At 39.1% G+C, this 45,704-nt stretch carries 40 protein-coding genes and 1 riboswitch (1 of these 41 only partly in view); of the genes, 26 read left to right on the top strand and 14 right to left on the bottom strand.

Annotated features, from left to right (window positions below; translation table 11 throughout):
* Window positions 1-171 precede the first annotated feature (171 nt).
* Both era and der read left to right on the top strand, forming a co-directional pair.
* Complete coding sequence (era, locus tag AC1DDK_RS22095; RefSeq protein ID WP_048903657.1) at window positions 172-1,050, top strand: GTPase Era; 879 nt, start codon at window positions 172-174, stop codon at window positions 1,048-1,050.
* A gap of 47 nt (window positions 1,051-1,097) precedes the next feature.
* Complete coding sequence (gene der / locus AC1DDK_RS22090; RefSeq protein ID WP_068887998.1) at window positions 1,098-2,399, top strand: ribosome biogenesis GTPase Der; 1,302 nt, start codon at window positions 1,098-1,100, stop codon at window positions 2,397-2,399.
* A gap of 2 nt (window positions 2,400-2,401) precedes the next feature.
* Here the strand turns inward: der and AC1DDK_RS22085 are convergent, their stop codons facing one another.
* Window positions 2,402-3,979, bottom strand: coding sequence for a S41 family peptidase (locus tag AC1DDK_RS22085; protein ID WP_172661911.1), 1,578 nt, complete (start codon window positions 3,977-3,979; stop codon window positions 2,402-2,404).
* A gap of 184 nt (window positions 3,980-4,163) precedes the next feature.
* Here AC1DDK_RS22085 and murQ point away from each other — a divergent pair, with 184 nt between their 5' ends.
* The 6 genes from murQ (at window position 4,164) to AC1DDK_RS22055 (ending at window position 12,014) form a co-directional block, all read left to right on the top strand.
* A complete protein-coding gene (gene murQ, locus AC1DDK_RS22080) occupies window positions 4,164-4,970 on the top strand; it encodes an N-acetylmuramic acid 6-phosphate etherase (protein WP_172661912.1) in 807 nt (268 codons plus the stop codon).
* A gap of 6 nt (window positions 4,971-4,976) precedes the next feature.
* Window positions 4,977-5,546 (top strand): hypothetical protein, encoded by a 570-nt coding sequence (locus AC1DDK_RS22075; protein WP_172661913.1) that lies wholly within the window; start codon window positions 4,977-4,979, stop codon window positions 5,544-5,546.
* A 48-nt stretch (window positions 5,547-5,594) separates the two neighbouring features.
* On the top strand, window positions 5,595-6,347 hold the full coding sequence (locus AC1DDK_RS22070) for a Bax inhibitor-1/YccA family protein (RefSeq protein WP_172661914.1): 753 nt from the start codon (window positions 5,595-5,597) through the stop codon (window positions 6,345-6,347).
* A 265-nt stretch (window positions 6,348-6,612) separates the two neighbouring features.
* A riboswitch (SAM riboswitch) is annotated at window positions 6,613-6,722 on the top strand.
* 117 nt (window positions 6,723-6,839) lie between these two features.
* Window positions 6,840-10,499: a methionine synthase gene (gene metH / locus AC1DDK_RS22065; RefSeq protein ID WP_477634059.1), complete on the top strand. Its 3,660-nt coding sequence runs from the start codon at window positions 6,840-6,842 to the stop codon at window positions 10,497-10,499.
* Between the two features lie 23 nt (window positions 10,500-10,522).
* Entirely contained in the window at window positions 10,523-11,476 is a 954-nt protein-coding gene (gene metF / locus AC1DDK_RS22060) for a methylenetetrahydrofolate reductase [NAD(P)H] (protein WP_172661916.1), read from the top strand.
* A 103-nt stretch (window positions 11,477-11,579) separates the two neighbouring features.
* Window positions 11,580-12,014 (top strand): META domain-containing protein, encoded by a 435-nt coding sequence (locus tag AC1DDK_RS22055; RefSeq protein ID WP_172661917.1) that lies wholly within the window; start codon window positions 11,580-11,582, stop codon window positions 12,012-12,014.
* On the opposite strand, the gene thrC is transcribed toward AC1DDK_RS22055, so the two are convergent.
* From thrC to thrA, 3 genes are read right to left on the bottom strand one after another with little or no spacing between them, the layout of a single operon-like run.
* Window positions 12,001-13,311 (bottom strand): threonine synthase, encoded by a 1,311-nt coding sequence (gene thrC, locus AC1DDK_RS22050; protein ID WP_172661918.1) that lies wholly within the window; start codon window positions 13,309-13,311, stop codon window positions 12,001-12,003. The genes AC1DDK_RS22055 and thrC overlap by 14 nt on opposite strands.
* Window positions 13,312-13,323: 12 nt before the next feature.
* Window positions 13,324-14,259, bottom strand: a complete 936-nt coding sequence (locus AC1DDK_RS22045; protein ID WP_172661919.1) for a homoserine kinase — start codon at window positions 14,257-14,259, stop codon at window positions 13,324-13,326.
* Window positions 14,256-16,703, bottom strand: a complete 2,448-nt coding sequence (gene thrA, locus AC1DDK_RS22040) for a bifunctional aspartate kinase/homoserine dehydrogenase I (protein WP_337717863.1) — start codon at window positions 16,701-16,703, stop codon at window positions 14,256-14,258. The genes AC1DDK_RS22045 and thrA overlap by 4 nt, the downstream gene beginning before the upstream one ends.
* A gap of 259 nt (window positions 16,704-16,962) precedes the next feature.
* Here thrA and rsgA point away from each other — a divergent pair, with 259 nt between their 5' ends.
* The 4 genes from rsgA (at window position 16,963) to AC1DDK_RS22020 (ending at window position 20,263) form a co-directional block, all read left to right on the top strand.
* Entirely contained in the window at window positions 16,963-17,883 is a 921-nt protein-coding gene (rsgA, locus tag AC1DDK_RS22035) for a ribosome small subunit-dependent GTPase A (protein ID WP_477634058.1), read from the top strand.
* A 5-nt stretch (window positions 17,884-17,888) separates the two neighbouring features.
* Window positions 17,889-18,341 (top strand): D-aminoacyl-tRNA deacylase, encoded by a 453-nt coding sequence (gene dtd, locus AC1DDK_RS22030; RefSeq protein ID WP_288882701.1) that lies wholly within the window; start codon window positions 17,889-17,891, stop codon window positions 18,339-18,341.
* Window positions 18,342-18,405: 64 nt separating this feature from the next.
* A complete protein-coding gene (locus tag AC1DDK_RS22025) occupies window positions 18,406-19,935 on the top strand; it encodes a glycosyltransferase family 39 protein (RefSeq protein WP_288882702.1) in 1,530 nt (509 codons plus the stop codon).
* A 1-nt stretch (window position 19,936) separates the two neighbouring features.
* Complete coding sequence (locus AC1DDK_RS22020) at window positions 19,937-20,263, top strand: nucleotide pyrophosphohydrolase (RefSeq protein ID WP_048903643.1); 327 nt, start codon at window positions 19,937-19,939, stop codon at window positions 20,261-20,263.
* A 52-nt stretch (window positions 20,264-20,315) separates the two neighbouring features.
* Here the strand turns inward: AC1DDK_RS22020 and AC1DDK_RS22015 are convergent, their stop codons facing one another.
* Both AC1DDK_RS22015 and greA read right to left on the bottom strand, forming a co-directional pair.
* Window positions 20,316-20,717, bottom strand: a complete 402-nt coding sequence (locus tag AC1DDK_RS22015; RefSeq protein WP_172661923.1) for an HIT family protein — start codon at window positions 20,715-20,717, stop codon at window positions 20,316-20,318.
* An 11-nt stretch (window positions 20,718-20,728) separates the two neighbouring features.
* Entirely contained in the window at window positions 20,729-21,202 is a 474-nt protein-coding gene (greA, locus tag AC1DDK_RS22010; RefSeq protein WP_048903641.1) for a transcription elongation factor GreA, read from the bottom strand.
* A 191-nt stretch (window positions 21,203-21,393) separates the two neighbouring features.
* Between greA and AC1DDK_RS22005 the strand changes: the two genes are divergently transcribed.
* Window positions 21,394-23,271 carry a M1 family metallopeptidase gene (locus AC1DDK_RS22005; RefSeq protein ID WP_337717861.1) on the top strand — a complete coding sequence of 626 codons (1,878 nt, stop codon included), beginning with the start codon at window positions 21,394-21,396 and terminating at the stop codon, window positions 23,269-23,271.
* Here the strand turns inward: AC1DDK_RS22005 and AC1DDK_RS22000 are convergent.
* Window positions 23,266-24,192, bottom strand: a complete 927-nt coding sequence (locus tag AC1DDK_RS22000) for a 2-hydroxyacid dehydrogenase (RefSeq protein WP_288882708.1) — start codon at window positions 24,190-24,192, stop codon at window positions 23,266-23,268. The genes AC1DDK_RS22005 and AC1DDK_RS22000 overlap by 6 nt on opposite strands.
* Before the next feature lie 47 nt (window positions 24,193-24,239).
* Window positions 24,240-25,022, bottom strand: a complete 783-nt coding sequence (gene rsmA / locus AC1DDK_RS21995; protein ID WP_172661926.1) for a 16S rRNA (adenine(1518)-N(6)/adenine(1519)-N(6))-dimethyltransferase RsmA — start codon at window positions 25,020-25,022, stop codon at window positions 24,240-24,242.
* A gap of 101 nt (window positions 25,023-25,123) precedes the next feature.
* Here rsmA and pdxA point away from each other — a divergent pair, with 101 nt between their 5' ends.
* The 13 genes from pdxA (at window position 25,124) to AC1DDK_RS21930 (ending at window position 38,629) form a co-directional block, all read left to right on the top strand.
* Complete coding sequence (gene pdxA / locus AC1DDK_RS21990; protein WP_477634057.1) at window positions 25,124-26,203, top strand: 4-hydroxythreonine-4-phosphate dehydrogenase PdxA; 1,080 nt, start codon at window positions 25,124-25,126, stop codon at window positions 26,201-26,203.
* A 76-nt stretch (window positions 26,204-26,279) separates the two neighbouring features.
* Complete coding sequence (locus tag AC1DDK_RS21985) at window positions 26,280-26,816, top strand: YceD family protein (protein ID WP_172661928.1); 537 nt, start codon at window positions 26,280-26,282, stop codon at window positions 26,814-26,816.
* Between the two features lie 18 nt (window positions 26,817-26,834).
* Window positions 26,835-27,026, top strand: coding sequence for a 50S ribosomal protein L32 (gene rpmF / locus AC1DDK_RS21980; RefSeq protein WP_477634056.1), 192 nt, complete (start codon window positions 26,835-26,837; stop codon window positions 27,024-27,026).
* A gap of 98 nt (window positions 27,027-27,124) precedes the next feature.
* Window positions 27,125-28,066 carry a phosphate acyltransferase PlsX gene (gene plsX / locus AC1DDK_RS21975; RefSeq protein ID WP_048903634.1) on the top strand — a complete coding sequence of 314 codons (942 nt, stop codon included), beginning with the start codon at window positions 27,125-27,127 and terminating at the stop codon, window positions 28,064-28,066.
* A gap of 9 nt (window positions 28,067-28,075) precedes the next feature.
* Window positions 28,076-29,065: a beta-ketoacyl-ACP synthase III gene (locus AC1DDK_RS21970; protein ID WP_477634055.1), complete on the top strand. Its 990-nt coding sequence runs from the start codon at window positions 28,076-28,078 to the stop codon at window positions 29,063-29,065.
* Window positions 29,066-29,217: 152 nt separating this feature from the next.
* Window positions 29,218-29,694, top strand: coding sequence for an acetyl-CoA carboxylase biotin carboxyl carrier protein (gene accB / locus AC1DDK_RS21965; protein WP_288882712.1), 477 nt, complete (start codon window positions 29,218-29,220; stop codon window positions 29,692-29,694).
* Window positions 29,695-29,823: 129 nt separating this feature from the next.
* Window positions 29,824-31,164 carry an acetyl-CoA carboxylase biotin carboxylase subunit gene (gene accC, locus AC1DDK_RS21960; RefSeq protein ID WP_172661931.1) on the top strand — a complete coding sequence of 447 codons (1,341 nt, stop codon included), beginning with the start codon at window positions 29,824-29,826 and terminating at the stop codon, window positions 31,162-31,164.
* A gap of 81 nt (window positions 31,165-31,245) precedes the next feature.
* Window positions 31,246-32,130: a twin-arginine translocase subunit TatC gene (gene tatC / locus AC1DDK_RS21955; RefSeq protein ID WP_172661932.1), complete on the top strand. Its 885-nt coding sequence runs from the start codon at window positions 31,246-31,248 to the stop codon at window positions 32,128-32,130.
* Window positions 32,131-32,186: 56 nt separating this feature from the next.
* Entirely contained in the window at window positions 32,187-32,609 is a 423-nt protein-coding gene (rpiB, locus tag AC1DDK_RS21950) for a ribose 5-phosphate isomerase B (RefSeq protein ID WP_477634054.1), read from the top strand.
* A 46-nt stretch (window positions 32,610-32,655) separates the two neighbouring features.
* Window positions 32,656-34,254 (top strand): M28 family peptidase, encoded by a 1,599-nt coding sequence (locus AC1DDK_RS21945; protein WP_288882713.1) that lies wholly within the window; start codon window positions 32,656-32,658, stop codon window positions 34,252-34,254.
* A 144-nt stretch (window positions 34,255-34,398) separates the two neighbouring features.
* Window positions 34,399-35,787: a LutB/LldF family L-lactate oxidation iron-sulfur protein gene (locus tag AC1DDK_RS21940; RefSeq protein WP_172661935.1), complete on the top strand. Its 1,389-nt coding sequence runs from the start codon at window positions 34,399-34,401 to the stop codon at window positions 35,785-35,787.
* Window positions 35,788-35,789: 2 nt separating this feature from the next.
* Window positions 35,790-37,766, top strand: coding sequence for an alpha-ketoacid dehydrogenase subunit alpha/beta (locus tag AC1DDK_RS21935; protein ID WP_288882714.1), 1,977 nt, complete (start codon window positions 35,790-35,792; stop codon window positions 37,764-37,766).
* 53 nt (window positions 37,767-37,819) lie between these two features.
* Entirely contained in the window at window positions 37,820-38,629 is an 810-nt protein-coding gene (locus tag AC1DDK_RS21930) for a hypothetical protein (RefSeq protein WP_288882715.1), read from the top strand.
* Here AC1DDK_RS21930 and AC1DDK_RS21925 read toward each other — a convergent pair.
* From AC1DDK_RS21925 to sov, 6 genes are all read right to left on the bottom strand, one after another.
* Window positions 38,578-39,162, bottom strand: coding sequence for a SprT-like domain-containing protein (locus AC1DDK_RS21925; protein ID WP_172662414.1), 585 nt, complete (start codon window positions 39,160-39,162; stop codon window positions 38,578-38,580). The genes AC1DDK_RS21930 and AC1DDK_RS21925 overlap by 52 nt on opposite strands.
* Before the next feature lie 49 nt (window positions 39,163-39,211).
* Window positions 39,212-41,326 (bottom strand): ferrous iron transport protein B, encoded by a 2,115-nt coding sequence (gene feoB, locus AC1DDK_RS21920; RefSeq protein ID WP_288882718.1) that lies wholly within the window; start codon window positions 41,324-41,326, stop codon window positions 39,212-39,214.
* A gap of 5 nt (window positions 41,327-41,331) precedes the next feature.
* Window positions 41,332-41,547, bottom strand: a complete 216-nt coding sequence (locus tag AC1DDK_RS21915) for a FeoA family protein (protein ID WP_048903622.1) — start codon at window positions 41,545-41,547, stop codon at window positions 41,332-41,334.
* 235 nt (window positions 41,548-41,782) lie between these two features.
* Complete coding sequence (locus tag AC1DDK_RS21910; protein WP_172661939.1) at window positions 41,783-42,187, bottom strand: VanZ family protein; 405 nt, start codon at window positions 42,185-42,187, stop codon at window positions 41,783-41,785.
* 3 nt (window positions 42,188-42,190) lie between these two features.
* Window positions 42,191-42,571: a glycine cleavage system protein GcvH gene (gene gcvH, locus AC1DDK_RS21905; RefSeq protein ID WP_288882720.1), complete on the bottom strand. Its 381-nt coding sequence runs from the start codon at window positions 42,569-42,571 to the stop codon at window positions 42,191-42,193.
* 98 nt (window positions 42,572-42,669) lie between these two features.
* Window positions 42,670-45,704 carry the final stretch of a T9SS outer membrane translocon Sov/SprA gene (gene sov, locus AC1DDK_RS21900; RefSeq protein WP_448105516.1) on the bottom strand. The gene runs 4,138 nt beyond the window's last position, so the window shows 3,035 of its 7,173 coding nt (coding positions 4,139-7,173); the start codon falls outside the window, past its right edge — the gene reads right to left on this strand; its stop codon occupies window positions 42,670-42,672.

Here is a 45,704-nt window from a genome sequence, read left to right as displayed (position 1 = left end):
GACTCGAACTGATGACCTTCGGGTTATGAGCCCGACGAGCTACCAACTGCTCCACCCCGCACTATATACAATTTGGTAGTTTTTGCTAAATCCTTAACTCTTCTTCCRAATTGGAATGCAAAGATATAATTCGTTTCTTTGCGGTGCAAATTTATTTCAAAAAATATTTTTATGTCGCATAAAGCAGGTTTTGTAAGTATCATAGGTAAGCCCAATGTGGGTAAATCTACCTTAATGAATGCCCTGGTGGGCGAAAAACTTTCGATCATCACTCCGAAAGCCCAAACAACCCGCCACCGTATTTTAGGAATTGTTAATGAAGAAGATTATCAAATAGTTTTTTCTGACACGCCGGGCATCATAAAACCTCGATATGGTCTGCAGGATTCTATGATGAGTTCCGTAAAAGGAGCACTAACTGATGCAGATCTAATCCTGTTTGTTACCGACATTAACGAGCAGCACGACGAGAATGATGTATTAGAGAAAATCATCAATACTACTATTCCAATGATTGTGTTAATCAACAAGATCGACAATGCAACCCAGGAACAGGTAGAAGAAAAGTCAGCATACTGGCAGGAAAAATTAAATCCAAAGCACATATATGCCATCTCAGCACTTCATCAATACAACCTGGAAGGCATCCTTACCATGATATTAGATCATTTACCGGAACATGCGCCGTTTTATGATAAAGAAGACCTTACAGATCGTAACCAAAGATTCTTTGTATCTGAGATCATCAGAGAAAAGATCTTTAACAACTATCAAAAAGAAATACCCTACAGTACGGAAGTAGTTATTACTGCCTTTAAAGAAGAAGAAAATATCACCAAAATCAGTGCTGAAATTATAGTAGAACGCGATTCTCAAAAAAACATACTGATAGGCAAAGGAGGTGCAAGTCTTAAAAAGGTAGGAACTGAAGCACGTAAGGATATTGAGAAATTTTTGGATCAGAAAGTATTTCTTGAAACCTTTGTAAAAGTAATTCCAGACTGGCGCAGTAAAAAGAACTACTTAAAAAGTTTCGGGTACGAAAATTAAGCTTACCTTTGCAACCCCTTAATAATTAATACAATTCACAACACAATATGAGCAATATTATCGCAATCGTCGGAAGACCAAACGTAGGCAAATCTACCCTCTTTAACCGCTTAACAGAAAGTCGTAAAGCCATTGTCGATGATTTTAGCGGCGTAACCCGCGACCGTCACTACGGTTCAGCTGAATGGACTGACAAACAATTCACTGTAATTGATACTGGTGGTTACGTAGCAAACTCTGAAGATGTTTTTGAAGCAGCTATCCGCGAGCAAGTGGTTATCGCTATTGAAGAAGCAAGTGTATTATTGTTTATGGTTGACGTAACCACAGGCATTACAGATCTTGACGACGAAATAGCGCAATTACTTAGAAGAAGTAAAAAACCTGTATTTACAGTAGTAAACAAGGTTGATAATACACAACTACAAAACGAAGCTGCGGTGTTTTACGGATTTGGCCTTGGCGAAATCTACCCTATCTCGTCTATGACAGGATCAGGAACAGGTGATCTTCTTGATGATGTGATCAAAAACTTTGAAGATCTTCCTGAAGAAGAAAACACGCTTCCTAAAATCACAATCGTAGGTAGACCAAACGTTGGTAAATCTTCTTTAATCAATGCACTGATTGGTAAAGACAGAAACATTGTTACTCCAATTGCAGGTACAACCAGAGACTCTATACACATTCATTATAATCAGTTTGGACATGAATTCATGTTTATCGATACTGCCGGTTTACGTAAAAAAACCAAGGTAAAAGAGAACATTGAGTTTTATTCTGTAATGCGTACAATTAAAGCCTTAGAAGAAGCCGATGTGGTGATCTTAATGGTTGATGCAACCGAAGGTTTAGAATCGCAGGACGTGAATATTTTCCACCTTGCAGAGAAAAACAAGAAAGGTATCGTAATTCTTGTAAACAAATGGGACTTAATAGAGAAAGACAATAAAACTGTAAAAGCATTCGAAGAGCAGATTCGTCAGAAATTGCAGCCTTTTACTGATGTGCCAATTGTATTTACTTCAGTAGTAACTAAACAACGTATTTTCCAGGCTATTGAAACCGCTTTAGAAGTACATAAAAACAGAGGCAAGAAAATCCCAACATCTAAATTAAACGATGTAATGTTGCCGATCATAGAAAACTATCCGCCACCTGCATTAAAAGGAAAGTACATCAAAATAAAATACATCACACAGATCAATGGAACATCACCAATGTTTGCTTTCTTCTGTAACTTACCTCAATACATTAAAGAACCTTATAAAAGGTTTATCGAGAATAAGCTTCGTGAACATTTTGATTTTAGCGGAGTACCAATCCAGATTTATTTCAGACAGAAATAAGCTTACTGCAAGCTATTTAACGCCTGTTTTACCATAGCATCACTTAGGTTAAGCGCTTTATAATAACCCGCATCACCTAAGTGATACTTACATAAAAGCACCTTCATATCATTTAGGATCAGTGGTTTTGCCGAAGCCAGCTGTTTCTGATCAACAACAACATTACGATTCTGAATATACTTTAGCAGGTCACGATAGTCTGCTTCACTGACATTAAAAGTAGCCAGATTCTGCTCAATAAATGGTGCAGAGTATCTGCTGGCTAAAACATCATAAACAAAATCAAACAATATCTTTTTAGACGCCAGCATAGTATAACATTTGTTATAACCCATAGTATCCATTTTTACATAAATATCTGGCTGGATACCACCTCCTACTAGTCTGCCCTTTATACTATCCTTTTTAACAATTTTTTTCGAAGCAGTAAGCTCTCCATCATTAAAACGATTCTCTATCTCATCCTGATAAGCTTTATAGCCATCTTTATACGATTTCTGAATACTTCTGCCAGATGGAGTATAATAACGTGCAATTGTTAAATTCAATGCAGATCCATCTACAAAAGGAAATTGCTCCTGAACAAGTCCTTTACCAAAAGAACGGCGACCGATAATAAGCCCCCTGTTTAGATCTTGTACCGCGCCCGCCAGAATTTCGCTGGCCGATGCCGTGTTTTCATTAATAAGCACCACTAGTTTACCATCTTCAAACTCACCTCCACCTGTGGCCACATAATCTGTGCGCGGCTCATGTTTTCCTTCGGTATAAACAATTAATTTATTCTCCTCAAGAATTTGATTAGCCAGCCCCGTTGCCGCCGTTAAATAGCCTCCCCCGTTGTCCCGAAGATCAAGTACCAGCTTTTTCATCCCTTCAGATTTAAGCGACTTTATAGATTCCACAAAATCACGATCAGTATCTGACCCAAATTTACTGATCCTCACATAACCAACTTCGCTGTTAAGCATATACGACGCATCGATACTACTCACCAGTACCCTATCGCGTTTTACCGTAAAAACAGTTGCCAGGCTACTGCCAGGATGCACAATAGTTAATTTTACTGCAGTACCCTTTTTTCCCTTGATCTTACCAATCATCTGTTCTCTTGGCAAAGCCTTGCCACTAACAAAAATGGTATCTATTTTAATAATTCTGTCGCCCTGTTTTATTCCGGCCAAAAATGCCGGGCCATCCTTAATTACATTTGTAACCAGCAGGGTGTCATTTAAAATGTAATATTCAATGCCTATGCCCTCAAAGTTTCCATTTAATGATTCAGCAAATTCATTCGCTTTTTCTGGTGGAAGATATATGCTATGAGGATCAAGTTTATGCAATAAACTATCAATAGGCAGGTTATTTAAGCTATCGGCATTAACCTCGTCTACATAGTTTTTATTAATGATATGAAGAATTTCATCAACCTTTTGCGCATTATTATCCGCTATATATGTTGTCTTTTGGAAGGTATATCCCTGGTCTTTCAGAAACTTATACCCAAAAAACATCCCACCTATTAAAGTAACTGAATAAGTGAGGGCAATTAAGAGATTATAACGGGTATTCTTTTTCATGGCTAAAGGCACCGTAAAGGTACAAAATTAGACTGTTATATAATCAATTAACCGCTTTGATTTTTATTTGTTTAGTATTTTTTCTATTACTTTATAATTGAGAAGAAATCCTTATTTTGAATTGATTTCCCCTATTATTTCTGGTTTAACAAGAAAATCACGAATTTTAACAAAAATTAATCTAATGATAAGAGTAACCGAGCAAGAATCAACGTATAACGATATTGATAAAATGTCAGTACTTGAAATTCTAAAGGGCATAAATGATGAAGACAAAACAGTTCCCTATGCTGTGGAAAAAGTAATTCCTCAGATAGAGAAACTGGCTTCTGCTGTTGCCGAGCGAATGATAAACGGGGGAAGGTTATTTTACATCGGTGCAGGCACAAGTGGCCGACTGGGTGTTGTTGATGCCTCAGAGTGCCCTCCTACCTTTGGTGTTCCGTTTGATTGGGTTGTTGGAATTATTGCCGGCGGAGACACTGCCATACGAAGAGCAGTTGAAAATGCTGAAGATGATGACCAGCAAGCATGGATAGATCTGCAGGAATTTAAAATTGATGCCAACGACTGTTTAATTGGTCTTGCCGCATCTGGAACCACGCCATACGTTATCGGCGGACTAAACACTGCCCGTAAAAATGGCATTTTAACGGGTTGTATTGTATGCAACGAAGGGGGGCCGATAGCTGCTGAAAGTGATTTCCCTGTAGAGGTAGTAGTTGGTCCTGAATTTTTAACAGGTTCTACCAGAATGAAGTCTGGAACTGCACAAAAACTGGTTCTAAACATGCTTAGTACTACGGTAATGATAAAACTAGGCAGGGTAAAAGGCAACAAGATGGTAGACATGCAGCTAACCAATCATAAACTGGTAGACAGAGGTACACAAATGGTAATGGACGAACTGAATATAGATTATGAACATGCTGCTGATCTGCTTATCCGTTATGGAAGTGTCCGCAAAGCGGTTGAATCTACTCATAAATAACCCGACATGCACGAAATAGAGCCTTACTATCTATGGCGTGATGACTATATCGCGGCAGAAGATGAGCGTTCTCCGTTCTACAACACTGAGTACTCGGAATTTTATTTCGACAAGCAGCTGTACAATTTTCTGTTACATCCCCAATGGGATGATTTCGGATCAAGTACAATGTATCTTAAAGTACTGTATGTTGACTACGATAGAAATTATGCAGTCATAGAGCTTATTGGAGAGTGGAACGATGCCATCGGCAACGACATTATGCTTCTGAAACGTGAAATCATTGAACTGATGATTGACGAAGGCATAAATAAATTCATACTGATAGGCGAAAACGTACTGAACTTCCATTCTTCTGAAGATAGTTATTATGAAGAATGGTTTCAGGAAGTTGAAGATGGGTGGATTACAGGCATCAATTTCCAGGAACATGTAATCAATGAATTCCGTAACAGCAATATAGATTATTACATCAATTTTGGTGGCGAACTTGACGATATGGCATGGAGAACCTTAAAACCCCTTCAGTTTTTCAAGAAAGTTGAAGAAATCCTGACAAAAAGGCTAGGGGCATAGCTTTTGTTAGAATGAAACAATTCGTATCTTTAAATAAATTTAAAACACATGAATAATAACAATAATAATGATTGGGCACAACAGTCCGTTTTTGTAGAAGACTTAACTGGTAAAGTTGCCAAGAAATTCTTCGCGAATGTTTTTTTATGGATGTTTATAGCTCTTGGTTTATCAACATTAGCTGCTTTGCTTATTTCAACTTCTCCTGCAGCTTTAAGTCAATTAATTAATTTTGAAACAGGACAAAGAACAATACTAGGTTATATCGCAATGTTTGCGCCTCTTGGTCTGGTAATTTTAATGGGAACAGGATTTAACCGCCTGTCTTATGGTGCTTTATTAGGCGTATTTGTTCTATTTTCGGTTCTATTAGGTGTTAGTTTAAGTTTTATATTACTTATCTATACCGCTGGTTCAATTGTAGCATGTTTTGCTGCCGCAGCGGGTATATTTGGAATAATGGCAGTTTTAGGTTACACCACAGATGTAGATTTAAGCAAATTTGGCCCAATATTAATGGTAGGTGTAGTAGGCTTATTCATTGCCGGTATCATTAACATGTTTATTGGAAGTGATCGTTTTAGCTACATAATGAGCTTCTTTGGAGTAGCAATCTTTACAGCTCTAACAGCATACGATGTTCAGAAACTGAAACGTATTGGTGCGGGTATTGAAGAAAATGGGGATCAAATGGCGGCAACTGACGCTAAGAAACTGGCAATTATGGGCGCTTTATCTCTTTACCTTGACTTTATAAACATCTTCTTATATCTACTAAGAATCTTCGGAAGCAGAAAATAACAACCTGTTTCTTAAAAATATTAAAGGCGGGTGGAGCATGAACTATGATCCCACCCGCCTTTTCGTTGTCAACATATTTATCTCTCATAGGCAGATTGCCATCTCTATAATTTAAACACATTTTAAGCTTTCAAATTCAGCTGTACACTGTGATGTTTTCAAAACAATGTTTCGAAGTTCTGAGTTAATTGTCTCCTCTATACAATTTTATATGCTTTAACGGCCGAAATTTTGGAAATGATTTTTCTTTGTTGCACCTTTGTAATGCTTATAGAGAAAGACGGAGGGATTAGACCCTGCGAAGTCTTAGCAACCTGTGCTTACAAGGTGCTACATTCTACTGGAGCCAAACAATTGGTTCCCGAAAGATAAGTTAAAGTCGACACCTAAACCGGACTTTTCGAATAAGCTTTGTATGTAATGAGTTCGGCACTTGTTTAGGCACAGCCTCTATCAACTTTAGCTTATTACCTACTCATATTACTATTAAAAATGGACATTAGAGCAGAGTTAGAAAAACGTATCCTGATCATTGATGGTGCGATGGGCACTATGATACAACGTTACGTCCTTTCTGAAGAAGATTTCAGGGGCGAGCGGTTCAAAGATCACCCGTGTGATGTAAAAGGTAATAACGACTTACTAAACATTACCCGTCCAGATATCATTAAGGCAATTCATACCGAATATTTAAAGGCCGGTACAGATATMATTGAGACCAATACCTTTAGTACCCAACGTATTTCACTGGCCGATTACCAGATGGAAGAGCTTGATTATGAGATGAGCTTTGAAGGGGCTAAAATAGCCAAAGAGGCAGTTAATGAATTTATGGCGGCTAATCCCGACAGAAAATGTTTTGTTGCCGGTGCCGTAGGCCCGACTAACAGAACACTATCTATTTCTCCGGATGTAAACGATCCAGGGTTCAGGGCACTCACTTTCGATGAATTAGTTGATGCTTATTACGAACAAATACGCGGACTGGTTGATGGCGGTTCAGACCTGCTTTTAATTGAAACCATTTTTGACACCTTAAATGCCAAGGCCGCCATATTTGCCATCAAAAAATATGAGAATGTAATTGGCCGTAAAATAGAGATTATGATCTCCGGAACCATTACTGATGCTTCCGGCAGAACTTTATCAGGCCAAACTGCCGAGGCTTTCTTAAATTCCGTAATACACGCCAATCCATTAAGTATAGGCTTCAACTGCGCCTTGGGGGCAAAAGACATGAGGCCGCACATAGAAGAACTTTCGGCTAAGGCAGGCTGCTATGTTTCTGCCTATCCTAATGCGGGTTTGCCAAATGAATTTGGTGCTTACGATGAAATGCCTCATGAAACTGCTCATCTGGTAGAAGATTTTATTCAGCACGGTTTTGTAAATATTGTAGGTGGTTGTTGCGGAACTACACCTGAGCATATCGGCTGCATAGCCGAAAAAGCAAAAAATGTAGCACCGCGTAAAATACCTCAGATAGAACCTTATCTGCGTTTAAGCGGATTGGAACCGGTTACCATAACTCCAGAGAGTATTTTTGTAAACATTGGTGAGCGTACAAACATTACCGGTTCTCCAAAATTCTCTAAGCTCATTTTAGGTGGAGATTTTGAAGCGGCACTTGCCGTTGCCCGTCAGCAGGTTGAGGGTGGTGCACAGGTTATCGATGTGAATATGGATGAGGGGATGATTGATTCGGAAGCCTCTATGACCAAATTCCTTAACCTGATTGCGTCTGAACCTGATATTTCCAAGTTGCCTATCATGGTCGATTCGTCTAAATGGACGGTTATAGAAGCCGGGTTAAAATGCTTGCAGGGAAAAGGAATTGTAAACTCCATCTCTCTTAAAGAAGGCGAAGACAAATTCCGTGAAAGTGCGCGCAAAATCATGACCTACGGTGCTGCCATAGTAGTAATGGCATTTGATGAGCAGGGACAGGCCGATAATTTTGAAAGAAGAAAAGAGATCTGTAAAAGATCATATGATATTTTAGTTGATGAAATTGGCTTTCCGCCTCAGGACATCATCTTTGACCCGAACATCCTTACCGTTGCAACCGGATTAGAAGAACATAACAACTATGCGGTAGATTTTATAAATGCTACCCGCTGGATCAAAGAAAACCTGCCCCATGCAAAAGTAAGTGGTGGTGTTTCGAACATCTCCTTCTCGTTTAGAGGTAATAATACCGTTAGGGAAGCGATGCACTCTGCATTTTTATACCACGCCATCAAAGCTGGTTTAGATATGGGGATTGTAAATGCCGGAATGCTAGAGGTTTATCAGGAAATTCCGCCAGAGCTTTTAGTACTTGTAGAGGATGTATTGTTAAACCGAAGAGACGATGCTACAGAGCGGTTGGTTGAATTTGCAGACACCATCAAATCTAAAGGAAAAGAGATTGTCAGGGATGAGGAATGGCGTAAAACCAGTGTAGAAGAAAGACTTTCTCATTCGTTAGTTAAGGGAATTATAGAATACCTTGATGCTGATGTTGAAGAAGCACGTCAGAAATACGCGAGACCCATTCAGGTAATTGAAGGTCCATTAATGGACGGGATGAACATTGTGGGTGACCTTTTTGGGGCCGGTAAAATGTTCCTGCCGCAGGTTGTAAAATCTGCTCGTGTAATGAAAAAGGCCGTGGCTTATCTGTTGCCATTTATTGAGCAGGAAAAGCTGGATAACCCGGATCAGGATCAGAATTCATCGGCCGGAAGGGTATTAATGGCTACTGTAAAAGGTGATGTTCATGATATCGGAAAGAACATTGTAGGTGTAGTTTTAGCTTGTAATAACTTCGAAATTGTGGATATGGGCGTAATKGTTCCTGCACAGGAAATCATTAAAAAAGCCAAAGAAATAAATGCTGATATTATTGGCTTAAGTGGTTTAATTACCCCTTCGCTTGATGAAATGGTACACTTCGCCAAAGAAATGGAGCGCGAAGGCTTTACCATTCCTTTAATTATTGGTGGTGCTACTACCTCCAGGATTCATGCTGCGGTTAAGGTTGCGCCTAACTACTCGGGGCCAGCCATCCATGTGCTTGATGCTTCGAGAAGTGTAACGGTTTGTAGTACTTTAATGAACAAAGATACCCGCGATGAGTACATCCAGGGTATTCGCGAGGAATATGATAAAGCACGTGAGGCGCACTTAAATAAGCGCTCTGATAAACGTTTTAAAACAATTGAAGAAGCCAGAAAGGATAACTTTAAGATAGATACCGCATTGGTTGCTCCTGCTCCTTCTTTTACAGGAACCAGGGTATTTGAAAATTACCCTCTTGAAGAGCTTGTGCCTTATATAGACTGGACTCCTTTTTTCCAAACCTGGGAACTGCGTGGTAGTTACCCGCGTATCCTTGAGGATAAAGTTGTTGGTGATGAGGCTAAAAAACTTTTTAATGACGCCAAAGCATTGTTAAAAAAGATTGTTGACGAGAAATTACTTACTGCAAAAGCGGTAATAGGTTTCTGGCCTGCATATGCAAAAGGCGATGATATTGTGCTTGATGTGGAAGGTAAAGAGGTGGTGATCCATACTTTACGTCAACAAGCTGAAAAAGTTGCCGGACAACCATATTATGCGCTCTCGGATTTTATTGCACAACAGGAAACTGGTGTGCCTGATTATTTTGGCGGTTTCGCACTTACTACAGGTATTGGTTGTGATGAAATGGTAGCTGAATTTGAGGCTAACTATGACGACTACAACAGTATTATGGCTAAGGCATTGGCCGATAGGCTTGCTGAGGCTTTTGCTGAGAAAATGCATGAGCTTGTCCGTAAGGATTACTGGGGTTATGCAAAGGATGAAAATCTGGACAATGAGGCACTGATTAAAGAGGAATACGCAGGTATTCGTCCGGCACCGGGTTACCCTGCTTGTCCGGAGCATACCGAAAAAGGCACTTTGTTCGAATTGCTCGATGCCGAGAACAGAATTGGCTTGCATTTAACTGAAAGCTATGCGATGCACCCTACCGCAGCGGTAAGCGGTTTCTACTTTGCCCATCCGCAATCAAGATATTTTGGACTTGGTAAAATAACCAAAGACCAGATTGATGATTATGCAATCAGAAAAGACATGCCTGTAGAAGAAGTAGAAAGATGGCTAAGTCCTAATCTTGCCTATTAAATTAACCAAACAAACTGACCAAAATKAAAATTGTAGATCATATTAATAATGCCAAGGGTAAAACCTTGTTCTCTTTTGAATTATTACCGCCAGTTAAAGGCAAAAGCATAGACGAAATTTATAAAGCGATAGATCCGTTAATGGAGTTTAACCCTCCTTTTATAGATGTGACCTATCACCGTGAAGATTATATTTATAAACAACACAGTAACGGCCTGTTAGAAAAAGTTTCTTATCGCAAAAGACCCGGTACAGTAGCCATTTGTGCTGCTATTATGAACAGGTACAAAGTAGATGCAGTACCTCACCTGATTTGCGGCGGTTTTACGAAAGAAGAAACCGAGAATGCTTTAATAGACCTTCAGTTTCTGGGTATCGACAATGTGTTGGTACTAAGAGGAGATGCGCGCCATGCGGATTCTTCTTTTATTCCTACCCCGGGTGGACATGCCTTTGCAACCGATTTGCTGCAACAGGTAACTGACATGAACAGCGGAAGGTACCTGCACGAAGATCATTCTGCATTTAAAACAGATTTTTGCATCGGTGTTGCCGGTTATCCAGAAAAACATTTCGAAGCGCCTAATTTGAAGACTGACTTTAAGTATCTGAAACAAAAAGTGGATATGGGTGCAGAGTTCATTGTAACGCAAATGTTTTTTGACAACACCAAATACGTGAATTTTGTGCAGCAATGCAGAGAGAATGGGATCAATGTGCCCATCATTCCGGGCTTAAAGCCGATTACTTCATCTAAGCAGTTAATCAGTTTACCAAAGGTATTTCACATTGATCTTCCGGAGGAACTAACTGAAGCAGTTCAGGCGTGTAAGGATGAGAAGCAAGTGAAAGAGGTGGGCATAGAATGGATGATACAACAATGTAAAGAGCTAGTCCAGGTTGGCGCACCTGTATTGCATTTCTATACAATGAGTAATCCTGAGCCAACCAAAAAGATTGCTCAGGCAATATTTTAAGAAAAAATACAATCAAAACGATCGGTATCCTGAATTTTTCAGGATACCGATCGTTTTTAAAATAGTCTTTGTACCTTTAGGCTAACAAACTAATTTTACCGCTATGAAAAAACTGATGCTACTTATACTTGTCATTGCAAGTGCCTTTACAGCCTGTACTACTATAAAGTCTGGAACAATAGGAAATGGTGGGCTATCTCAATTGAGCGGAACTTGGGAACTTAACTATATTTCGGGTCCAAGAATAGCATTTAATGGCTTATACCCGGGTAAAAAACCTACGATCACATTCGAAGTGGCAGATAAAAAATTCAGTGGCAATACCAGCTGCAATTCTTACTCAGGAGCACTTGTTGCCGATGATACTTCCATCAACTTTACAGCGCCTTTTGCAATGACAAGAATGGCTTGTCCGGGCGAAGGAGAATCTACATTTGTACAAATGTTAAAGAAAGTAGGTAGTTATTCAGTAACCAGCGATACCACCCTTAACTTTATGATGGGCGATATCGCTATTATGCGTTTTAGTAAAAAGTAGTTAAATACTTTTTAAACGACTCGTAATCTGTATTCATCTTTTGTGCTTTTTTTGGCTTGGCCAAAAGATCTTTTACCTGATCCGGGAACTCAATATTTGCTTTGATTGTTTCCGGGAAAACATCAGGGAATTTACAGGCATGCGCTGTAGAAAGGAAAATGCCGGTATAATTATCGTCAGGATGTTCTGCTCTATATTTTTGTAATGCAAGCCATGCTATTGCAGTATGCGGACAGGTGATATAATTGAACTGTTCATATATTGCATTTATTCCGCTTAATGTTTCCTCATCGGTAAAGCGATAGCTTTGCAAAATCTGTTGTAATGCTTCCTTGTCGTTTTTAAACAGGTCCATTATCCTTACCCAATTACTTGGTGCACCTACATCCATTGCATTAGAATAGGTTTGTACAGATGGCTTGGTTTCGTAGACACCTGTTTCTAAGAATCTCGGAACAGTATCATTTACATTGGTTGCTGCTATAAATTGCTTTATCGGCAATCCCATTTTATAAGCCAAAAGGCCTGCTGCAATGTTACCAAAGTTTCCACTTGGAACAGAAAATACTACTTCCTCCTTACCTTGTCTCTTTAACTGGGCATAAGCATTGAAATAGTAAAATGTTTGCGGGATTAGTCTGGAAATATTGATAGAATTTGCCGAGGTCAACCTTAACCTTGCATTTAACTCTTCATCTGCAAAAGCTTGTTTAACCAGGGCCTGGCAATCGTCAAAAGTTCCATCAATCTCTACTGCATGGATATTCTGCCCGTTTGTACAAAGCTGCAGCTCCTGAATTTCGCTTACTTTTCCTTTAGGATAAAGGATAGTTACCCTGGTATGGGGAACACCTAAAAAGCCTAAGGCCACAGCCCCGCCGGTATCGCCAGATGTAGCAACAAGCACATCCAGGGTTTTCTCATTATCCTTTAAGAAATAAGCCATAATGCGGCTCATAAATCTGGCGCCAAAATCTTTGAAAGCCAGTGATGGGCCGTGGAATAATTCCAGTACTGCAGTGTTTTCGTCAAGTGACACTACCGGAGCTTCAAAATTGATAGCATCATCAATAATGGCTTGAAGATCTTCTAAAGGTATAGCATCTTTAAGTAATACCGCAGCTACTTTAAAGGCAATTTGGGATAAAGTGAACTGATCTATATGATCAATAAATTCTTTATCCAATTCCGGAATGTGAACCGGCATATATAAGCCTTTATCCAAAGGCATACTGTTAAAAACAGCAGTGGCAAAATCTACTTTTAAACTTTGGTTGTTGGTACTGTATAGTTTCATTTTGTTTGGTTATTAATCCAATATAATAGGGCCTCTTTTATTTACTTCCGAAACAAAAGACAAGCTATTTATCGAAATGTTCTTTAAATGCTGCTTTAACTTTTCAGTGATTTTGTTTGCTGTATCTGCATCCTTTGTAAGTGCAAATACCGATGGCCCTGATCCCGAAATACCAAAACCTACAGCACCTGCCTTCATTGCAATAGTACGCAGTTTGTAAAAATCAGGAATTAGTATGGAACGTGTTGGTTCAACCAGTATATCTGTCATACTTCTTCCGATCAAATCATAATCCTTCATAAACAATCCACTGACCAAGCCGGCCACATTTCCCCATTGGGTTACTGCATCCTTTAACAAAACTTTAGAACGGATCATCTGGCGGGCATCTTTAGTTGGCACATCAACTTCCGGGTACACTATTGCAGCGTGCATCTCTTCAGGAAAAGGCAGACTAATGATGTCCAATGGCTGATAACTTCTGATCAACACAAAACCCCCCATTAAGGCAGGCGCAACATTATCAGCATGACCATATCCGCAAGCCAGCTCCTCGCCTTTCATGGCAAAAGGAACAAGTTCTTTGTTGGTTAGTAAATTACCCATCAATGTGTTTATAGCAAACAAACCGGCTACAGTACTTGCAGAGCTTGAACCAAGTCCGCTGCCTATCGGCATCTTTTTGTGCAGTTCAATTTCTACACCCAGATCAGGTTTACCAATATGGTTTAAGTAATGTTGAACACTGGCACTTACTGTATTTTTTGTTGGGTTTAATGGCAACTTCCCATCATCACCTGTAATTTTTGAAATAGTAATACCCTTACCATCGGTAAGACTCATAATTACCTCATCACCTGGTTGGTTTACGGCAAAACCTAAAACATCATATCCACACACCACATTGGCAACAGTAGCTGGAGCGAAAACTTTTATAGACTTTTTCATCGTTTACCTACGTTTATGATGTCAGCAAATACGCCCGCAGCAGTTACTTCTGCTCCAGCACCAGGTCCTTTTACAACCAAAGGCCTGTCTTTATAACGATTAGTAGTAAACGAAATAATGTTATCACTACCAGAAAGGGTATAGAATGGGTGATTCTCATCTACCATTTGCAGGTTAATGGAAACCTTACCACCTTCTAGCTTACCAATATATCTTAATACTTTATTGTCTTGAGTCGCCTGTTTTTTCAGGTTCTCGAAGTAAGCTGAATTATTTTTTAACTCTTTATAAAAGTCGGCCACACTTTCTGCAGCCATACATGATGGAGGTAACATATTTTCTAGTTCTATATCTTTTTCTTCTAATGCATATCCGGCATCACGGGCCAGAATAAGCATTTTACGCATAAAGTCTTTCCCATTAAGGTCATCTCTCGGGTCAGGTTCGGTATACCCTTTTTCCTGTGCTTCTTTTACTACTTCATGAAAAAGAACTCCGTCTTTGTAGTTGTTAAAGATGTAAGAGATAGTACCCGAAAGGATGGCTTCGATACAAGCTACCTTGTCGCCACTTAGCATCAGGTCTTTAAGTGTACGGATAATTGGCAAACCTGCCCCTACATTGGTTTCGTAGAAAAAGTCGACTCCATAAGTCCTTGCTGCTTGTTTAAAGGCTGCATACTGCTCGTAATCTGCAGAGTTTCCTATTTTATTGCAGGTAACTACAGAGATGCTCGATTGTAATATATCCAGATAAAACTCAACCGGATTATGGCTTGCAGTATTGTCAACAAACACACAGTTCGGAAGGTTCATCGCTTTCATTCGTCTGATGAAATCAGGTAAGCTTGCTTTTGTGTCCTGATTGTTTAAGTCTTCTTCCCAGGTATTAAGGTCTATTCCTCTTGGGTCAAGATACATTTTACGGGTATTACTAACCCCCATAACTTTTACTTGCAAATCGTTATTATCGGCAAGGAAAGGCATTTGATCCTGAAGTTGTTTAAACAGGGTTTTACCTATGTTGCCGGTACCCAGACAGAACACATGTAAAGTCTTTTTAAGATCTGCATAAAATGCATCATGAATGGCATTTACTGCCTTAGACAAGTCGGTTTTCGAGATAATTACCGAGATGTTATATTCTGAAGAGCCTTGTGCAATGGCCCTTACATTTACACCATTACGGCCAAGGGCGCTAAACAATTTACCAGACATACCTGGTGTGCGCTTCATGTTCTCACCAACTATGGCTACAACTGATAGTCCGTTTTCTACTTCAGGATATTCAAGCTTTCTGGCTTGAAGTTCCAGTTCAAACTCTTTATTGATTAACGACAAGGCCTTTAAAGAATCGGCTGGTTTTACCGCAAAGGTGATGCTATGCTCGGATGACGACTGAGTGATCAGCACAACGTTAACCTGTTCACGTGAAAGCATAGAGAACAACCTGCCACTAAAGCCTGCTTTGCCTACCATGCCGCTTCCTGAAAGGTTTAAAACGCTGATCTCATCAATTGAGGAGATTCCCTTTATCGGAAGGTTTGAAGGGCTTATGCCGTGCTTAATGTATGTTCCGGCAAAGTCAGTATTAAAGGTGTTYTTGATTACAATTGGAATCTTCTTTAAAAAAGCAGGGATCATGGTTGGGGGATAGATCACCTTGGCACCAAAATAAGAGAGCTCCATTGCTTCAGTATAACTCAGTTCAGGTAATGAAAAAGCTTTTTTAACGATGCGCGGATCCGCTGTTAACATCCCGTCAACATCAGTCCAGATCTGTATTTCTGATGCGTTTAAGGCTGCACCCCATATTGCGGCGGTATAATCGCTGCCGCCACGACCAAGAGTGGTTACACGCCCATCATCATTGCTTGATATGAAACCGGTAACAAACAAAAGCTTGTCTTGGTTGGCTTCGTAAAAATCGTTGATAAGCATCTCGGTCATGTAAGTATTTACCTTAGCCTGGCCAAAATTACTGTCTGTTTTGATCAGCTCTGCTCCATCAACATAAACAGCATTAGAAAATTGTTGTTTGGCAATGTGGCTGATCATTACTGTAGAACAGCGTTCGCCATAACTAAGAATCAAATCTTTGGTTTGAGCACTAAGTTCACGAAGATTATATACGGATTGTAAAATATCTTCCAGTTCGTTAAAATAAATTTTAAGTTTAGTAAGCACTGGATTTTGTGCCCCGGCAGGTAACAAAGCTCTGATTACCTTGAAGTGTTTCTCCTCAACAAGTTTTAATGCGTCGCCGTAGTCTCTTAGGTTCCGGGCATTTTCTGCCATGTCAAGTAATGCGTTGGTAACACCGCCCATGGCTGATAAAACTACTATAGGGTTCTCATCTCCCTGCAGTGGTTTAAGTATCTCTATCAAAGCGCTTATGCTTTCGACAGAACCGACCGATGTGCCTCCAAATTTTAAAATATTCATAGTTGTTGGTTAAAAAAAAAGCGCCTTCCTGGTTTAGAGGAAGGCGCTTTTCGTGGTTTTTTATTTTTTCAGTTACACCATTAGCTTACCTTCCTCCGAGTAATCCCGGTGGTGGTTGTAGTGGTTGTAATTGTTGAGTTCATATACATTGTATTTTTTACACTTAGTGTGCTGCGGTGTAAAGTAAAGTTATATTTTTCTAATTAGCAAATGATTATAAAAATATTTTATATCAGGTTTCTTACCTTTACACCTTTATATGCGAGGATTAGTAATTAAATCAACAGGAAGCTGGTATCAGGTACATGCAGAAAATGGCATCAATTATGACTGCCGGATTAAGGGCAAGTTTAGAATTCAGGGTATTCAGACCACAAATCCTATTGCCGTTGGTGATCAGGTAGAGTTTGAACTTGAGCCAAATTCCGACAATGGGGTGATTCATAAACTGCACGACCGGAAAAACTACATTATCCGTAAATCCATCAATTTATCAAAACAGGCTCAAATTATTGCGGCCAACATGGATCAGGCTTTTCTGGTAGTTACCCTTGCCTCTCCCCGCACGTCTTTAGGTTTTATAGATCGCTTTTTGGCAACGGCCGAAGCCTATTCCATTCCTGCGGTTCTGATTTTCAATAAACTTGACCTCTTTAATGAAGATGGCCTGGCTATTTTAGCTGAATATGCAGCTATTTACGAAAACATAGGTTATCCATGCTATACCGTATCTGCTATAGAAGGCACCAATATCCCTCAGATAGAAAGTTTAYTTAAAGACAAAACGACTTTGTTTTCTGGCCACTCAGGTGTAGGAAAATCAAGTCTAATTAATGCATTACTACCCGGAAGAAGCATTAAGACTGGTGAAATATCGGAAGCCAGCGACAAAGGCCAGCACACTACAACTTTTGCAGAGATGCATACTTTACCTTTCGGAGGCTATCTTATAGATACTCCGGGCATCAGAGAACTGGGCATATTTGACATCAGGCCTGAAGAACTTGGTCATTATTTCAGAGAGATGAGGGACTTGATGAATGAATGTAAATTCAATAATTGCCGACATGTGAATGAACCAGGATGTGCTGTGATAAGAGCGGTAGAAAATGGTGAAATAGAGCTAAGCAGGTACGAAAGCTATCTTAGTATTTATAACGGCAACGAAACACGGGCCTAAGCGGTATGAGAGCGGTTATCCAAAGAGTTACTGAAGCCAGCTGTAAGGTAGACGGCAAAATAACAGGTGCCATTACCGATGGTTTTCTGGTATTGCTAGGTATTGAAGATGCCGACACACATGAAGACCTGGATTGGCTGGCTCAAAAAATAGTGAACATGCGGGTTTTTGGAGATGAAAACGGGCTAATGAACAAAGGTCTCGCAGATATTGATGGAAACATTTTACTGATTAGTCAGTTTACATTGTTTGCGTCTACTAAAAAAGGCAATAGGCCCGGATTTACCAGGGCAGCAAGACCTGACAAGGCCATTCCCCTATATGAATCCATGATTAAGCAATTGTCTTCATTGCTCAATAAAGAAGTCCAAACCGGAATATTCGGGGCAGACATGAAGATCAGCCTTGTAAACGATGGTCCGGTTACCATCAGTATCGACACAAAAAACAAAGAATAACAGCTTTGCTGAATTTTGGGTAAATTTATTTTCATCATAAATTAATCTTACCTAAATTACTGGTATGCCACTCCAAAAAACCAACACTGAAACCATTGTTTTAGTATCCTTTGTTGTATTGAAGCTTTTTTTACACTGTTTCCTGATTAATCCGGTATACGAATTACATCGTGATGAGTTTTTACACCTCGATCAGGCAAACCATCTGGCATGGGGCTTTCAATCTGTTCCTCCTGTTACCTCCATTTTTGCATGGATCATAAAAATGCTTGGCGGCGGTACTTTTATAATACGTCTGATTACCGCGTGTTTTGGCGCAGGTACATTAATGTATTCCTGGTTTATTGTAAAAGCGCTAAAAGGTGATCTGTTTGCCAAGATATTATGTATGGTGGCATTGTTTGCATGTGCCATTGCGCGTTTGGATATGTTATTTCAGCCCAATGCTTTTGATATTTTATGCTGGACAGCCACTTACTATTACTTTATAAAATACATCTCTACAAATGCGCCAAGGTTTATTTACTATGCAATACTTGCCATTGCAATTGGTTTTTTAAACAAATACAGTATTGCTTTTTTGGTTGTTGGTTTAGGGCTTGGGTTTTCCATATCCGCGCAGCGGCATATATTTGCTGTAAAACACTTATACTTCGCCATTGCCATTGGCCTACTGCTGGTTTTACCAAATCTGTTATGGCAATATCAAAATCATTTCCCTGTGGTTAAACATATGAAGGAGCTTGCAGCAACCCAGTTGGATAAAATTAACCGAATAGACTTCCTAAAAGAGCAGTTGCTTTATTACATCGGCGATCTGTGGATTTTATTTGCTGCAGCAATTGCCTTTTTTGTTTATAAACCATTTAAAAATTTAAGATGGATTGGCTTAAGCTACCTGATTACCATTGGCTTGTTTACCTGGTTTAGGGCAAAAGGGTATTATGCTGCCGGGCTTTATCCTGTTTTACTAGCCTGCGGATCTGTTTATCTCGCCGCTTTACTTAAAACTGGATGGCAAAGATATCTTAAGGCTATTCCTTTAATTACTGCTGTAGCAATGTTTTTTCTTATCCTGCCTTATGCCTATCCAATACTAACCCCGAGGGAAATTACCCTTAAAAAGGAGAAATTTGAAAAACTAGGTGTTATGAGATGGGAAGACGGGAAAAACCATCATCTCCCTCAGGATTTTGCTGACATGCTTGGCTGGAAAGAATTGGCAACAATTGTAGATGAGGTCTATAAAAGGATCCCGCAAAAGGAAAACCTGATTATTCTTTGTGATAATTATGGAGAAGCCGGAGCTATAAATCATTATTCTACTTTTAAAAACATCAATGCTGTTTCTTTCAGTGCAGACTACATTACCTGGGTTAATCTGGACAAACAAATTAAAAATGTTATCCTTGTTACGAGTATAGACGATGATGATCCCGATCGGAAAGTGGAAAAACCTATATTTGAACGGGTATCGAAAATCAATTCCGTTAAAAATAAAATGGCCCGTGAATACGGGACATCCGTTTATTTACTGGAGAACGCTAAAATTGACATCAATGCCCGGTTAAGAGCGGAAATGAAAGAAGACTAAAATGACAATAGAAGAAGCACAGAAAACTGTAGACCAATGGATTAATACCACAGGCATCAGGTATTTTAATGAATTAACGAATACCGCCATTTTAATGGAAGAGGTGGGTGAGGTAGCCAGAATCATGTCTAGAAAGTATGGCGAGCAATCTTTTAAGAAAAGCGACGAAGCAGTTGATCTGGGTGATGAAATGGCTGATGTGCTTTTTGTATTGATATGTTTGGCCAATCAGACCGGCATTGATTTGACCACTGCCCTGGAGAAGAACCTGGTTAAAAAGAATATTCGCGATGCGGAAAGGCATAAAAACAACGAGAAGTTAAAATAAAAAAAGGCAGCGTTTTTAGACGCTGCCTTTCAGGTATTTCAAAATAATGTCTTTAATCGAGGGTTAGTGCTGCTTTAATTTTAGCTGCCGCTTCTGCCAATTCCTCGTCTGTAGGTTTTAGCTTTTCTTTACTAAAATTCATGTCGTTTACGGCATTCATTGGAATCAGGTGAATATGCACATGTGGTACTTCAAGTCCGATTACTGCCACGCCTACTTTTTTACAGGGAAAAGCTTCCTTTAACCCCTGGGCTACAATTTTTGCGAACAAGGTCAGTCCAAAATAACTTTCGTCATCCATATCAAAGATGTAATCAATTTCCTTTTTTGGAATAACCAGTACATGCCCCATTACTAACGGACTCACGTCTAAAAAGGCAAGGAATTCACTGGTTTCTGCAACTATATGTGCCGGAATATCGCCATTAACAATTTTTGAAAATATGCTTGACATGATTTTGGGTTTTATCTCGTGATTTCCAATATTTCGAATTCAATTTTACCGGCCGGTACTTGAATTTCAGTTTTATCGCCAACTGACTTACCCAATAAACCCTGGGCAATAGGAGATTTTACAGAAATCTTTCCTGTTTTTAAATCTGCCTCCGACTCCGCTACCAATTGATAGCTCATTGTAGCGCCATTTTTAACATTTTTGATCTTTACGATTGATAATGCAAGTACTTTAGAAGTATCCAGTTTCGATTCATCAATTAGCCTTGCTGTTGAAAGTGTTGTTTCAAGCTTAGCTATCTTGGCTTCATGTAAACCTTGGGCTTCTTTTGCTGCATCATATTCCGCGTTCTCAGAAAGGTCACCTTTATCTCTTGCTTCTGCTATTGCTTTAGATATTAACTGCCTTCCGGTAGTTTTTAAATAGTGCACCTCTTCTTTTAGTCTCTCTAAACCATCTTGGGTATAATATGTTACCTCTGTCATAGCTCGTTTATTTTGTTAGTTACTCTAAAAAACAAACAAGACTACATGGGATTCTAAACCTACATAGTCTTGCTTCAATTAAAACGAAGATAATGGGGTAATACCACAAAAACAAATTATTGATCTAAAATGATGCAGTTATGAACAAAATAAGGCTATTTTTATATTTCCATTAAGTTAACAGTTATAGAATGAATACTTTAAAAACCCTATTTCTATTCTTAATCACTTCATTTACAGTTAGTGCACAAGAATTATACACACCCAGAAATATAAAAAATGCATATGATAATGGAACACGTTCATACGATGGGAAACCAGGTAAAAATTACTGGCAAAATCGGGGAAAGTATGACATTCAGGTATCGGTTGACGAAAAAAACAAGATTGTAACTGGAAAAGAAACTATTGTTTACGCAAATAATAGCCCTGATACATTAAAATCAGCCGCAATAAGATTCGTAAACAATATCCACAAACCAGAATCTCCAAGATCTGGTTATGTTGGTGCTGATTTCTTAAGCTCCGGCTTAAAAATCTCCTCATTTACAGTAAATGGCCAGGCCTACCAAGTGAACAGTACCAATTGGGGGACGGTTGCAAGTGTTGCACTTAAGAGCCCACTCCCTTCTGGCCAATCGGCAACCTTTGTGATCGAATGGAACTATCCCTTGTCAAAGCAGAGTGGTCGCGAGGGACAAATCGACAACACTTCTCTTTTTGTGGCCTACGCTTACCCCAGAATATCTGTATATGATGATTACAATGGATGGGATATGATTCCGCATAGCGACAGAACAGAGTTTTATAACGATTTTAACGACTATAAACTTGCTGTTAAAGCGCCAAAAAATTATGTTGTCTGGGCAACAGGTGATCTGTTAAACCCTGATGAAGTTTTGGAAGCTGAATATGCGTCGAGACTTAAAAAGTCTTACACTTCTGACGAGGTGATCCATATTGCTACAGCCGCTGAAATGAAAAAAGGCGGGGTAACAAAACCAAAAGACGACAACATCTGGAAGTTTGAAGCCAACAATATAAGCGATGTTACTTTTTCATTAAGCAGTAGCTATTTATGGGATGCAGGAAGTATTGTAGTTGATAAGAAAACCAATAGAAGGGTTAGTGTTCAGGCGGCTTATAATGAAGCTGCAAATGATTTTTCTCATGCAGTTGAATGGGGCAAGCTTGCACTGGATTGGTTCTCTAACAACTGGCCTGGGGTGCCCTACCCTTTCTCCAAAATGACCGCTTTTCAGGGATTTGCTGACATGGAATATCCAATGATGGTGAATGACTCCAGCACGCCAGATCTGGAGTTTTCTCAATTCGTACTTAATCATGAAATTGCTCATACATATTTCCCTTTTTACATGGGCACCAATGAAACACGCTATGCATTTATGGATGAAGGTTGGGCCACCACATTAGAATATTTGATAGGGCAACAGCAATTAGGCAAAGAAAAAGCCGCAGAAAATTATAAGAAGTTCAGGGTACAACGTTGGATATCTGACCCTTCAACGGAGCAAGATCAGCCAATTATCTCTATGTCAACCCAGGTATCAGATGCCGGATACGGCAATAATGCATACGGTAAACCTTCATTGGCATATCTGGCTTTAAAAGATTTACTTGGCGACGAAGTATTTGGAAAGGCACTGCATACCTACATGGATCGTTGGAATGGTAAGCACCCCATTCCATGGGATTTCTTTTATTCCTTTAATGACGCCACAAAACAAAATTTAAACTGGTTTTGGAACAATTGGTTTTTTAGTAGCAGCTACATAGACCTTGCTATTGAAAAGGTAATTGTAAAGGGGAACAATTATACGATTTCAGTAAAAAATGCCGGAGGATTTGCAATTCCTTTTGACCTGAAGGTTATTTATAACGACGGCAAGGAACAGCTGATTCACCGAACTCCGGAAACATGGAAAAACAACCGTAAAGAGACATTTTTTGAAATCAGGGCAGATGCCCCCGTACGATCGATCACCTTAGATGGCGGTATTTTTATGGATGCCAAACCAGCTGATAATATTTGGCTAAAGAAATTATAAGTTGCGTAACTTCTCTGCCAGAACTTCTGAAATCTTGCGATAAGAGTCGAAGGTCCAGCCCCCAACATGTGGTGTTAATATCACCTTGTCGGATTTAGCCAGCTCCTGGTACCAGTTCTGAGTTCCCAAAGCAGGAAATTTCTCTACCTCTAGTACGTCGAGCCCTGCGCCGAGTATTTTATTTGCAGCTATTGCATTTAAGACTGCCTTTGTATTTACTACCTCGCCCCTTGCGGTATTGATAAAAAATATTGGCTTGCGGAAGTGAAACAGATACTCCTCATCTACCATTTGCCTGGTTTCAGATGTAAGCGGAATATGTAGGCTCAGCACATCGCTTTGCTTTACAATCTCTTCCATGCTTACTTCTTTAGCGTAAGCATCGGTAAAGCCTGTTTTATATTTATCATATGCAATAACGTTAACTTCAAAACCTGCTAATTTTTTCGCAAAGCTTTTACCCATAAAGCCATAGCCTATTATCCCTACGGTTTTACCTTTAAGCTCAAATCCACGACTACCCTCTCTGTCCCAAACACCATTTCGTACTTCAATGTCTGCCCTGCGGAAGTTATTCATAAGTGCAAGCAGCAAACCTGTAGCATGCTCTCCAACAGCATCCATGTTTCCTTCGGGAGCATTTAGCAGCTCAATATTTTTTTCCTTGGCAAACGCTTCATCTATGTTATCTAATCCCGCTCCTGCCCTTGCAACAAATTTTAACTTAACGCCCGCGCTTAAAAGTTCTTTATCAATCAAAAATTTTGTTCGAACAGCTATTCCTTCATACTCAGCAATTACAGCAAGCGTTTCGGCTCTTGTAATTAACGGTTGATCGTTTACTTCGTATCCCAGTGCAATGGCACTTTCTTTAAATGCCGGATGCAGATCGTCTACTATTAATATTTTCCCTTTGGTCATTATTAGAATTCTATTTATGCAAAAATACAGGGTTTAGTGATTTGATTTTACTGAGATAGCTGTGCTAAATGCTGTGTTAGCGCTATAAAATCTGCAACGCTTAATTGCTCCGCACGTTTATCAAAAAAGGCATGGTCATCCATTTTATCTTTAGGTACCACCCCGGATAGCGCATTACGCAATGTTTTTCTTCTTTGATTGAAACCCGCTTTTACGGTACGCCAGAAAAGCTTTTCATCACACGGCAGTGTTTCTACATTATTCCGGCTGAGCCTGATCACACCTGAATTTACTTTTGGTGGGGGATTAAATGTACCGGGCTTAACAGAAAACAGGTATTCAATATCGTAATAAGCCTGGATCAACACACTTAAAATGCCGTAGTCTTTAGTTCCTGCCTTAGATGCACAGCGTTCTGCAACTTCTTTCTGAAACATACCAACCATTTCCACAACATGTGTTCTGTTTTCGAGAATCTTGAACAGGATTTGAGAAGAAATATTATAAGGAAAGTTTCCGATGATCGCATACTTGTCAGGAAAAATTTCAGAAAGATTTAATGCCAGGAAATCACCATTTATTAGTCTATCGCCAAGCTGAGGATATTTTTCCTGCAGAAAACGATACGATTCCACATCTATATCAATTAAAAAAGTTTCAAGGTCTGTCCGTTCCAGTAAAATATCTGATAAGATTCCCATGCCCGGGCCTACCTCAAGTACTTGTTTGTATTTATCGGTATGAATAAGGCCGTTTACTATTTTTGCCGCAATGTTTTTATCCGTTAAAAAATGTTGCCCTAAATGCTTTTTTGCCTTTACCAAACTCATATCCTGATCTATTAAAAGGTGCAAAATAAGTAAACTTTTACTAGTATCGGACTAACATTCAGGTGAAATTCTGTAATTTGCGCTAAATTTTCTATTTAGATATGAGCAATAAAATTAAAATCGGTATAAGTATAGGTGACGTAAACGGCATAGGATTAGAGGTTATCCTTAAAACCTTATCTGAAAACCGCATCCTGGACTATTGTACGCCAATTGTTTATGGCCATACTAAAGTTGCTTCTTATCACCGTAAGGCATTAGGCATGAATGATCTTGTTTTTAATGTGATCAATAACGCTGATGCAGCTAATCCTAAAAAAGCAAACCTGATCAATTGCTGGGAAGAAGATGTTAAAATAGACTTAGGAGTTTCTAACGAAATTGGCGGTAAATATGCCCTTTTATCGTTAGAGAAAGCCACAGACGACCTCATTAATGGCAATATTGATGCATTGGTAACTGCTCCTATTAATAAACACAATATCCAATCTGATACTTTTAATTTCCCTGGACATACAGAGTACTTGCAACAACGCAGCGGTAGTGATGATGTGCTGATGTTTTTAATAAGCGAGGACATTCGTGTAGGTGTGGTAACCGGACATATTCCTATTACAGAGGTATCTGCAAGTATTACTAAAGACAAAATTGTAAAGAAACTGGTAATGATGAATGAAAGTCTTAAGAAAGACTTTTGGATAGAAAAACCAAAAATTGCAGTTCTGGGTCTTAATCCTCACGCTGGCGACAATGGTTTATTAGGAAAAGAAGAGGCCGATATTATTACACCTGCTATTCAGGAAGCTTTCGACAAAGGAGTAATTTGCTTTGGCCCTTACCCTGCCGATGGCTTTTTTGGTAATGGTGGGTATAAGCAATTCGACGCTGTACTGGCCATGTACCATGACCAGGGCCTTATCCCTTTTAAAACAATTGCTTTTAGCACAGGTGTTAATTATAGTGCTGGATTGAAGATTGTACGCACTTCACCAGACCACGGTACAGGATACGATATAGCAGGAAAGAATGTTGCAGATCCGACTTCGTTTATAGAAGCCGTTTTTGCCGCTACTCACATTGTGAAAAACCGCAGAGAACAAGAAGAATTATTAAAAAATCAACTGCGCAGTGGTGGAAAAATTATTGAAACTGCGGCAGACATGAAKGATGACGCAAATTAAGAGTATTTTATTTTTCAATAACATTTTAGAAATGTCAAATTAATTCTTACATTTGCGGGCTAAAATTTTGTTACAATTGAAACCATTAAAACAATTTTCAATCCCATTTACCGGCTTAAAAATTGGCAAACATCAGTTTGATTTTGAGATTGATAACAGCTTTTTTGATGCTTTTGAATACTCTTTAGTAAAAAAAGGTGATTTAAAAGCTAGCGTTGAATTAGACAAACAAGAAACAATGCTGATTTTGCAGTTCCATATTGAAGGAACTATAATTTTAGATTGCGACAAATGTTTAGCCGAGTTTGGAGCACCAATAAGCGTACAGGAAAGGCAGATTGTAAAATTTGCTGAAGATGAGTTAGAGAGTGATGATCTGGAGATCATTGTTCTTAGTAAAAAAGAAAGTGAGATCGATGTATCAGAACTTATTTATGAATTCATCACAGTATCTGTACCATATATAAAAATATGCGAGCAAAATGGCGAAGGCCAGCAATGCGACCAGGAAATGATAGCAAGACTGGAAAGTCTTTCTATCGGATCACAAAAAGAAGAAGAAGAACAACAAGATGATGACCCACGTTGGGCAGCATTAAAAAAATTAAAATAATAATTAAATAAATCAGCAATGGCACATCCAAAACGCAAGATTTCTAAAAGTAGAAGAGATAAAAGAAGAACCCACTATAAAGCAGAAGCTCCTTCTTTAGCTACTTGTCAAACAACAGGTGCAATCCACACACCTMACCGCGCTTACAACGTTGATGGTAACTTGTACTACAACGGTAAATTGGTTATTGAAAACACCTCAATAGGTTAATTTTCTGAAAAATAGTTTGTGTTTTAAGTCTTTGAAAGTTTAACTTAGAGACTGGAAACAAGGGTGATTTTACCTTATACACAAACTGATTTTTTACTATGAAAATAGGTCTCGATATAATGGGCGGAGACTATGCTCCTAAAGCAAATGTTTTAGGAGCAATAGCAGCCCATCCATTGTTATCTCCAGATGAGCAGATAGTGCTTATTGGAGATACGAAGCAGATTAAACCTTTACTCTCCGAAAACGGATTTGATCCGGATCTCTTTGAATATGTTCATACCGAGGAGGTAATAGGTATGGGTGAACATCCCACTAAGGCTATCGTTCAGAAGCCTAATTCCAGTATTTCTATAGGTTTCAATTTACTTAAAGAAGGTAAACTTGATTCATTTGCAAGCGCCGGTAATTCGGGAGCCATGCTTGTTGGTGCCGTTTTTAGTGTAAAAACTATTCCCGGAATCATAAGACCATGTCTTTCTACTTTTTTACCAAAGCTTAGCGGTGGCGTAGGTTTAATGGTGGATGTAGGCGCCAATGCAGATTGTAAGCCTGATACTTTATTACAATTTGGTGTTCTTGGAAGCTTGTACGCAGAAAATGTAATGGGTATAAGCAATCCTAAAGTAGCCTTGATGAATATTGGTGAGGAAGATGAAAAAGGAAATATGCTGAGTTTGGCAACATTCCCTTTAATGAAAGATACCAACCTGTTTAACTTTATAGGTAATGTAGAAGGCCGGGATTTATTTAACGATAAGGCCGATGTAATTGTTTGTGATGGCTTTACTGGAAATGTAATGCTTAAACTTGCAGAATCATTCTATGTACTAACATTAAAAAGAGGTTTAAAGGATGAATTCTTTGACCGCTTTAATTACGAGAACTACGGCGGAAGCCCGGTTCTTGGTGTAAATGCTCCGGTTGTTATAGGACATGGAATTTCTAGTCCTACGGCAGTAAAAAATATGATATTACAGTCCAGAGACATGATTACTACAGGCTTGGTAGGCAAGATACAAGCCGCTTTTAATAATTAATATCAAGAAATGAGTAAAATTCATGCTGCGATTACGGCTGTTAATGGCTACGTTCCCGAATACGTGCTTACAAACAAAGAGCTAGAATCGATTGTAGACACTACGGATGAATGGATCACGTCCAGAACAGGCATAAAAGAGCGCAGAATACTAAAAGGTGAAGGTTTAGGCACTTCAGATATGGCAGTTCATGCTGTTAATGGCTTACTTAAAAAACGTGGAATCACTGCTGAAGAGATCGAACTGATCATCTTCTGTACGACTACACCTGATTTACCTTTCCCTGCGTCTGCTAATATACTGGCAGACAAAATTGGAGCAAAAAATGCATGGGGTTACGACCTTCAGGCAGCTTGCTCTGGTTTCATTTATGGTGTTTCAACCGGAGCTCAGTTTATTGAATCGGGTAAACACAAAAAGGTTTTAGTAGTTGGAGGCGATAAGATGTCGTCCATCATTAACTACCAGGACCGTACTACCTGCATTATTTTTGGCGATGGTTGTGGCGCCGTACTTTTAGAACCAAACGAAGAAGGATTCGGAGTAATGGACTCTATCCTTAGGAGCGATGGTTCAGGCAGACAATTTTTGCACCAGAAAGCTGGTGGTTCTGCAAGACCGGCATCCCATGAAACAGTTGATAACCATGAACATGCCGTTTATCAGGAGGGGCAGGCTGTTTTCAAATTTGCCGTAACCAATATGGCGGATGTTGCAGCTGAAATTATGGATCGCAATAATCTTACTTCTGAAGATGTAACCTGGTTAGTACCTCATCAGGCCAATAAACGAATTATTGATGCCACAGCTTCAAGAATGGGAGTTGGTTCTGAAAAGGTGATGATCAACATTCAGCGCTATGGTAATACTACTAACGGCACCATCCCCCTATGTTTATGGGAATGGGAAAGTCAATTGAAGAAAGGCGACAACATTATACTTGCAGCCTTTAGCGGTGGTTTTACATGGGGTTCGGTTTACTTAAAATGGGCGTATTAAATTTTTAATCAGAATACAACTTAAAGACTTTTAAGTCGTTATGAGATGCATTTATAGATTTTTTGAATGCAAACTCATGATGATTTTATCATAATTAATCATAACTTAGTTAATTCTAAAAACACATTGTTTTCTTAAAATAACACCAAAAAATGGATATCAAACAAATTCAGGAACTTATTAAATTTGTTTCTCGTTCGGGCGTAAATGAAGTCGCTATTGAGCAAAAAGACTTCAAGATAACTATTAAAACAAATCAGACCCCAACAGTTGTTCATGCTACTGTTCCAGCTCCTGTTGTTACGTCTGCAATCCCTGCAGCCGCAGCGCCACAACCGGTGTCAGCTACAGAAACTAAAGCAGCTCCTGCAACTGAGGACACTTCAAAATACATTACCATTAAATCTCCAATGATCGGAACATTTTATCGCTCAGCCGGTCCTGATAAGCCACTATTTGTAAACGTTGGTGACGAGGTTTCTACTGGTAAAGTAATCTGCATTATTGAAGCAATGAAATTGTTCAATGAAATAGAAAGTGAAGTTTCTGGAAGAATCGTAAAAGTACTTGTTGATAATGCATCACCAGTAGAATATGATCAGCCATTGTTTTTAGTAGAACCAATTTAATCCGTCAGGCTGAATTTCGGTATCTCCATATTCAAAATAGATCCTGAAATAAACTGCGTAGCATTCTTGAAGACAAAAAATCAATAAATACTACTCCTGAAATTTCAGGATGACGAAAAGGAAAAATATATGTTTAAGAAAATATTAATTGCCAACAGGGGCGAAATCGCATTGCGAATTATTCGCACCTGTAAAGAAATGGGCATTAAAACGGTAGCTGTTTACTCTACTGCTGACAGGGAAAGCTTACATGTACGCTTTGCTGATGAAGCTGTTTGTATAGGGCCGCCACCAAGTAAAGATTCTTACCTGAGTATTCCTAACATTATATCTGCTGCTGAATTAACAAATGCAGATGCAATTCACCCAGGTTACGGATTTCTATCTGAGAATGCTAAATTCTCTTCCGTTTGCCGTGATTACGGTATTAAATTTATTGGAGCAACACCTGAACAAATCAACTCTATGGGCGACAAAGCGTCGGCTAAAGAGACCATGAAAAAAGCAGGCGTTCCTACTATTCCCGGATCTGAAGGTTTACTTGAAAGTGTTAAAGAAGGTATAAAAATTGCCAACGGCATGGGTTATCCGGTTATCCTGAAAGCAACTGCCGGTGGTGGTGGTCGTGGAATGCGCGTGGTATGGAAAGATGAAGAGTTCGAAAATGCATGGGATAGCGCCAGACAAGAATCGGGTGCTGCTTTTGGAAACGATGGATTATATTTAGAAAAATACATCGAAGACCCACGTCATATCGAGATCCAGATCATTGGTGATCAGTATGGCAAAGCTTGCCATTTATCTGAACGCGATTGTTCAATACAACGTCGTCACCAGAAACTTGTTGAAGAAGCCCCATCTCCTTTCATGACTCCTGAGTTAAGAGAGAAAATGGGCGAAGCTGCTATCAAAGGGGCAATCGCTGTTCAATACGAAGGTGCCGGTACAATTGAATTCCTGGTTGACAAACACCGCAACTTCTATTTTATGGAGATGAATACCCGTATTCAGGTTGAGCATCCGGTAACTGAAGAAGTAATCAACTACGATTTGATCAAAGAACAAATTAAAGTGGCTTCAGGTGTTCCTATTTCTGGCAAAAACTATATGCCTGATATGCACGCAATTGAATGCAGGATTAATGCGGAAGATCCTTTTAACAACTTCAGACCTTGTCCAGGTAAAATAACCAACTTCCACTCTCCCGGAGGTCATGGTGTAAGGGTTGATACGCATGTTTATGCTGGTTATCAAATTCCTTCTAACTACGACTCTATGATTGCTAAATTAATTTGTGTTGCACAAACACGTGAGGAAGCAATTAGTACGATGGAGCGTGCATTAAGTGAGTTTGTAATTGAAGGTGTAAAAACTACGATACCTTTTCACTTAAAATTGATGAAAGATCCTAACTTTAGAGCTGGTAATTTTACCACGAAGTTTATGGAAACCTTCGAATTTTCAGAATAGAAAAAACTATTTATAAGATTTAAAACGTAAATACCATTCTGAATAAAATAGAATGGTATTTTTGTTTTACAAATAACGTACATGAGTGATACTAAAAAAAGGGACCTTATTGGTGCTATAAAAGAAAAAGGGAAAACATTAGAAGCGGAAATGTCTTTCTTTGACCACATTGACGTACTTAGAAAGCATTTATTGCGCGCATTAGCCATTGTTCTGGTACTTACCATTGGGGCATTTTACTATACTGATTTTATTTTCAACACGATCATTATGGGCCCAAAAAACCCCAGCTTTTGGACCTATCGTATGATGTGTAAGCTGGTAGAGCGCTTTCCTTCTATAGGTCCGGAGTTCTGTATTACAAAAATTGATGCAAAAATCATCAATACAGAGATGGCCGGACAGTTCACACTCCAGCTGAATTCATGTGTAATGGTAGGTATCATATTGGGTATCCCCTATCTCCTGTTTGAACTTTGGTTATTTGTAAAACCAGCACTGCACGAGAACGAAAGAAAATCTGCAAGTGGCTTTGTAGCTTTTGCTTCATTCCTGTTTTTCTTAGGTATACTATTTGGGTATTACATCATCTGCCCTTTATCCATCAACTTCCTAACTAATTTTACAGTAAGTCCTGAGATTCAAAATACCTTTACAATTGACTCTTATCTTTCGTCAGTAATGACCTTAACGCTTGGTTCCGGAGTAATTTTCCAGTTACCGGTCATCATCTATATCTTATCAAAATTAGGTATAATGACTCCGGCATTTATGCGGGCAAGYAGAAGATACTCAACTGTTCTTATTTTAATAATAGCAGCTGTAGTTACACCAACTGCCGATCCATACACAATGCTAATTGTAGCACTGCCATTATTCTTGCTTTATGAATTGAGTATCTTTATATCTGCAAATATAGAGAAGAAAAGAAATAAAGATATTTATGGTGTGGCCAAGGTAAAATAGGCTTAGTACAATATTTAATTAAATAACAAAGTTTTAAAATGTCAATAGATAAAAAAATGAAAATTGCAATAGGCGCAGATCACGCAGGTTTTGAATATAAAGAGCTATTAAAATCCTACCTAACTGATTATGAAGTTAAAGACTTTGGAACTTATTCAAGCCAATCTGTTGATTACCCTGATTTTGCACACCMTGTAGCATCAGCAGTCGAAAGTGGCGAGTATACCTTTGGCATTTTAGTATGCGGAAGCGCAAATGGTGTGGCAATTACTGCAAACAAGCATCAGCAAATAAGAGCAGCGATTTGCTGGCTCAATGAACTTGCCGCTCTTGCAAGACAACACAACAATGCAAATGTTTTGTGCATTCCTGCCAGATTTGTTTCAGAAGATCTTGCAAAAGAAATGGCAACAACCTTCATCAATACACCTTTTGAAGGCGGCAGGCATGGTGTAAGGGTTGGAAAAATGTCCTGCTAAAAACCAATCGAAATAAAGAGAACCTAAGAAATTTAATCCGGCCGAGATGAAAAAGCAGCTTTTATATTCAAGTTTTTTATTACTTATTGGCTGTACTGCAGTGGCACAAAATAAAGATGCCATAAAATTCAGTCAGACCATCAATAAAGATAATGCTTCCAAACATCTGTCAATATTGGCATCCGATGAATACGAAGGTAGAGAAACTGGGAAAAAAGGTGGTTGGATGGCGGCCGAATACATTAAAAACCACTTTAAAACCATTGGTTTAAAAGGTCCTGTATCCGGAGATTACTTTCAGCCAGTTGACATAGTTTCGTTTGGTCTTTCACAAATAGTAACAGTAGATGGTCAACCGGCCGAACCTTTAACTGATTTTTTCATTATGCCCAAAACCGTTTCGACCAAAGGTTTTGCTTTTAATGCCAACAGCATATTATTTGCCGGCTATGGGCTAACAAAAGATGATTACAACGATTATGCTGGCCAAACAGTAGCCGGAAAGGTAGTAATGATCTTTAAATCAGGAGAACCCGGATCTCCCGCCCCTACTGCATCTATAAGAAATTCCAGCGCTTTAAATGCCAAACTTAAATATCTGACAGCGCAAAAGGCACAGGCAGTTCTGCTTATTGACCCTATTGTTGATAATATGCCTGACAATTTAAAAGGCTATCTCCAATCGGAAGAAATGGCATTAAAGAATAAGGAAACGATGGACCGTCAGGATGTTCCTCAAACTATGCCTGTTATCACAATAGGGACTTCACTTGCAAATAAAATTCTTGCCGGAGCCAGCACAAACATCGACGCACTTAAAAAGAAAATAACTGACAGTGGAAAACCTTCTCCACAAGAGATTAAAATAAGCGTGTGCGCAAGCGCAAGCAAGGTCGAGAAAAAAGTTAAATCTGAGAATGTTTTAGGTTTTTTGCCGGGTTCAGATCCCAAACTAAAGCGCGAAGTATTGATAATCACAGCCCACTACGATCACATTGGTATTACACCTGATGCCAAAGGCGATGATAAAATCAACAATGGTGCAGATGATGATGGATCTGGTACAACGGGTGTGTTGTTAATTGCCGAAGCATTTGCTAAAGCAAAGAAAGCAGGCAAAGGCCCTAAAAGAAGTATTTTATTTATGACTGTTACAGGTGAAGAAAAGGGATTACTTGGATCTGAATGGTACTCAGAAAATCCTGTCTTTCCTTTAGAAAACACCATTACAAACTTAAACATCGATATGATTGGCCGTGGCGACAAGGCACACGAAAGTGATAACAACTTCGTTTACATTATTGGTTCAGACATGCTAAGCTCAGATTTGGACAGAATTGGTAAAAAAGCCAACAAAACTTATGTGAATATCAATCTCGATGAAAAATATAATAACCGCACAGACCCTAATCAGTTCTATTATCGTTCTGATCATTATAATTTTGCCAAACATGGCATTCCGGTAATTTTCTATTTTAATGGTGTACATGATGATTACCACATGCCCGGAGATGAGGTAAGCAAGATAGATTTTCCTATGCTTGCCAAAAGAGCCAAATTGGTTTACTTTACAGCCTGGGAACTAGCCAATGGATTAAAGCGCCCGGTGGTTAATAAAAATGACGACGGCACGCCAAAGATGTAATAGTCAAATTACTTTTTTTCATGAATACTTGCATAGTTTTATCTAAGTTTGAAACTAACAAGATTCAAAACCAGGGGAAATGGTTTAAAGCCTTAAAAAGCTATATCTGAGAATTGAATAGGTAAATAAAAACAGGTGAAAACGATGGATATATCAGAGGAATTTTTGGAGAAGGCAGATGAGAAGGCCTTCGATTTAGGACATCGCAACACTATCAATCATAACATAGGCAAATATAATCTTGCTGTTGAACGCGGATTATCCAAGTTTGAAAATTTAGAGAACTCCAAAAGAAAAGCACACGTTATTAAGTGGCGCGTTATGGAGAACCTGGATAAGTTTTTACCAGAGTTCGAATCCAATTTCCAACGTAGAGGCGGTAAAGTAATTTGGGCAAACGACACCAATGAAGCCCAAAAAGAAATTCTGAATATCATTAAAAAGAATGGTGGAAAGACAGTAATTAAGTCGAAATCCATGACTACAGAAGAGATTCATTTAAATGATTTTCTTGAAAAAAATGATATTGAATCCCTAGAAAGTGATCTGGGCGAATATATAGTACAACTACTGGGGCAACCCCCATATCATATTGTGACGCCTGCAATGCATTTAAGCAAAGAGGATATTGCTAAATTATTTCATGAAAAATTTGGTACCCCTCTCGATTATACCCCTCAACAGCTTACCCAAAAGGCTCGTGAGCTTTTAAGAGATAAATACCTGAAAGCGGATATTGGGATTAGCGGGGGAAATTTTCTAATAGCCGACACAGGAAGCATTGCTTTAACTGAAAATGAGGGTAATGCAAGGCTATGTACAACTTTCCCTAAAATACACATTGCTATTGTGGGTATCGAGAAGATCATTCCTTCTATGGCAGATCTTGATCTTTTCTGGCCGCTTTTGGCTAGTCATGGTACGGGACAAAACCTAACCGTTTACAATACGATTCTAAGCGGTCCCAGAAGAGGTGAAGAAACTGATGGTCCGGAAGAAATGTACGTAATCTTACTTGATAACGGACGGACCAATTTACTTGCTCAAAAAGAACAGCGTCAGGGCTTATACTGCATTCGTTGCGGTGCTTGTCTCAACGCTTGCCCTGTTTATAAAAATATTGGCGGACATACTTATAATACTACTTACAGTGGCCCTATTGGCTCTATTATTACCCCGCATCTTAAAGGCATGAAAGATTTCAAGCATTTAAGCTACGCATCAAGCCTGTGCGGAAAATGCTCAGAAGTTTGTCCGGTTAAAATAGACATTCATAAAATGTTGTTGCTGAACAGACGAGACGCTGCTGCTAACCACGACAATAGTAAGGCCGAGGAAGTAGGCTGGAAAATCTGGAACGTAGGCATGTTAAAAAGATCAAGAATGGATTTCCTGAGTGGAAAAATCAAGAACTTCTTCCTTAAAAATCTATTTAGAAAAATATGGGGTAAATACCGTTCCATGCCGGTAATATCACCAAAGTCTTTTGCCAAGCAATGGGAAGAAAAAAATAAGGAATCTAAAAACCTATAAGCATGACCTTCGACCGAAAAGACAAAAGTGACAGCGCATTATTGAATTTCTATAAGCGCCTACTTTATCCAAGAATGGTCGAAGAGAAAATGCTAATCCTACTGCGCCAGGGTCGCATAGGCAAATGGTTTTCAGGAATTGGTCAGGAAGCTATTGCCGTAGGCAGTACTATGGCAATGGAAGCTCAGGAATATATCCTGCCGATGCACCGCAACCTTGGTGTATTTACAACCCGTGATATTCCTTTAAGAAAGCTAATGGCCCAATGGCAAGGCAAAATTACAGGCTTTACTAAAGGGAGAGATCGTTCCTTTCATTTTGGGACTCAGGATTATAAAATTATTGGGATGATATCCCACCTTGGCCCTCAAATGGCACTGGCTGATGGGATTGCACTTGCGGATTTAATTGAACATAAAGAGAAGGCGACTTTAGTGTTTACCGGCGAAGGGGCAACAAGCGAAGGTGATTTTCATGAAGCACTAAACGTTGCAGCGGTGTGGAACTTACCTGTGATCTTTCTTATAGAAAACAATGGCTATGGGCTCTCCACGCCTATAAATGAGCAATTCAAATGCAAAAACCTTGCAGATAAAGCTATTGGATATGGAATTGAGGGAATTCAGGTAGATGGCAACAATATCCTGGAGGTATATGATACGCTGAACTCGATAGCTACTTCTATCCGGAAATACCCAAGACCAGTCCTAATTGAATGCCTTACATTCAGAATGAGAGGACATGAAGAAGCTTCGGGAACTAAGTATATTCCGCAGGAGCTATTCGATAAATGGGCTGCAAAAGATCCCCTCAAAAACTTTGAACAGTACTTACTTGAACAAAATATTCTTACAGAGCGCTTAGTTCAGGAAATAAGCGCCTCATTCAAAACAGATATTGACCAGGAGATAGAAATTGCTTTTCGCGACCAGGAGCCCACTGTCGACATACAAACAGAACTTGACGACATGTTTTCGCCGTATTTGTTTGAAGCTACTGAACCAACCGGATCACCAAGAGAGATACGCTATTTAGATGCCATCACAGATGGACTGAGAACAGGCATGACAAAACATGAGAACCTTGTTTTGATGGGGCAGGATATTGCTGAATATGGTGGGGCTTTTAAGATTACTGATGGTTTTGTAAAGGAATTTGGAAAAGCAAGGGTTAGAAATACGCCCATCTGCGAGTCTGCTATTGTTGGCGCTGGTTTAGGGCTTTCAATAAATGGATATAAAGCTGTAGTAGAAATGCAATTTGCAGATTTTGTTACCTGCGGTTTCAATCAAATTGTCAATAACCTTGCAAAAACCCATTACCGATGGGGAGAAAAAGCTGATGTTGTGGTGCGCATGCCTACAGGAGCAGGAACTGGAGCCGGCCCTTTTCACTCTCAAAGCAATGAAGCATGGTTTACCAAAACCCCCGGACTAAAAGTTGTTTATCCGGCTTTCCCTTATGATGCCAAAGGATTGCTACTTTCCGCTATAGACGATCCGAATCCTGTAATGTATTTCGAGCATAAATATCTTTATCGTAGTTTGAGTGGCAATGTACCATCCGGATATTATAACATAGAGATTGGAAAGGCCAGTATTTTAAAACATGGAACACAACTAACTATCATAACTTATGGATTAGGGGTTCACTGGGCACTCTCTTATCTGGATGAAAATCCTGAGATTTCAGCCACTCTAGTCGACTTACGAAGTTTGCAGCCATGGGATAAAGAAACTGTTGCCACAGCAGTTAAAACAACAGGCAGAGCCCTGATCTTACATGAAGATACGTTAACCTGTGGCTTTGGCGCCGAGTTGGCTGCATGGATCTCTGAACATTGCTTTAAATACCTCGATGCTCCGGTTATGCGTTGCGCAAGTGCCGACACGGCCATACCAATGAGCAAAACGCTTGAAGATAGTTTCCTGGCAAAAAGCAGCCTCCCGGATACCGTGAAACGCCTGTTGGCTTACTAGTTTAACTTGGCATGATAATAGCCTGTTAGTTAAACACAAGCTAAGTTCATCGTATGAAATCATTATCTCTATTTTCCTTGCTCGCTATAACTGTTGTGAGTTGTAATCAGGGTCCTAAGCATCCTCAAGCCGATCTTGTTAATGCGCGTATTGGCACTCCAATGACAGAGGCTTCGATATTGCTTTATGCAGATTCCATTGATGCAACCCTCAATACTTATGAAAAGAATATCAGTCTGGTTTATCAACTGGGGCAGGCAACGATGCGTGTAGAAAAATACAGTTGGAATGGCAAACCGGTATTGTTTTCTCAGTACGAAAATGATGAAGGAATAAGCAATGAGATAAAAAAATACTATTTTAAAAATGATAGCCTGATTTTGTTGAGGGAGGGAGCCAAAATAACCAAACAGGGAACAGATGTTTTTGAGGATCATCGCACCTATCTTAGAAATAATATCCCCTTTAAAGAAGAATTCCGCAGTTCAGCCACCCTCACATCGCTTAAAGCCGAGCCTTTCCAGATCAGAAAGAAAACAGCTTCCGATCAGACAAAAGAATACAATGAAGACATAAAGTTATTAAACGACGCAGTTAACGGCGCTGATAAATTTGATTTGGTTTTCGATAATGTTATATCTGCTCCGGATGAAAGGTATATTCTCTTAAAAAGTAAAATCGCCGGCGGCTATACCGCAAGCATTTTAATAAAGGATACGGACAGCTATGTGGATAGTCTGTTAAAAGACCCTTCAATTTATAAGGACAAAAAATTGAATATAAAATGGGAAGTAAGAGACAAAGAAGCCGTTTATGTACCCGTAGCGGGCAGTGTTACCTCCGCTAACGGATTAAAAAGATAAGTATTCCCGTTATCAAGACAAACACAACGATATCTTTTTCTCAGTCGCTCTCCTTTTTTAAATTGTCTTCCGTCTTTTATGCTAAATACGGTGTTTATAGGAAGCTCTTCCAGGCGGGAAACATTTAACAGCAGATCATATTTTTTCAAAGCTCTTGACAACTTCAAATCAGTACAGCTGGCGGCAGATGGGTTATTTAAATAGCTTACAATTGCAGATTGTACGTCCTCAGGAAAAATATTCTGTTCAATAAAAGGTACCATCATGCGCTTAAAATTCCGTTTCCATTCATCACCATGAGGTTTTACTTTATTTTTGTGGTCGTTCCAGGTTAGCAGATGAGCAAATTCATGAACAGTGGTTACAAGAAAAGCGTAAGCATTAAGGTCATTATTGACCGAAATCTTATGCCCGGCACCCTTAAATGGATGTCTGTAATCACCAAGCTTTGTTGCTCTGTTCTTAGAAATCTTAAATTCACATTGAAAATAATCTATCCACCGGGCTATAATTGGAGCCGCGGCAACAGGCATGTATTGTGCTAAGATATTCTCCTTTTTCACAAAGGCCAAGATAATTAAATTACTTTAAAAGTTGATAGGCGATCAGACTCGCTACATATGCCATTCCGGTCATATACACAATTTGAATAATAGGCCATTTCCAGGATTTGGTTTCTCTGAATACCACTGCCACAGTACTCATACACTGCATTGCAAAAGCATAAAATAACATCAGGGAAAATGCCGTGGCAAATGTGAATACAGGCAGGCCGGTATCCGGATCCCGCGCCCCGCGCATTTTATTGCGGATGGTAGCAACCTCCCCATCATTATCCACACTATAAATAGTAGCCATTGTACCTACAAAAGCTTCTCTGGCAGCAAAAGAGGTAATTAAAGCAATACCTATTTTCCAGTCGAATCCTAAGGGTTTAATAGCAGGTTCTATCACATGCCCTAAAATACCCGCATAAGAGTTTTCAAGCTTCTCTGCGGCCCTATCTCTTTCCAATGTGCTAATTTGCACACTATCTTTTTGGGCTTCTATAGCTGCATATTTATCATCAATTTCTTTAAACCTTTCAGATGGGCCGTACGTTGCCAATACCCAAAGGATAATAGAGATGGCAATAATCACCTTACCTGCTTCAAATACAAACGTCTTTGATTTCTCATACATGGTATAAATCACATTTGTCCATCTCGGCATTCTATACACAGGCAGCTCCATAATGAAATATGATTTCTCTTTCGCCTTTATCAGGAACTTCATCACAAAAGCTACCACGACTGCTGCCAAAATACTAATAACGTACATCCCCATAAGGGTTAAGCCTTGCAAATTGATAAAGCCCCATACCATCTTTTCTGGCACAACCAATGAGATCAATAAAGTATAAACAGGTAATCTGGCAGAGCAGCTTACCAAAGGAGCAACCATAATAGTGATGATACGATCCTTCCAGCTTTCAATATTCCTTGCACTCATGATTGATGGAACGGCACATGCCAAACTTCCAATCATAGGTACTACAGATTTACCGCTAAGCCCAAACTTTCGCATGATCTTATCCATCATAAAGGTAACTCGAGCCATATAGCCGGTATCCTCCAGTATAGATATAAAAGCAAACAGGATCGCTATTTGAGGAATAAATATCACTACACCACCTAAACCAGCCAATACACCATCTAAAAGAAGATTGGTTAAAATACCATCTGGCAGATGCTGGTGTCCGTATTCAGTAAGCCACACAAAAGCATATTCAATTAGCTCCATTGGATAAGACGACCAGGAGAAAATAGAATTAAAAATAAAAAATAGAATCCCAATGAAGATCAGAAAGCCCCAAAATTTATTGGTAAGTACCGAATCCAGTTTATCACTAAAAACAAACTTTCTTGCCGCTCCGGTATCTTCTACCACCCCACTTAAAATGGTGCTTAAATACCTGTAGCGGGCAATGGTTTCAGCTGCTTGTAACTTAGAAGATTCAAAGGTATGCTCAGCTTTTATCCGCTCAAAGGCTTCATGATCCTGAAGGGAAAATGTATTAAGATGCTCGTGCTGATGCAGTATTTGTAAGGACAGGTAATTATTTTCTGTTTTGATGCGCTGCTTAACCAAATTAATAGCCTCTGGCGCCAATACATGCATATCCGCTCCCGCTACCTGGGTAGCAATTTTTGTAGTATTATCAATAGCTTCCTTTAGCTCAGTTAAGCCCGAATTGCTCCTTGCAGAAATTGCTACTACTTGTATCCCCAGCCGTTCAGAAAGTTTATTGATGTTGATATCAATTCCTTCTTTTTTGGCCATATCGGTCATATTAAGTGCCAGAACCATTGGAACACCCAAATCGGCCACCTGCGAATAAAGCAATAAATTTCTTCGAAGGTTTGTTGCGTCTGCTACCAGCACAACAATATCAGGATGACTTGAATTATTTTTATCAGCCAACACCTGAAATACGATGCTTTCGTCTTTGCTTTTTGGATACAGGCTATACGTACCAGGTAAATCAATTATTTCAGCCTGTTTATTATCGGCTAGTTTGCAATAGCCTACTTTCTTGTCAACAGTTATACCCGGAAAATTTCCAATCTTTTGATTTAATCCTGTAAGCAGGTTAAAAAGTGTAGATTTCCCAGTGTTGGGGTTACCAACTAAAGCAATTTTAATATCTTTTGCCAAAATTATTATTGAATTATAATAATAGACGCTTCGTTTTTACGCAAACAAAGTTGATATCCTGCAACGCGAATAGCTATTGGGTCACCAAGTGGCGCAAAACGTTCTACTTCTACTGTTTCACCAGGCAAGCATCCCATTTCCATTAATTTTACAGACATTTCAAGATCTGTAAACGCTACGATAGTACCTTGTTCTCCTGGATTTAACTGTGAAAGTTTCATCTATGTATAAGTGTTATTTTGAGGCGCAATTTAGACTTAATTTATAATAAATCCAAATAAGCAGGGATTTATATATAGTCATAAAAAAGCCCTTTAATAAATAAGGGGCTACTTGTTAAATTGATACAATTACTTACTTGGATAGCTGGAATAGCTAACTTTTGGGCATTTACAACCTGGTTTAAAAATGCTGCAGCTGCTAATTAATCCTACAAACATTAACAGCATCAATAAATTAAATCGTCTTTTCATTGTAATTAGATTTGTGTAGTAAGATATAGCTAAAAACGCCCATAAAAACACCTGTCATATCACATCCAAAATCCCACCACTCTGCTGATCTGTAAGTAAAAAACTTCCATTGTAACAATTCAATACCACCTCCAAGTGCTGCTGTAATTACAATGATCTTAAATATGGTCAGAGAGCGGAAGCTATAATTATGCTGATGTTTTATTTTACCATAAAACAACAGAATAGTAAGCACATAAAAGAACCCCAAATGAACCAATTTATCAAAGCCTTCAAAAAAAAAGCCTGATCCACTKGTATCAGGCATTTTCATATTACAAAGCACTAAAATTACAATGGTCCATACAATGGCCCAGACCTGATATTTTAATTCCCCGAATTTATTCATCAATTATGCTCCTACAAGTGCCTTGTAAGCATCCGAGGTTAATAAGCCTTCAACTTCCGAAAGATCAGAAACTGCAACCTTAACCATCCATCCTTGTCCATATGGATCAGAATTTACCAGCTCTGGGTTGTCATTAAGAGCAGCATTAGTTTCTGTCACGGTAGCAGTTACTGGCATAAACAGATCTGAAACTGTTTTAACCGCTTCTACAGTACCAAATACCTCGTCTTTGCTCACTTCGTCACCTACAGTATTTATGTCGATGTACACGATGTCGCCTAGCTCACGCTGGGCAAAATCAGTAATACCGATATAAGCTTCATTACCCTCAATTCTAAGCCATTCGTGGTCTTTAGTGTACTTTAATTCTGATGGAAAATTCATTTCTCTAAATTTATTTTTTCGTAAATCTTTTACCGCTCAACACATTAAATAAGCTGCGCGCGCTCAAAGGTAATTAATATCAGTGTTTATAACAATCCTTAATTCAGAGTAATCCTTAAACTAAAACCAAAATTACTGAAAGAGGTGTTAAAGGTCTGCGAAGTATACGGCTTGGTAACGTTAGAATCATAGAATACCCGCACATTAAAACGCTGGTTAAGCACATAATCTATACTCGGCCTAAAGGTTATGTTCTGCGCTCCTGATGAAACTTCTGCCTCAGTAATATCTGCACGATAAATCACAGTCTTATTATCTCTTAATGCAATGTCCAACTTAAAATCCATATTGTTATCAGTCTTTAATCCTTTAAATAACCCAAAAGGGAATCTGAATTTATTTGTTCTGTATCCCAAACCAAAAACCATATTGTTTTCCGTTAATTGAGCGAGCTGACTGTTTGCAAGACTTAATCCCAGCAATCTCGATCGGCCATACTCAAAGTTAGCCGTCATGTTATTTTTCAATCTGGTATCCACACCAATTAGCGGGGCAAATTGTTCAGCAATAGTTACCTGAGAATACTGGAACTTAGGCAAAAAGTTTCCCCCATCAGCATCTTCTCTGCTAATTACAGATCCGTTACTTTCCTGATATCTCAATAGGGAGTTAAAACTGTTTACACTGTACACTGAACGATAAGAATGTCTGATGTCTATTGAATTAAACCGGTCCGCAAGGAAAGCAATACGGGTTAATCCACGGTAATTCAACCGCCAGTTCGGCAAAGGAATACTTGGAAGAGAGTTCAGGTTAACTGACGAGGCACTTCTGCCCGAATAAGCTGCTAAAAATGCAGAAACAACTACATCCTGGGCATTCTTATCGTAACCATCTGCATAACCATCAACCATTCCTCTTGAATTTGGGTTTTGTGCGCCCAAACGCTGCGAAATCACCTGTCGGTTGGCCATGAACTGGTTAAACAACTTAGAAACCGTACTGCCCGATTTTTCTGAGAATGAGGTGCGTAAAGAAATAAATGAAACACTATAATCTCCGGTTGTATATGGACTTAAATTCTCAAATTCACGACTGTCTCTATCATATCTGTAGTTCGTAGAGAAATTCGATGTTCTATTCTTATTTGCAGTAAGGGTAATGGTCAAATCCCGAATGGGCTCAATTAAACTGGTAAAGCTTAAATCCTCTCGCAAGGTATTCACATAAAGCTGTGTCTGTAAAGTATCCGTAGTGAGCCATCCATTATTAACGGCCATACTTCTAATGTCACGCTGACTTCCGAACACAAAGCCCAATCCCGGAGCTCCGGTCACATCATCAATACCAAAATAATTGGTTTTAGGTAAATAACCTGGCATAAATATACCCCTGGTCTGCGTATAAGCACCTACAATATTTTTAATTCCTGTAAGTAAACCTACAAAGAACCCCGTGCCCGATTGCTTATCTGTAGTCCCGGCACCTGCCTTTCGAACAAATCCGAATTTGTTGTATAGACTGGCAAGGTTCAGATTTGGATTGATCTGAATGATCCTTGAATTCTGAATGGTATTCCCCAAATCTATAAGTGGGTTTCTAAGGGTTGATAGTGGCTCAGTCTGCCAGTTAAAGCTAGTTCCGTAACGAGTAGTTACATTTAACCAGTCCATTCCCGGAATCTTATTTAACGGTAAATTATAAGTAACATTTAAGTTGTGGGAATAGTCTGTAGTTCTACCCAGTCGCTTTAAATTCTGCCAAAGTGTGTCTCTTTTCAATCCGTCAATTCTGCCCTCGGGCTCATCAATGATAGAGTAATTGGTGGCATCAAAATCTAAAGTAAGTGAACGGGTAAAGTTCCAAGAAATACCATATACCCGGGTAACAAGGAAATTTTTATTAAACGTAGTGTTTATGGGAATGGCATTATTAGGGTCATTGTTGCGCAGGCTGTTTTCTGAATAATACCGGTCCAGATCAATCCTAAAGTTTATGGAATTAGGCAATAAGCTAAAGTTGATCTCTTTTAATAATGCCAGCGTATTTGATTTAATKATCTTGGCAAGCGGTTCATAGCTTTTTGACTGACCGGCATAATTATAGGCCAACGATGCCCTGTAAGTCTGCTGAATATTATTCTGATTAATAAAATCCCTATGTGCAAACTTAGTATAGGCATAACTTGCGTTTAAATTTTCTACATCCCATAGCTTAGGTTTTTTATCAAGATCGGTACGTTCCTTTCTTACATTTGTAAAACTGATGCTATTACGTGTAGTATAATCCTGTGCGTAATTCAGGATCTCTTTTTTCTCTGCTTTAGTGGCCCCTTCCAACGCAGTTTTCAATTCAATATCCGGCGTTCTCGGATCATACTGCGGTGTACTTATCTGACTTGAATAACTAATAAACATGGGAATCTTTACCCCCGATTTATTAGGTAAAAACTTGCCAAGTTCCATGCTCGAGGAGATATCAAAAAATACATTATCAGCTCTGTTTCTTTCGCTTACTCGTTTTTCCAGGGAGCCGAATCCAATCGTAGATTTACTTCCCGAAATGTTTACATCCGCAAAATCTGCCAGTTGTGCATTCATCCTTGCAGTTGCAGCCCACCCCCCTCTTTCGTCAAACTGCGTCAACCTTAATTCATTAAACCATATCACCGCATTTTTATCCAGCCCATCATCCTCACCAGGGTTTGCAGGATTCCTGAGTGGATTTTTCACACCAAGCATATAAACCCGGACTTTACTCATATCAGGCTGACCCTTTATGGTAATTGTTTTCCCATTTTCGATAAATTCATAGGGGATATTTACCGGCCATGGCTGCCCGTTAAGCATAGCTTTATTTCTGGCTATCTTGGCTTTTTGAAAAATCTCAAGTTCAATATCCAGTTTATTCTGGTCCGGCCAGATGGCATAAGGATCACTTGTTCCCGGATTGGTAACCCTTAAAGGTTGTGAGTACTCGTAATAATTATCCTGATTATCGGTCCCAATTCTTAAAAAGGCACTCAGGTCATTATTATTCAGCACATTACTCCCAAGGGCTTCAAGGTGAATATACATTTCCAAGTGCTTATATGATCTGAAATCATTAATAGCGGTTTTAAATGTAGCTCTTC

The sequence above is a fragment of the Pedobacter sp. 05T44 genome (genome assembly GCF_056395985.1).
The sequence above is the reverse complement of the archived record's forward strand: the minus strand, read 5'-3'. Positions and strand labels throughout refer to the sequence as shown.

Excerpts from the sequence above, each read along its gene's own strand:
- era (WP_048903657.1), top strand. The coding sequence starts at position 172 with ATGTCGCATAAAGCAGGTTTTGTAAGTATCATAGGTAAGCCCAATGTG.
- der (WP_068887998.1), top strand. The coding sequence starts at position 1,098 with ATGAGCAATATTATCGCAATCGTCGGAAGACCAAACGTAGGCAAATCT.
- AC1DDK_RS22085 (WP_172661911.1), bottom strand. The coding sequence starts at position 3,979 with ATGAAAAAGAATACCCGTTATAATCTCTTAATTGCCCTCACTTATTCA.
- murQ (WP_172661912.1), top strand. The coding sequence starts at position 4,164 with ATGATAAGAGTAACCGAGCAAGAATCAACGTATAACGATATTGATAAA.
- AC1DDK_RS22075 (WP_172661913.1), top strand. The coding sequence starts at position 4,977 with ATGCACGAAATAGAGCCTTACTATCTATGGCGTGATGACTATATCGCG.
- AC1DDK_RS22070 (WP_172661914.1), top strand. The coding sequence starts at position 5,595 with ATGAATAATAACAATAATAATGATTGGGCACAACAGTCCGTTTTTGTA.
- AC1DDK_RS22055 (WP_172661917.1), top strand. The coding sequence starts at position 11,580 with ATGAAAAAACTGATGCTACTTATACTTGTCATTGCAAGTGCCTTTACA.
- thrC (WP_172661918.1), bottom strand. The coding sequence starts at position 13,311 with ATGAAACTATACAGTACCAACAACCAAAGTTTAAAAGTAGATTTTGCC.
- AC1DDK_RS22045 (WP_172661919.1), bottom strand. The coding sequence starts at position 14,259 with ATGAAAAAGTCTATAAAAGTTTTCGCTCCAGCTACTGTTGCCAATGTG.
- dtd (WP_288882701.1), top strand. The coding sequence starts at position 17,889 with ATGAGAGCGGTTATCCAAAGAGTTACTGAAGCCAGCTGTAAGGTAGAC.
- AC1DDK_RS22025 (WP_288882702.1), top strand. The coding sequence starts at position 18,406 with ATGCCACTCCAAAAAACCAACACTGAAACCATTGTTTTAGTATCCTTT.
- AC1DDK_RS22020 (WP_048903643.1), top strand. The coding sequence starts at position 19,937 with ATGACAATAGAAGAAGCACAGAAAACTGTAGACCAATGGATTAATACC.
- AC1DDK_RS22015 (WP_172661923.1), bottom strand. The coding sequence starts at position 20,717 with ATGTCAAGCATATTTTCAAAAATTGTTAATGGCGATATTCCGGCACAT.
- greA (WP_048903641.1), bottom strand. The coding sequence starts at position 21,202 with ATGACAGAGGTAACATATTATACCCAAGATGGTTTAGAGAGACTAAAA.
- AC1DDK_RS22005 (WP_337717861.1), top strand. The coding sequence starts at position 21,394 with ATGAATACTTTAAAAACCCTATTTCTATTCTTAATCACTTCATTTACA.
- AC1DDK_RS22000 (WP_288882708.1), bottom strand. The coding sequence starts at position 24,192 with ATGACCAAAGGGAAAATATTAATAGTAGACGATCTGCATCCGGCATTT.
- rsmA (WP_172661926.1), bottom strand. The coding sequence starts at position 25,022 with ATGAGTTTGGTAAAGGCAAAAAAGCATTTAGGGCAACATTTTTTAACG.
- plsX (WP_048903634.1), top strand. The coding sequence starts at position 27,125 with ATGAAAATAGGTCTCGATATAATGGGCGGAGACTATGCTCCTAAAGCA.
- AC1DDK_RS21970 (WP_477634055.1), top strand. The coding sequence starts at position 28,076 with ATGAGTAAAATTCATGCTGCGATTACGGCTGTTAATGGCTACGTTCCC.
- accB (WP_288882712.1), top strand. The coding sequence starts at position 29,218 with ATGGATATCAAACAAATTCAGGAACTTATTAAATTTGTTTCTCGTTCG.
- accC (WP_172661931.1), top strand. The coding sequence starts at position 29,824 with ATGTTTAAGAAAATATTAATTGCCAACAGGGGCGAAATCGCATTGCGA.
- AC1DDK_RS21945 (WP_288882713.1), top strand. The coding sequence starts at position 32,656 with ATGAAAAAGCAGCTTTTATATTCAAGTTTTTTATTACTTATTGGCTGT.
- AC1DDK_RS21940 (WP_172661935.1), top strand. The coding sequence starts at position 34,399 with ATGGATATATCAGAGGAATTTTTGGAGAAGGCAGATGAGAAGGCCTTC.
- AC1DDK_RS21935 (WP_288882714.1), top strand. The coding sequence starts at position 35,790 with ATGACCTTCGACCGAAAAGACAAAAGTGACAGCGCATTATTGAATTTC.
- AC1DDK_RS21930 (WP_288882715.1), top strand. The coding sequence starts at position 37,820 with ATGAAATCATTATCTCTATTTTCCTTGCTCGCTATAACTGTTGTGAGT.
- AC1DDK_RS21925 (WP_172662414.1), bottom strand. The coding sequence starts at position 39,162 with ATGCCTGTTGCCGCGGCTCCAATTATAGCCCGGTGGATAGATTATTTT.
- AC1DDK_RS21915 (WP_048903622.1), bottom strand. The coding sequence starts at position 41,547 with ATGAAACTTTCACAGTTAAATCCAGGAGAACAAGGTACTATCGTAGCG.
- gcvH (WP_288882720.1), bottom strand. The coding sequence starts at position 42,571 with ATGAATTTTCCATCAGAATTAAAGTACACTAAAGACCACGAATGGCTT.